The organism is Bailinhaonella thermotolerans (assembly GCF_003594875.1).
Classification (GTDB): Bacteria; Actinomycetota; Actinomycetes; order Streptosporangiales; family Streptosporangiaceae; genus Bailinhaonella; species Bailinhaonella thermotolerans.
In genome coordinates this window covers 552038-607552 of the sequence record NZ_QZEY01000001.1, presented here as the reverse complement: position 1 = coordinate 607552, position 55515 = coordinate 552038, and the positions used below count along the sequence as shown (strand labels likewise).

The 55515-nt window shown below is 71.7% G+C and carries 55 protein-coding genes (2 of these 55 only partly in view); 26 read left to right on the top strand and 29 right to left on the bottom strand.

What is annotated here, in order from left to right:
- Positions 1-1212, bottom strand: the 5' portion of a protein-coding gene (locus tag D5H75_RS02990) for a GmrSD restriction endonuclease domain-containing protein (protein ID WP_119924738.1). The gene continues 981 nt to the left of window position 1, outside the view; only the first 1212 of its 2193 coding nucleotides appear in the window; the start codon lies at positions 1210-1212; its stop codon lies off the left edge, out of view.
- A 726-nt stretch (positions 1213-1938) separates the two neighbouring features.
- On the opposite strand from D5H75_RS02990, the gene D5H75_RS02985 reads away from it, so the two are divergent.
- Positions 1939-3093 carry an MFS transporter gene (locus D5H75_RS02985; protein ID WP_119924737.1) on the top strand — a complete coding sequence of 385 codons (1155 nt, stop codon included), beginning with the start codon at positions 1939-1941 and terminating at the stop codon, positions 3091-3093.
- 67 nt (positions 3094-3160) lie between these two features.
- Positions 3161-3307, top strand: a complete 147-nt coding sequence (locus D5H75_RS41220) for a hypothetical protein (protein WP_202637766.1) — start codon at positions 3161-3163, stop codon at positions 3305-3307.
- A 323-nt stretch (positions 3308-3630) separates the two neighbouring features.
- Here D5H75_RS41220 and D5H75_RS02975 read toward each other — a convergent pair whose 3' ends face one another.
- The gene (locus D5H75_RS02975) at positions 3631-4596 is read right to left on the bottom strand and encodes an SDR family oxidoreductase (protein ID WP_119924736.1); all 966 of its coding nucleotides are present in this window, start codon (positions 4594-4596) and stop codon (positions 3631-3633) included.
- An 84-nt stretch (positions 4597-4680) separates the two neighbouring features.
- Between D5H75_RS02975 and D5H75_RS02970 the strand changes: the two genes are divergently transcribed.
- Positions 4681-5172, top strand: coding sequence for a MarR family winged helix-turn-helix transcriptional regulator (locus D5H75_RS02970; RefSeq protein WP_119924735.1), 492 nt, complete (start codon positions 4681-4683; stop codon positions 5170-5172).
- A 150-nt stretch (positions 5173-5322) separates the two neighbouring features.
- Here D5H75_RS02970 and D5H75_RS02965 read toward each other — a convergent pair whose 3' ends face one another.
- Positions 5323-5757 carry a winged helix-turn-helix transcriptional regulator gene (locus D5H75_RS02965; protein WP_119924734.1) on the bottom strand — a complete coding sequence of 145 codons (435 nt, stop codon included), beginning with the start codon at positions 5755-5757 and terminating at the stop codon, positions 5323-5325.
- A gap of 80 nt (positions 5758-5837) precedes the next feature.
- Here D5H75_RS02965 and D5H75_RS02960 point away from each other — a divergent pair, with 80 nt between their 5' ends.
- Positions 5838-6674, top strand: coding sequence for an NAD(P)H-binding protein (locus tag D5H75_RS02960; protein WP_119924733.1), 837 nt, complete (start codon positions 5838-5840; stop codon positions 6672-6674).
- 173 nt (positions 6675-6847) lie between these two features.
- Here the strand turns inward: D5H75_RS02960 and D5H75_RS02955 are convergent, their stop codons facing one another.
- Positions 6848-7390 carry a GNAT family N-acetyltransferase gene (locus D5H75_RS02955; protein WP_119924732.1) on the bottom strand — a complete coding sequence of 181 codons (543 nt, stop codon included), beginning with the start codon at positions 7388-7390 and terminating at the stop codon, positions 6848-6850.
- A gap of 151 nt (positions 7391-7541) precedes the next feature.
- Here D5H75_RS02955 and D5H75_RS02950 point away from each other — a divergent pair, with 151 nt between their 5' ends.
- Positions 7542-7853: an NIPSNAP family protein gene (locus tag D5H75_RS02950; RefSeq protein ID WP_119924731.1), complete on the top strand. Its 312-nt coding sequence runs from the start codon at positions 7542-7544 to the stop codon at positions 7851-7853.
- Here D5H75_RS02950 and D5H75_RS02945 read toward each other — a convergent pair.
- A complete protein-coding gene (locus D5H75_RS02945; RefSeq protein ID WP_119924730.1) occupies positions 7842-11387 on the bottom strand; it encodes an nSTAND1 domain-containing NTPase in 3546 nt (1181 codons plus the stop codon). The two genes, D5H75_RS02950 and D5H75_RS02945, sit on opposite strands and share 12 nt — an antisense overlap.
- 377 nt (positions 11388-11764) lie before the next feature.
- Positions 11765-12175 (bottom strand): PASTA domain-containing protein, encoded by a 411-nt coding sequence (locus tag D5H75_RS02940; protein WP_119924729.1) that lies wholly within the window; start codon positions 12173-12175, stop codon positions 11765-11767.
- Between the two features lie 1172 nt (positions 12176-13347).
- On the opposite strand from D5H75_RS02940, the gene D5H75_RS02935 reads away from it, so the two are divergent.
- Both D5H75_RS02935 and D5H75_RS02930 read left to right on the top strand, forming a co-directional pair.
- Entirely contained in the window at positions 13348-14169 is an 822-nt protein-coding gene (locus D5H75_RS02935; protein WP_202637765.1) for a class I SAM-dependent methyltransferase, read from the top strand.
- Between the two features lie 304 nt (positions 14170-14473).
- Complete coding sequence (locus tag D5H75_RS02930; RefSeq protein ID WP_119924727.1) at positions 14474-15685, top strand: alpha/beta fold hydrolase; 1212 nt, start codon at positions 14474-14476, stop codon at positions 15683-15685.
- A gap of 81 nt (positions 15686-15766) precedes the next feature.
- Here the strand turns inward: D5H75_RS02930 and D5H75_RS02925 are convergent, their stop codons facing one another.
- The 8 genes from D5H75_RS02925 to D5H75_RS41215 all read right to left on the bottom strand — a co-directional run bounded on the left by D5H75_RS02925 (position 15767) and on the right by D5H75_RS41215 (position 23774).
- Positions 15767-16528: a DUF4253 domain-containing protein gene (locus tag D5H75_RS02925; RefSeq protein WP_242453947.1), complete on the bottom strand. Its 762-nt coding sequence runs from the start codon at positions 16526-16528 to the stop codon at positions 15767-15769.
- A 620-nt stretch (positions 16529-17148) separates the two neighbouring features.
- Positions 17149-17940, bottom strand: coding sequence for a hypothetical protein (locus D5H75_RS02920; protein WP_119924725.1), 792 nt, complete (start codon positions 17938-17940; stop codon positions 17149-17151).
- 266 nt (positions 17941-18206) lie between these two features.
- Positions 18207-18977: an alpha/beta fold hydrolase gene (locus tag D5H75_RS02915; RefSeq protein WP_202637764.1), complete on the bottom strand. Its 771-nt coding sequence runs from the start codon at positions 18975-18977 to the stop codon at positions 18207-18209.
- A gap of 35 nt (positions 18978-19012) precedes the next feature.
- On the bottom strand, positions 19013-19489 hold the full coding sequence (locus D5H75_RS02910; RefSeq protein WP_119924723.1) for a GbsR/MarR family transcriptional regulator: 477 nt from the start codon (positions 19487-19489) through the stop codon (positions 19013-19015).
- Positions 19490-19658: 169 nt separating this feature from the next.
- Positions 19659-21248 (bottom strand): ABC transporter permease, encoded by a 1590-nt coding sequence (locus tag D5H75_RS02905; protein WP_119924722.1) that lies wholly within the window; start codon positions 21246-21248, stop codon positions 19659-19661.
- Positions 21245-22129, bottom strand: coding sequence for an ABC transporter ATP-binding protein (locus D5H75_RS02900; protein ID WP_119924721.1), 885 nt, complete (start codon positions 22127-22129; stop codon positions 21245-21247). The genes D5H75_RS02905 and D5H75_RS02900 overlap by 4 nt, the downstream gene beginning before the upstream one ends.
- A gap of 254 nt (positions 22130-22383) precedes the next feature.
- Positions 22384-23607, bottom strand: a complete 1224-nt coding sequence (locus D5H75_RS02895; protein WP_119924720.1) for a glycosyltransferase — start codon at positions 23605-23607, stop codon at positions 22384-22386.
- Complete coding sequence (locus D5H75_RS41215) at positions 23604-23774, bottom strand: hypothetical protein (RefSeq protein ID WP_202637763.1); 171 nt, start codon at positions 23772-23774, stop codon at positions 23604-23606. Before D5H75_RS41215 ends, D5H75_RS02895 begins: the two co-directional genes overlap by 4 nt.
- A gap of 313 nt (positions 23775-24087) precedes the next feature.
- Between D5H75_RS41215 and D5H75_RS41210 the strand changes: the two genes are divergently transcribed.
- The 5 genes from D5H75_RS41210 (at position 24088) to D5H75_RS02870 (ending at position 30656) form a co-directional block, all read left to right on the top strand.
- On the top strand, positions 24088-24801 hold the full coding sequence (locus D5H75_RS41210) for a Crp/Fnr family transcriptional regulator (protein ID WP_202637762.1): 714 nt from the start codon (positions 24088-24090) through the stop codon (positions 24799-24801).
- 360 nt (positions 24802-25161) lie between these two features.
- On the top strand, positions 25162-25893 hold the full coding sequence (locus D5H75_RS02885; RefSeq protein WP_119924718.1) for a hypothetical protein: 732 nt from the start codon (positions 25162-25164) through the stop codon (positions 25891-25893).
- A gap of 4 nt (positions 25894-25897) precedes the next feature.
- Positions 25898-28018, top strand: coding sequence for an nSTAND3 domain-containing NTPase (locus D5H75_RS02880; protein WP_147425044.1), 2121 nt, complete (start codon positions 25898-25900; stop codon positions 28016-28018).
- Positions 28019-28020: 2 nt separating this feature from the next.
- Positions 28021-29310 carry a hypothetical protein gene (locus D5H75_RS02875; RefSeq protein ID WP_119924716.1) on the top strand — a complete coding sequence of 430 codons (1290 nt, stop codon included), beginning with the start codon at positions 28021-28023 and terminating at the stop codon, positions 29308-29310.
- Positions 29311-29417: 107 nt separating this feature from the next.
- Positions 29418-30656 carry a DUF4407 domain-containing protein gene (locus D5H75_RS02870; RefSeq protein ID WP_202637761.1) on the top strand — a complete coding sequence of 413 codons (1239 nt, stop codon included), beginning with the start codon at positions 29418-29420 and terminating at the stop codon, positions 30654-30656.
- A gap of 30 nt (positions 30657-30686) precedes the next feature.
- On the opposite strand, the gene D5H75_RS02865 is transcribed toward D5H75_RS02870, so the two are convergent.
- The 6 genes from D5H75_RS02865 to D5H75_RS02835 all read right to left on the bottom strand — a co-directional run bounded on the left by D5H75_RS02865 (position 30687) and on the right by D5H75_RS02835 (position 34889).
- Positions 30687-31085 (bottom strand): hypothetical protein, encoded by a 399-nt coding sequence (locus D5H75_RS02865; RefSeq protein WP_147425043.1) that lies wholly within the window; start codon positions 31083-31085, stop codon positions 30687-30689.
- 150 nt (positions 31086-31235) lie between these two features.
- Complete coding sequence (locus D5H75_RS02860; protein ID WP_119924713.1) at positions 31236-31556, bottom strand: hypothetical protein; 321 nt, start codon at positions 31554-31556, stop codon at positions 31236-31238.
- 523 nt (positions 31557-32079) lie between these two features.
- A complete protein-coding gene (locus D5H75_RS02850) occupies positions 32080-32715 on the bottom strand; it encodes an RICIN domain-containing protein (RefSeq protein ID WP_119924711.1) in 636 nt (211 codons plus the stop codon).
- 228 nt (positions 32716-32943) lie between these two features.
- Positions 32944-33168 carry a hypothetical protein gene (locus D5H75_RS02845; RefSeq protein ID WP_119924710.1) on the bottom strand — a complete coding sequence of 75 codons (225 nt, stop codon included), beginning with the start codon at positions 33166-33168 and terminating at the stop codon, positions 32944-32946.
- Positions 33169-33412: 244 nt separating this feature from the next.
- Complete coding sequence (locus tag D5H75_RS41205; protein WP_202637760.1) at positions 33413-33856, bottom strand: hypothetical protein; 444 nt, start codon at positions 33854-33856, stop codon at positions 33413-33415.
- 556 nt (positions 33857-34412) lie between these two features.
- On the bottom strand, positions 34413-34889 hold the full coding sequence (locus tag D5H75_RS02835) for a hypothetical protein (protein ID WP_119924709.1): 477 nt from the start codon (positions 34887-34889) through the stop codon (positions 34413-34415).
- Between the two features lie 368 nt (positions 34890-35257).
- On the opposite strand from D5H75_RS02835, the gene D5H75_RS02830 reads away from it, so the two are divergent.
- Positions 35258-35989, top strand: a complete 732-nt coding sequence (locus D5H75_RS02830; RefSeq protein ID WP_119924708.1) for a phosphotransferase enzyme family protein — start codon at positions 35258-35260, stop codon at positions 35987-35989.
- Positions 35990-36131: 142 nt separating this feature from the next.
- Here the strand turns inward: D5H75_RS02830 and D5H75_RS02825 are convergent, their stop codons facing one another.
- A complete protein-coding gene (locus D5H75_RS02825) occupies positions 36132-37016 on the bottom strand; it encodes a LysR family transcriptional regulator (RefSeq protein ID WP_119924707.1) in 885 nt (294 codons plus the stop codon).
- A 148-nt stretch (positions 37017-37164) separates the two neighbouring features.
- Here D5H75_RS02825 and D5H75_RS02820 point away from each other — a divergent pair, with 148 nt between their 5' ends.
- On the top strand, positions 37165-37836 hold the full coding sequence (locus D5H75_RS02820; RefSeq protein ID WP_119924706.1) for a type 1 glutamine amidotransferase domain-containing protein: 672 nt from the start codon (positions 37165-37167) through the stop codon (positions 37834-37836).
- A gap of 431 nt (positions 37837-38267) precedes the next feature.
- Here the strand turns inward: D5H75_RS02820 and D5H75_RS02815 are convergent, their stop codons facing one another.
- A complete protein-coding gene (locus D5H75_RS02815; RefSeq protein ID WP_119924705.1) occupies positions 38268-38633 on the bottom strand; it encodes a MerR family transcriptional regulator in 366 nt (121 codons plus the stop codon).
- A 51-nt stretch (positions 38634-38684) separates the two neighbouring features.
- Between D5H75_RS02815 and D5H75_RS02810 the strand changes: the two genes are divergently transcribed.
- From D5H75_RS02810 to D5H75_RS02800, 3 genes are read left to right on the top strand one after another with little or no spacing between them, the layout of a single operon-like run.
- On the top strand, positions 38685-39899 hold the full coding sequence (locus tag D5H75_RS02810; protein ID WP_119924704.1) for an MFS transporter: 1215 nt from the start codon (positions 38685-38687) through the stop codon (positions 39897-39899).
- A 34-nt stretch (positions 39900-39933) separates the two neighbouring features.
- The gene (locus D5H75_RS02805; protein WP_119924703.1) at positions 39934-40692 is read left to right on the top strand and encodes a class I SAM-dependent methyltransferase; all 759 of its coding nucleotides are present in this window, start codon (positions 39934-39936) and stop codon (positions 40690-40692) included.
- Positions 40689-41477, top strand: coding sequence for an SDR family NAD(P)-dependent oxidoreductase (locus tag D5H75_RS02800; RefSeq protein WP_119924702.1), 789 nt, complete (start codon positions 40689-40691; stop codon positions 41475-41477). The genes D5H75_RS02805 and D5H75_RS02800 overlap by 4 nt, the downstream gene beginning before the upstream one ends.
- 165 nt (positions 41478-41642) lie before the next feature.
- On the opposite strand, the gene D5H75_RS02795 is transcribed toward D5H75_RS02800, so the two are convergent.
- A complete protein-coding gene (locus tag D5H75_RS02795; protein ID WP_277949911.1) occupies positions 41643-43190 on the bottom strand; it encodes an MFS transporter in 1548 nt (515 codons plus the stop codon).
- Between the two features lie 94 nt (positions 43191-43284).
- Between D5H75_RS02795 and D5H75_RS02790 the strand changes: the two genes are divergently transcribed.
- Positions 43285-43953: a TetR/AcrR family transcriptional regulator gene (locus D5H75_RS02790; protein WP_242453946.1), complete on the top strand. Its 669-nt coding sequence runs from the start codon at positions 43285-43287 to the stop codon at positions 43951-43953.
- A gap of 254 nt (positions 43954-44207) precedes the next feature.
- Positions 44208-45347, top strand: coding sequence for an ABC transporter substrate-binding protein (locus tag D5H75_RS02785; RefSeq protein WP_119924700.1), 1140 nt, complete (start codon positions 44208-44210; stop codon positions 45345-45347).
- A gap of 88 nt (positions 45348-45435) precedes the next feature.
- Here D5H75_RS02785 and D5H75_RS02780 read toward each other — a convergent pair whose 3' ends face one another.
- The gene (locus tag D5H75_RS02780; protein WP_202637759.1) at positions 45436-45930 is read right to left on the bottom strand and encodes an RICIN domain-containing protein; all 495 of its coding nucleotides are present in this window, start codon (positions 45928-45930) and stop codon (positions 45436-45438) included.
- Positions 45931-46100: 170 nt separating this feature from the next.
- On the opposite strand from D5H75_RS02780, the gene D5H75_RS41200 reads away from it, so the two are divergent.
- Positions 46101-46253, top strand: a complete 153-nt coding sequence (locus tag D5H75_RS41200) for a hypothetical protein (RefSeq protein ID WP_202637758.1) — start codon at positions 46101-46103, stop codon at positions 46251-46253.
- A gap of 141 nt (positions 46254-46394) precedes the next feature.
- On the opposite strand, the gene D5H75_RS02775 is transcribed toward D5H75_RS41200, so the two are convergent.
- A complete protein-coding gene (locus D5H75_RS02775; RefSeq protein WP_119924698.1) occupies positions 46395-47537 on the bottom strand; it encodes a serine hydrolase domain-containing protein in 1143 nt (380 codons plus the stop codon).
- Positions 47538-47722: 185 nt separating this feature from the next.
- Between D5H75_RS02775 and D5H75_RS02770 the strand changes: the two genes are divergently transcribed.
- Positions 47723-48079, top strand: a complete 357-nt coding sequence (locus D5H75_RS02770; protein WP_119924697.1) for a nuclear transport factor 2 family protein — start codon at positions 47723-47725, stop codon at positions 48077-48079.
- Positions 48080-48426: 347 nt separating this feature from the next.
- Here the strand turns inward: D5H75_RS02770 and D5H75_RS02765 are convergent, their stop codons facing one another.
- Complete coding sequence (locus D5H75_RS02765; RefSeq protein ID WP_119924696.1) at positions 48427-48882, bottom strand: MarR family winged helix-turn-helix transcriptional regulator; 456 nt, start codon at positions 48880-48882, stop codon at positions 48427-48429.
- A gap of 58 nt (positions 48883-48940) precedes the next feature.
- On the opposite strand from D5H75_RS02765, the gene D5H75_RS02760 reads away from it, so the two are divergent.
- Positions 48941-49285, top strand: a complete 345-nt coding sequence (locus D5H75_RS02760; RefSeq protein WP_119924695.1) for a VOC family protein — start codon at positions 48941-48943, stop codon at positions 49283-49285.
- A 141-nt stretch (positions 49286-49426) separates the two neighbouring features.
- On the top strand, positions 49427-50266 hold the full coding sequence (locus D5H75_RS02755) for an alpha/beta fold hydrolase (protein ID WP_242453945.1): 840 nt from the start codon (positions 49427-49429) through the stop codon (positions 50264-50266).
- Positions 50267-50356: 90 nt separating this feature from the next.
- On the opposite strand, the gene D5H75_RS02750 is transcribed toward D5H75_RS02755, so the two are convergent.
- A complete protein-coding gene (locus tag D5H75_RS02750) occupies positions 50357-51166 on the bottom strand; it encodes an alpha/beta hydrolase (protein ID WP_119924694.1) in 810 nt (269 codons plus the stop codon).
- Positions 51167-51240: 74 nt separating this feature from the next.
- On the opposite strand from D5H75_RS02750, the gene D5H75_RS02745 reads away from it, so the two are divergent.
- Positions 51241-51849: a TetR/AcrR family transcriptional regulator gene (locus D5H75_RS02745; RefSeq protein ID WP_119924693.1), complete on the top strand. Its 609-nt coding sequence runs from the start codon at positions 51241-51243 to the stop codon at positions 51847-51849.
- A 216-nt stretch (positions 51850-52065) separates the two neighbouring features.
- Here the strand turns inward: D5H75_RS02745 and D5H75_RS02740 are convergent, their stop codons facing one another.
- A complete protein-coding gene (locus D5H75_RS02740; protein ID WP_119924692.1) occupies positions 52066-52887 on the bottom strand; it encodes an aldo/keto reductase in 822 nt (273 codons plus the stop codon).
- Between the two features lie 125 nt (positions 52888-53012).
- Positions 53013-53501 carry a VOC family protein gene (locus tag D5H75_RS02735; protein WP_119924691.1) on the bottom strand — a complete coding sequence of 163 codons (489 nt, stop codon included), beginning with the start codon at positions 53499-53501 and terminating at the stop codon, positions 53013-53015.
- A gap of 384 nt (positions 53502-53885) precedes the next feature.
- On the opposite strand from D5H75_RS02735, the gene D5H75_RS02730 reads away from it, so the two are divergent.
- Both D5H75_RS02730 and D5H75_RS02725 read left to right on the top strand, forming a co-directional pair.
- A complete protein-coding gene (locus D5H75_RS02730) occupies positions 53886-54308 on the top strand; it encodes a VOC family protein (protein WP_119924690.1) in 423 nt (140 codons plus the stop codon).
- A 205-nt stretch (positions 54309-54513) separates the two neighbouring features.
- Positions 54514-55515, top strand: the 5' portion of a protein-coding gene (locus tag D5H75_RS02725) for a winged helix DNA-binding domain-containing protein (protein ID WP_119924689.1). 93 nt of this gene lie beyond the right edge of the window; 1002 of the gene's 1095 nt are visible here — the first part of the coding sequence; its start codon is at positions 54514-54516; the stop codon falls past the right edge of the window.

Here is a 55515-nt window from a genome sequence, read left to right as displayed (position 1 = left end):
GTCGCGGTCCAGCGCCGGTTCGTCGGCCAGCACGCGCACGACATACCAGCGATCGATGAAGTTGGCGACGACTCGGGCCTTCGCCTTCGCGGACTGGATTTCCCCGGGCCGGATGGCGGCGAGGATGAACGCCATTTGGTTCGTCAGACCGTTGGCATGGTTGAAGTAGATCGCTTCGAGACCATGCTCCCGGTCCATTCGCAGAGTGGCCGACTGGAACGTCCGGTAGATCTTCGCCAGATCGATGAGCGCCTTCATGAACTCGAAGTACCGCTCGGGCCCATGGAGGAACAGGTGTCCCCTGGCGTTCCTGCGGACCCACAGGTGCAGAGACGAGTTGATTTCCTCGACGTCGGAGAAGCCTTCGTCCAACCGGGCATAGTGCGCGATAAGTGCCGCCTTGAGGAATCTGCTCGGGCCGCCGGGATCGTCACGTCCGGGAGTCAGCTCGGCGAGCATCGTCCGCCACTGCCCGTTGAGTTCCTCCTCCTGGTTTTCCCCCACGGACGACAGCAGATAGCTCTTGAGCAGGTCGACGGGGGTCAGCCGGGAGCCCCTGTCGTTCATGGACTCGAAGATGTGGAAGCCGCTGGCGCGAGTCGGGGCCTCGATGCCGACCATCAGCACCCGGGTCAGCATCCAGTCGATGAAGTCGGACACCTCCTCCGCGTCGAGCCGGGACTCGAGGAGTTCACGCATCTCCGCGCTGCGGGCGCAGAGGTTGCGCAATGAGAGGGAGGAACCCAGCCCGGGCTCGTAGTCACGCCCGTCGTAGAGCGCCTGCAGCGCATCACGGCGTTCGGCGATGTCGATGCGGAACCGCCATCGGCCCTCGTGGGCTTTCCGGATGACCGGCACCAGCTTGTCCACGGCGTTGCGATAACCCAGCGCGACAGCCTGCCGGTGCAGGTGCATGAACATCAGATGCAGCGTGGTGAACCGCTGCTGGCCGTCCACGAGGAAACGGACGCCGTGCCCTTCCTCGTAGTACACGAAAGGGCCGAGGAAGTACGGATGCGCGTGATGGATCCCTCGACGGGTCCGGGGATCTCGGCGCGCTTCACCGAATTTGCCGCACAGGTCGTTGACGAGGATGCGGACGTCCTCGTCCGTCCACGCATACTCACGCTGGTAGTTGTCAATGCTGTAGATGGCCTGATCGAAAAGCTCTTGGAGGGTGAAGGTCCGCCCGTTGATCGTTGCCCCGGCCATCGATCATGTCCCTTCCGCATACCTCGAAGAAGGACCGCACCTGGGATGAGCAACACTCCCTGTTGCCTACCACGCGCGAGCAGTTATTGCGAGACCCGCCTGAGGTCTGCTGGTATTGCCACCAGACGTTGGTATTGCTGGGGGCGTTGCTTGCGCCCTGTCTGACGGTCCTCCATTCCTGGGCGGGGCAGCTCACCCGTGAACCGCCTGGCTGATCACGGGAGCGGGCGGGGGCGCGCGGCCTGATCGATCCGGCCGGCAGGACGATCAGGGCGGCGACGGTGATCGCGGCCAGCAGGTCCGCGCAGCCGCGCGGCCAGGGCCGGTGTACGGCGGGCGATGGCCTCGACGCCGACCCGGCGGGCGTACCGGGCGGCCTCGGCGCAGAGCGACGTCCGAGTCGCAGGTGTACCGCCGCCCCGGCGTCATCAGGTGCCTGTTCCCAAGCTTTTGATCTTGCGTGTATCGATCAGCTCATTCGGCGATGCCGGTCACGGTCCGTGCGGCGGAAAGCATCGCCCGGCACGCCGATCCGGCCTTTCGTGGGTGGCGGACGGGCGGTGGAGACGGGCCGCAAGATCGCGAAGCTGTCTGAATCCGGTTGCGCCGGGGGTGATGCCCTGGTGGGGTATGCGCATGGATGGTGCTGCTGGGCAGGTACAACGCGCGAGGGCAGGAAGAGACAGTGCGATCGCGCCGCGACCGGCTTCGTGGCACAGGCTGGCGGTGCTCGGGGCACTGATGCTGGCCGCTCTCACCTTCAACACCGCGGAGAACCTGCCGGTCGGCCTTTTGGAGCTCATCTCCGACGACCTGCGGGTGTCCTTGTCGGCGGTCGGCCTGCTGGTCACCGGTTACGGCGTGACGGTGGCCATCGCATCCGTGCCGCTTGCCCACGTCGTGCGGGCCGTGCCCCGACGTTACGTGCTCACGGGACTGCTTGCCGCGCTCGTGGTGTCGAGTCTTGCCGCGGCGCTGGCCGCCTCCTACTGGCTGCTCCTCGCGGCGCGGCTACTGACCGCGCTCGCCCAGGCGCTGTTCTGGGCCGTGATGGGACCGGTCGCGGTGGGTCTGTTCGTGCCCGAGGTCCGGGGGCGGGTGGTCGGGGCGCTATCCGTGGCCGGTTCGCTCGCTCTCGTGCTCGGTGTTCCCGCCGGGACGTGGCTCGGCCAGCAGAGCAACTGGCGGGTGCCCATCGCCACGCTGGCGGCTCTGGGGCTCATCGCCCTGGTGACGATCGCGGCCCTGCTGCCGACCTCGCGGCCGGAAGAAGAGCCCGCCGCGTACGCGAGCAGTCCCGACGCGCGGCGGTTCGGGACGGTGCTGGCGGCCGGGGCCTTGTCCGCCACCGGGGCGTTCACGGGATACACCTACATCGTGACGTTCCTGGGCGAGGTGAGCGGGTTCTCCCCGAGCGTGGTCAGCGCCCTGTTCGTGGTTTTCGGTGTGGCGTGTCTGGCCGGGGTGAGCGTCACCGGGGCGTTCCTGGACCGCTTTCCGCGGTCCGCGCTGACCACTGCCGTGGTCACGCAGGCGGTGGGCATGCTCGGCCTGTACGCGTTCGGCGCCCATCAGGTGGCGGCGGTGGTGTTCCTGATGCTGATGGGCGGTGCACTCGGGCCGGTCTTCATGGCCACGCAGAACGCGATGCTGCACTGCGCGCCGGGCCGTACGGACATCGCCCTCGCGGCGAACTCCGGCGCCTACAACGCCGGCATCGCGGCGGGTGCCGCGCTTGGCGCACTGGTCCTGCCGCTCGCCGACGTACGGGGCACCTTCCTCGCCGGCGGGCTGCTGACCGCCGGGTCCTGCGCGGTTCTACTCGCCGGCGGCCGGCTGCTGCGTGGGGGCCGTCGTCCAGAACGTTCAACGCCCCGATGAGGACGCCGACAGGGCGGGCCGTCCACGATGGGTGGAGCTCCTTATCAGTGACTGGAATGATCAAGCCGTGGGGGCTGTGTCCGTCCTGGTAGCCGCTCTGGTGGCCGCGTTCGTGTCGCCGGGCGAGGTGGGAACGCCCATCTCCAGCCGCCGCCGCGCGACGCCGTCCAGCCCGGTCGCCCCGGCGGCCACCCGCGCCCCCGTGTCCCGCTGACCCCCCTCTCGCAATAGGGGAACCCGGCCCGCATCCTGAAGCGCGAGCGCGCGGTCCAGGTCGTCCGCGCCGAAGGGGCGGGAGGCTGCCACGCCCGGTCCGGCGTACCGGGCCGGATCGCAGGCCGCGATCAACATGTCGTGCCGGCCGGGAGGTGTCGGAGACGAGCGTCAGTATCGGCTCGGTGACGAACGGCTCGCCCAGCGCGGGGAACAACCGGTTCGTGGCGGCGCCGAGGTGCTCCGTCACATCCTCGGCGGCGAAAGCGAACACGTCGCCCGTCCTGGCAGGCCGGGGTCTGGGCAGGAGCGGGCGGCGTGTGATCATGATTTCTGGTGGGAGGTTGCCGCCCTGCGAGGAGAGTCGGGTCGGGAACGGTGGCCGGGTTTCAGGTCAGGCGCTGTGGCATGTCCGGCGGAGAAGGCGCTGACCTGCTCGGCGGCCCATTGTGAGAAGGTGAGCGCGGGGCGGCCGAGGATGTTCTCCGTCGCCTTGGAGACCAGGCCTGCCTGCAGGTAGGAGTCGGCCTGTAACTTGAGGTAGCCGTCGAGGAGGGGCTCTGGGAGGCCTCCCCGGGCCATGGCCTCGCGGGCGACCTCGTGCGGGACCTCTTCGAAACGCAGCGGCCGGCCGATGGCCCTGCCGATCGCGCGGACCATATCGCCCTGGGTCATGATCTCTGGACCGGTGAGAACGGGTTTCTGTCCGGCCAGATCGTCATGCAGCAGGGCGTGTGCGGCCACCGCCGCGATGTCGCGCTCGTGCAGGGGAGCCCATGCGGCATCGCCGTATGCGCCGCGTACCACGTCGCCGTGGCGAATCTGCGCGGCCCAGGACGAGACGGTGTTGGTCGCGAAGTAGCCGGGCCGGATCGCTGTCCACTGAAGGCCGGACTCCTCGGTCGCGGCTTCCACCTCCTTGTTGTATTCGCCGCGCAGTCGGGACGGCTGCTGGTCGAGTGGATAGTCCACGTTCAGGGCCGACATGGCGACGGCCTTGGTCACCCCGGAGTGCTGGGCGAGTCGGAGCAGTTCGCCGGTGGACGCACGGACGACGTCCGGGTCGTGGCCCTGCCCCATGGCGCGCGGGTGGACGAACACGGCGTGCACGCCCTTCATGGCGTCGGCGAGGGTGTCAGGGCGGGATGGGTCGCCCACCGCTCTTTCCACTCCCTCGGGGAGGGTGGCATCCGGATTGCGGGTGACCGCGCGGATCGGCACGCCGTCGGCGAGGAGCAGGTCGACCAGGTGGCGTCCGACCAGGCCGGTCGCTCCGGTGACGAGAATCATGATCTTCCCTTCGCGTCGCCCGCCAGATAGTATGAGTTCCGTAACATATTGGAAGCGTAGCATGTGTTTTGGAATCGAGAAAATATGAGTCTCATATCAGATGGCGACGACGGTCGTCAGCGGCGACGACTGGCCAGCGCGGTGAAGGAGGGGCTGCGCGACCTGAACATCCAGTTGTCGCTGCTCAACCGACGATTCGGGACGTCCGTGGAGCTCAAAGACGTCGACTGGGACTGCTTGGACCTGATCAACAGGTCCGGCCCGCTCACCCCCAGCGCGCTCGCGGCCCGCGCCGGCCTGCATCCCGCTACCCTCACCGGAATCCTCGACCGCCTGCAACGCGCCGGCTGGATCACGCGCGAGCGGGACCCGGAAGCCGCTGACCGCCGGGCCGTGACCGTCCGGGCCAACCGTGACCGCAACGCCGAACTCTTCCGGCTCTTCGCGCCGATGAACAAGCGCATGGACGTCCTGTGCGCCGACTACAGCGAGGCCGAGCTCGAACTGCTCGCGGATTTCCTCCGGCGCGTCACAGACGCGGGCCGCGAGGCCACGAGAGAACTCGCCGGGGAATGATCTCCACCGCGTCCCGGTACGCGCGCGGCGGCGTCGCCGCCTGCATGCCCGGTCGCCACGGCGGCACCGTCACCACACCGAGCACCGGCGGCCGGACCGGCATCGCACCGCTGCCGGCCGTTCCCCATCCGCGATCGGCTCACGATCCTTTCAGGCGCGTCCTTGCGTCTCCGCGCCCGGACCGGGCGCTCCTGTCCCGCTGTCCCAGCGGGCGCGGGACTCGATCACGGTGTGGCGGTGCTCCGCCGCCCAGTCGGCGACGGCTTCCAGCACGAATGTGAGGCTGCGACCGGTGGGAGTCAGCGCGTACTCGACGCGGGCCGGGACGGTCGGATAGACGGTGCGCACGACCAGGCCATCGCGTTCCAGGCGGCGGAGGGTCAGGGTCAGCATGCGCTGGGAGATGCCCGGGACGTCCCGCTGGAGTCGCCGGAAGCGGCGTACGCCGTGCGCCAGCTCGTTGATCACCAGCACCGTCCATTTGTCGCCGATGCGGTCCAGGACCTCCCGGACACCGCAGGCCGTCTGTTCGTCGTCACGGACTATGACGGGATCGGTGGTTACCCCGGTGTGCCTCACCGACATTGACGTGCCTCCTTACGCACCGCCCGGCAGCGGCCGACAATGGTGCGGTTACCGAAGAGAACCATATCGAGGGGGCGGCGATGATCCTTGTGACCGGTGCGTCGGGTGGGCTGGGAAGCCTTGTGCTGGAGCGCCTGAGCGAGAACGAGGGCGTGTGGGCGGGAAGCAGGACTCCGGATCGGCTGTCGGTGAACGTGCCGACCCGTCTTGTCGACTTCGACGACCCGGGGAGTCTGGCGAAGGGGTTCGAGGGCGCGGAGGTGGTGTTGCTCATCTCGGCGGGATACGCGGAGGACGACGTGGTCATCGCCCGCCATGGAGCCGCCATCGACGCCGCGGAGCGGGCCGGGGTCGGCCACATCGTCTACACGAGTCTGTCCGCGGCCGGGGACCACCTCGCGTTCGCGCTTCCGCATCGCTGGACGGAGCGCCGGTTGATGGCCGGCCGTACGGACTGGACGATCCTGCGCAACGGCATCTACGCCGAGATGAGCATCCCGGGTGCGGCCGAGGCCGCGGCCACCGGCAGGTTCACGGGCCCGCTGGGGGAGGGGCGGCTGGCCGCGGTGGCCCGGGAGGACCTCGCCGACGTCACCGCCAAGATCGTGGCCGAGCCGGCCGGCCACCGCGGCAAGATCTACGAACTGGTCGGCGAGCACGCCATCGGCGGCGCCGACATCGCCCGCGCGGTGGCCGAGGCCACCGGAAAGGACGTCGTCTACGAGCCCGGCACGCTGGCCCAGCTCCGCGAGGCGCTCACCACCGCCGGTGTCCCGGGCTGGCAGATCCCGATCGTGGTCTCCACCTACTCCGTCATCGCGGCCGGTTTCATGGCCGAGACCGGCGGCGACCTGGCCGATCTGCTCGGCCGGGCCCCGCGGTCGGCGCTGGACGTGATCGCCGCCGCCGTGGCGTAGGTCCTTCTCGTTCCCGCCCCCACGCGACTCCTGACGCCGTCTCGTCCGCCGTTCCGCGTGGGGGCCTGAACGATGACTCCAGGTCGGCGATCGCTCATCAGGTGGCTGGAGATCAGCACCGTACGGCCCTCGGCCGGCGGCTCCGAGCCGCTCGTCGACCACGTTCTCCCGGCTCAGCCGGACGGTGCGGGCCGTACCCCGAACCACTGCTCGGCGCCGTACTCCTCGAACCGCTCCACCTCGGTGAACCCCAGCTTCACCGCGAGGCGCCTCGCCCGCTCGTTGGCGGTCTGGGTGCACAGCACCACCGGCTCGCCGGGCAGCGCGGCGGCGAACCAGCCGAGCGCCGCCGCGCACGCCTCGGCGGCGTACCCGCGTCCCCACGCCTGCGGCAGGAACAGGTAGCCGAGCGAGGCCTCCCCGCCCTCCGGCCGTACGTGACCGGGATGCTCCGCGCCGCGCGGGTCGAACGTGATCATGCCGATCATCGTCCCGCCGAGATCGACCACGAACAGGCCGGGCCGCCGCCCCGGCACCCCGGGCACCGCGCGCTCCAGCTCATCGCGCGGCCGAGGCCCCCCGATGTACGCGCCCACCTCCGGCGAGGCGAACAGCTCTATGAACGCCGCCCGGTCCCGTGCCTCGGACCCGCGGAGCACGAGCCGCTCGGTCCTGATCGGAGCCGGCGGCCAGGCCACGCCCCCAAGATCGCTCATACCGGCCAACCTAACCACCGTACGGACCACAGTTCCCCGACGGCATGGCCGGCTCACAGGAGAACCGGTGACCCGGGTGGCCCCCGGTGCCTAAGATCTCCTCGCGTGGCCACTGACTCCCTTGGCCGCGGGCAGCCTCGAGGAGCGGGAGATGAACGGATCGACTCAGCTTCGCGTCTACACCGTGCGTGAGGGCCTGCTCGATGAGTGGGCCGGCAAATGGCGGGAACTGGTCGTGCCGCTGCGACTGGAGTTCGGCTTCGAGATCCACGGGGCCTGGCTCGACCGGGAGAAGAACCAGTTCATCTGGCTGCTCTCCTACGCGGGCCCGGAGAGCTTCGCCGAGCGCAACGCCCAGTACTGGGCGTCGCCTCAGCGGAAGCGGATGGGGCTCGACCCGAAGGAGTACCTCCTCAAGACCGAGGTCCGGGAGGTCGAGCCGGTCGCGTCATCAGGGGCTTGAGGGCAGCAGGTGGCTGCGCCGCTCGTCCTCGGTGAGAGTGCGGAAGACACGGCCGCGGGCCTTGGCCTGAAGCCGGTCGAAGTCAGGGTCGGCCGGCCAGATTCGGGCGGTCGCGTCATAGGAGGCGGTGAGCAGCCGCCGCCCGTCAGGGGACCAGGCGACGGACGTCACCTTGTCCTGGTGGACTCCGGCTACGACGATCTCTTCACCGGTGGCGGCGTCCCAGACGCGTACGGTCCGGTCGTCGGAGCCGGTGGCGATCCGCCCGCCGTCGGGCGACCAGGACACGCCGCGGACCCTGCCCTCGTGCCCGCGGAGAACACCGGCCGGCCGCCCTGTCGCCACCTCCCAGATTCGAGCCGTCCAATCGGCCGAGCCCGTGACGACGTACTGCTCATCGGGCGACCAGGAGACGTCATCGACCCAGTTCTCGTGGCCCCGTAGCACGGTGAGCTGCTCACCGGTGCCGATCTCCCAGATTCTGCAGGTCCGGTCGTCGGACGTGGTGGCGATCAGACGCCCGCTCGGAGACCAGGCCGCCCCGACCACCCAGTCCTGATGGCCGGTGAGAACCGCGAGTCCGGCGCCGTCCCTGGCGTCCCAGATCCGCACCGAGCGGTCATGGCCTCCGGTGACGAGGCGTGACCCGTCCGGTGCCCAGGCGACGGCCTCCACGGCCGAGCCGTGGTGGTCGAGTACGGCCGCGCCGCGGGTTCCGGTCCAGAGCCGGGCGGTTCCGTCCTGGGAACCGGTGGCGATCCGTGACCCGTCGGGGGACCAGGCGACCGTCCAGACGCGGTCTGAGTGGCCTTCCAGAACGGAGATCGGTTCGCCGTCGGCGGCGTTCCAGAGGCGTACGGTGCGATCGTCGCAGGCGGTGGCCACGCGGAGGCCGTCGTGTGACCACGCGGCCCGGTTGAGCTGTTGGTCGTGGCCGGTCAGCAGGCGTTCCTCGGCCCCGCGGGGCCGTACGTCCCAGATGCGGGCCGTGCCGTCCTCCGACCCGGTGGCGATGCGGGAGCCGTCGGGTGACCAGGTGACGCCCCAGACGGTGTCGTCGTGCCCGCGGAGCACGGCGAGCGGTTCGGCGTCGTGCGCGTCGAAGATGCGGGCCGTGCGGTCGGTGGACACCGAGGCCAGCCGGCGGCCGTCGGGGGACCAGGCGAGGTTCCAGATCTGGTCGGCGTGGCCGCGGATGAGCAGTCGCTGGTCGCCGGTGGTGCCATCCCAGACGCGGATGGTGTGGTCTCCGGAGGAGGAGGCGAGGCTCTGACCGTCGGGGGACCAGGCGAGGCCTTCGACGAAGTCGGTGTGCCCTTCCAGCCGCACGCGGGGCCTGTCGGCGGCGAGGTCCCAGATGATCACGGTGCGGTCGTGGGAGGCGGTGGCGAGCCTGCCGTACGGGGACCAGCCGATGCCGAGCACGTTGTCGCGATGACCGCGCAGGGCGTGCCGCAGCTCGCCGGTGGTGGTGTCCCATACCCGGACGACCTGGTCCCTGGATGCGCCGGCGATCCGTGTTCCGTCCGGCGACCAGGCGACGCCGCGTACGACGTCGGAGGCGCCGCTCAGGACGTTCACCGTGGCGCCGCTCGCGACCTCCCACACTCGGATGGTGTGGTCGCGGGAGGCGGTGGCGAGCCGCGCCGAGTCGGGGGACCAGGCGACCATCTCCACCATGCCCCCATGGCCGGCCAGGGTCCGCTCGCAATGGCCGGTCTGGGCGTCGAAGACGCGCGCTGTCCCGTCCCGGGACGCGGTGGCGATCCAGGCCCCATCCGGAGACCAGGCGAGATTGCGGACGGTGTCGGTATGGCCCTTCAGCACCAGCCGGAGGTGGCTGAACGCCAGAGCGGCCATCAGAGCGCGCTGGGCGGCCGGAGTGGCCGCGCATTCGCCGAGCGCCGCCAGCGACAGCAGGATCGACAGCTCGGGATACCGCTCGGCGTTGGCCAGGACGTAGCGCCCGATGCCCTCGGAGACCCGGCGGAGAAACGCCCGATCTCGTCGCAGAGACACATCCACCAGCTCGCGAACCGACTCGGAGGCCTGGCCGCCCTCCTCCAGAGCCGCCAGCCACCGCTGGGCCAGAGCCAGCCGCTCGCCCGTGAGGAGGTAGTCCTCACTGCGACCGGACCGTCGCCAGTCGGCCGCCCATCGCTCCAGCTCGGCTCGCTGGCGGAGCTGCTCGATTCGGGTCTCGACCTCCTGCCGCAGCGGCGGCCACTGCCGGAACAGCGCCTCATGCGCCACGTGCGCGTACGGCCGGCCGTCGTCCGCGTCGGTCACCAGCAGCCGGGCGTCGACGAAGGCGTCCACCACGCGGCGTTCGGATGCCGGCAGTTCGGCGAGCGGAACCCGGCGTCGCGTGGCCTCCTGGCCTTCCACCGTGACGAACTTCAGCAGGACCGCGAAGACCGCCTCGGGCTCCGCCTCCCCACGGAGTTCGGTCATCACCTGGTCGGCCTGCCGCGACAGTGCCCCAGCGACCCCGCCCAAGGCGCGGTACCGCTCCAGGGTGACCACGGAGCCGGGACCGACGGCGTAATACACCTCCTGGAGCAGGTAGGCCAGCAGGGGCAGCGCATCGCTGGTTCCGGCGTCGTCCACGACGGTTTCGACGAGCCCGGGAGCGAACGTCATGTCCACGAGTTCGCCCGGGCACAGGACCGCCTGCATCAGCTGCGAGCGGTCCATCGCGCCGATCGCCACGGGATTCTGGAACAGGTCGGCCTGCTCTGTCTCCAGCAGGTCGCGAAGGAACTCGATCCGCACCGTGGCGAGCACCCAGAGACGTGAATCCCCGGCGAGGGCCTGGGCCAGAGCGTGCAGAAAGGCGGATCGGTCACGTTCGCCGGACAGGGTCAGCAGCTCCTCGAGCTGATCGATGACCAGGAGAACGCGCCGGAAGCGGTGCCCTTGGCTGTCGCGTGCCTCCCTGAGCGTGGCGGCCAGCTCCTGCGGCGAGCCGCGGAGCCGTCGCAGGATTCCGGCCTCGTCCCGGGCCGGGTCGAGCCGGGCGAGCGCGCGCGCCAAGGCGCCGAAGGGATCGCCGCCGGGTGTCATCACGGGCAGGACCAGCCAGCGGCGATCTCCCAGCCGGGGGATCACCCCTGCCTGGACCAAGGACGACTTCCCGCTGCCCGACGCGCCCACCAGGGGGATGAATCGATCCTCCCAGCGCGCCGGTGACTGTTGCAGCCTGCGGGTGAGCTCGGTGATCTGCCCCTCTCGGCCGAAGAAGACCGCCGCCTCATCTCGCTGGAAGGCGTCCAGGCCCGGATAGGGCGTCCGCGACCGATCCCACGAGCGTCGAGGTGGGGCGGGGCTCTCCAGCCGGTACGCCACGACATGCCCGACGATCAGAAAGATGATCAGTACGCCGATGCCGGGCACCGCGATCGTCTGCAGCAGCTCAAGGTAGAACGGGGTTTCCTCGACGTCGGTCGCGTAGTTGGTGACGATGCCCAGCAGGCTGGCCACCACGACCAACAGGACCTGCAGCAGCAGCGCCAGTTGACGTTGCCGCCTCATGCGAACTCAACGTCAGGGGACCACGGCATGCCAATCGTCTCCTGCTCCGCTGTGACGGACACCGACCCGCGCACGAAGTGACCGCCTGTCCTGCTCGGACTGGGCCACCTCATCATGTTCGGGGTCCGCCCAGCACACAAGCTCGGCGCGTTTCCCGAAGTTCTGCCCGTAACGGCAGGTGAGGGCGCAGGCGCGGGAGGGTGCCGATCGCCCGCGTACGGAGGTTCGTCCCCGCCGGGCATGGAGGTGGCCGGGAACCTCCGTAATGTGAATACCTGATTCGAGCTGCCGCCTTTCCCGTATTGGAGTAAGGGGTGGCCGCTGTTGAACTCGCGCGGAGTTCGGATCAGCCGAGAAGGCTTCGGCGCGCGGGCGGCTTACGGGCGCTTCTTGGAGCAGGTGAGGACTATCTTCGTGCCGACCTTTACGGTGCTGCCCGGCTTGTGGCTTTGGTCGGTGACCCACCAGTTCTGAGGCAGGACCACAAAGGTGTCCAGGGTGTCGGAGCTGCCGAACTCGATATCCTCGGCCCTGTCCCACCCGCGGTCCACAAGCCAATCCTGTGCGACGGCGGCATTCTGGCCGGCGAAGTCGGGCAGCTTGACCGTCTTGGGCTTGGACTCGACCTCGGGCAGTTTGGAGTCCTCGGGACTGGCCTGCGCTTTGGGCGGTATTTCCGCTTTCGGGGTACTGGGTGCCGGTGCGGCGGCTTGAGTCACCGTCACCTGGGGAGCGGGGTCGCCGCTGCCGGCGACGCCCACCATGAGGCCACCGAAGCAGCCGACCACCAGGCCACCCAGCCCGATGAGTGCCGCGACCAGTGCGGGAACCCCCGGATTGCGCGGCGGAGCCGAGGGCGGAGGCCCATAGGGGCCGGGAGGATAAGGCGGCTGGCCGTGCCGGGGACCGTGGGTCATAGATTGACTCCGAAGGTTCACTGTGAAGTTGAGAACGGAGGCAGCCTATAGCGTTCCAAGGGAAAGGTGGATTGCGATCCGCTATCGCTGTAAGAGCGGATCCGGCGCGCACGGAACGCCCCGCTTGTTAATCTCCGCGTCCCGCCGGCTCGGCTCCCGGGCCGCCGGCCCGCGGGCTGAGCCGCCACGCATCCGAATAACCAGGTTGGGGACCGCGAGGCATTCCCCGCCGCCCTTGCCGAAGAACAGAGCATCTGAGTAATGACCGAAACCTGTGGGTCACCGGGAAGGGATGCGCCGTGCCCGCCGACGGCCGAAAAGATCTCGTCGCCGCGTGGCCGGCCCGGCCGCGTCGACACCGGCGCCCGTCCGGCGGCCGGGCCCTCCTCCATCACGTGGCACCACACAAGGGACTCGCCGACGAAGACTTCGCAACCCTCGGGCGATGGCTTCGAGCCCGATGAGTCACCCACGACCCGCTGATGCGGGCTTCGCCCCGTTCGCCTGCCAGAAGTGGCGGGAGAGGACGGAACGAACCTTCACGTTCGACCGCTGCCGCCCGGCGTGAACATCGGCGGACCGCCGGTTTCCCGCGAGGAGGCAGGGTCGGATCGCCTGGCTCGACCCGGTTCCGCCCGCCGGTCTCACCTGGCAACCTCTTGCGAGGACCCGGCCGCCGTCGCGGACCGCGCGGCGGATGCGGCCCCGGGTGATCGCGTCCAGGTCGTGGTGTACGGCGAGAGCGCCGGGGTGCTCACGGAGCGGTTGGTTCACAACGGCGGTGCGGGCCGGGGCGTGCGGGCCGGCGACCACGACGACGCGGGTGGGACATGGCGCCTCCAGTTGCCAAAATGAAAACCATTGTCATTATCATGACATGTCGCGACAATGAAGCGCAGGAAGGCGGCCGCCGCTCGCCATGCCGTACGGCGGGCCTGGCTGAAGCGGCTCATCCGCGCCGGCACGCCGGAGGAGCGGGCGGCAGCCGTATGGGAGCTGAGTCGCCGGCCCGCGTGAATCCGACCCATCGAACAGGAGCGCACATGGAACCCTCCGGCATCGGGGCCGTGTTCGACCGCGCCGGCGCCGACTTCGCGCGGCTGGCGCCCCACCTGTGGGATCCGATCGGCCAGGCGACGGTCGACGCGGTCGGCGTCCGGCCCGGTGAACGGGTGCTCGACGCGTGCTGCGGCGCGGGCGGCTCCGCCGTACCCGCCGCGATCGCCACCGGCGCGCAGGGCCGGGTGGACGCCATCGACCTCGCCGAGTCGCTCCTCGCCCAGGGCCGCGAACGCGCCTCGGCGCACGGACTGGCCCACCTGCGCTTCATCCACGCCGACGCCACCCGGTGGGACGCCGGGCCGTACGACGTGGCGATGTGCGTGCTCGGCGTCTTCATGCTGCCGGACATGGACGCCGCCTGCGCTCGCCTGGCGGGCGCTGTACGGCCCGGCGGCAGGTTCGCGGTGACCACGTGGGCCGGCGGCGCGCTGGAGGACTTCGGCGGGGCGCTGGCGGACGCCGTCCGCGAGGAACGCGGCGCCCAGCCGGCGTCCCCCGCCAGCCGCGGCTCCGTCACCAGGATCGACTCCGAGTCCAAGCTCGGGGCATGGCTGGCGGGCCTGGGGCTCGGCGACGTGGCGGTGACGCGGGTGCCCCTGGAACTGGTCGTCGACGAGGAACTGGCCTGGCTCCTGGTGGTGGGCAGCGGTTTTCGCGGGATGCTCGACGGCCTGGACGAGCGGGCGGTCTCCCGGGTCCAGCGCACCCTGCTGGACGCGCTGGACGAACGGGGGATCAGCACCCTGGACGCCACCACCCTGGTCGGTGTCGGCCACCGCCAGGACGCCACCGCCGCGTCCTGAGGCCGGGGCCGGCCGGGCGCTGGCCGACAGGGCCCGCGCTCCGGCCGGGGCTCGCGCCGGGGTGGATGCCCCGGGACTCGCCGCGTGCGTTTCCGTCGCGGCGACGCTCCTCCGTCGCTTGGGCCCACGGCGGCAGTCCACGGGATCGCCGGTTCCCCTCCGAGCGGTGGAGAGAAATGACACGACCGCGCGTTGACGGGGCATGAGCGCTTCGGGCGGTGAGCCGGGCCGGGTGGCCGGTGGCGGGCGTGCGGGTGCCGGGGCGTGGGTGGCCGGTGGCGGGCGTGCGGGTGCCGGGGCGTGGGTGGCCGCCGGATCGCTCATCGTCCTGGCGGTCCCGGCCGGGCTCGTGGCGGGGCTCGGCGCGCTGTGGGCCGTCGCAGCGGTGACCGGCGACCGCTACGTGGCGCTGGCCGTGGCCGCGCCGGTGCCGGCGGCCCTGGTCTGGTTGTCGTGCCGGTGGGCGCTGCGGCGGGTGGCGGGCGCGCGGGCGCGGCGCTGGGCGCCGATCGCGGTCGCCGTGGTGGAACTGGCGGCCGTGGCCGTTCCCGTCGCGGGCCTGCTGTTCGGCGGGCCGCCGCAGCGGCCGATCGAGGCCGCGCCCGGCACGCGGTACTGGGACCTGCCGACCGGCTCGCGCATCGCCTACACCCGCACCCCGGCCCGCGGCGAGCGCCGGGACACGCCGGTGATCCTGGTGCACGGCGGGCCGGGCGCCCCCGACACCGAGCCGTCGCCGCTGGCGCCCGCGCTCGCCGCCGCCGGCTTCGACGTGTACGCCTACCACCAGGTGGGCGCGGGCCTGTCCAGCCGCCTGCCCGACGTACGCGGCTACACCGTCGCCCGGCACGTCGCCGACCTGGACGCCATCAGGGCCGCGATCGGCGCCGACACCGTGGTGCTGGCCGGCGTCTCCTGGGGCGGCCAGCTCACCGCCGCCTACCTGGCCGCCCACCCGGACCGGGTGGCCCGCGCGGTCGTGGCCTCGCCGGGGACCATCTGGTCTCCCGCCTTCCCGGACAACCGGCACATGACGGAGAGCGGGCTGCGCGACCAGAACCGGGCGCTGTGGGACCGACATCCGCGTCTGGTGCTGGCCTCCGCGCTCGCCGAGGTCGCCGGGCCGCGCGCCACCCACGCGCTGCTGCCGGACGAGGCGATGGACGGCGAGTTCGGATCCCTCGTCGGCGAGCTGGACCTGCGGGCCGGATGCCCCGGCCGGCCGCTGCGGGTGCCGCAGGCGGGGTCGGGGTTCTGGGCCAACCTCATGACCGGGCGCGACGCCCGCTCCGCCGCCGACCCCCGGCCCGCGCTGCGCCGGGTCACCGTGCCCGTCCTGGTGCTGCGCGGCTCGTGCGACTACCTGGCGCCCGAGGTCGCCCGCGAGTACGCCGAGGTGCTGCCGAACGCCGTCTTCCGCCCCGTCCCCGGCTCCGGCCACGACATAGCCCGCGACCGGGCCGACGAATACCGAGACCTGGTCACGGCCTTCCTGCGCGGCCGCCCCACCCCCTGAGCCACGAACAGGTGAGTGATCGGTGCTGGAGTGCCGAGCGCCGGTTGTACGGCCCCGTGGCGTACTGATCAGACGTGGGCGTCAGTCCCACCAGAACTCCCAGCAGGTCGCCCCGATGAGTTGGTCGGCGTAGGCGGCGAGGGTGGCCGGGTGCGTCTCCTGCCAGATCCGGTCGGGGCAGAAGGCGAAGTGCTCGGCGGCCAGGTGCAGTGCCTCGTCCCGGGAGGCGGGCGGCGCCGCCACGCTCAGATACAGGGTGGAGAAACCGAGCGCGACGACGCGTACGCCGAACCGCCGCTCCCAGTCATGCACGACGGCGGCGTGCTTGCCGGTGTCGTTGTCGTGGTTGACCGGCCCCTCCCATCCCATCGTCGCCAGGGCGTGGGCGCCGCAGGCGGCGGGAACCAGCCCCAGGCGTACCCGTGGCCGCCTCGCGAGGATGGCGTCGCCGTACTCGGCGGCCACCTCCTCCGGATCGGCCACGAACGCCCGGCCGGGCGCGAGACCGGGCCAGGTCCGGCCGAACGGCGCGGTCATGGCCAGGCGCTCGTCCGCGGGAAGCAGGCCGGCGTCCCCACCGGCCCTTGTGCAGTTCCGCCACCACGAGGCCAGGAGCGCCGCCGGGTCGTGGTCCTGCGGCTCAGACATCCGCTCCGGGGACACCTCGCCCGTCGCCCACGGCCGGAACTCCTCACCGTAGTGATCCCTGGAGTCCAGCAGCAGCGGCCACAGCCCCGTGCGCGCGTGCTCGGCCCGCAACCGCGCCCACAACCCCCGCGAGGCGGGCGTCTCGCCCAGCCACAGCGCCGCCACCTCGCCCTGCCCCTCCTGCGACCGGATCACCCGCCCCCGCGGAAGCGAAAGACCGGCAGAAACTCGAAGATCACGACCCACGACCCGGATGCTAACCCCGGGAGGCGACAAGACCCCTCGCCGGGATCCGCCGACCTCCGCGGCCACCTCCCCACCTCGCGGCCTCATCGGCCGGCCTGCCGTACATGCTCATAATGCGGCCGCCAGCAGCCGTACGGCCTGCCCGTTAGTACGGCGCCTGCCTGGATCGCGTCGTGGGAGAGCGCGCCGGTCTCGCCCGAGGTGGGCCGGTGCCGGCTGCACGGCGTGCCTCCCCATACCCGCGGGAGGTGATCCCGCACGAGTTCGAAGGCGCCACGAGCCGGAGTAAGGGGGGTGGATGTATGGAGCGGCTCGGAGGCGAAGCGGTGTTGAAGTCGCGTGTGCTGGTCGCCGGCGGGCGTCTGGAGGAGTACTGGAGTCGCCACCTCGCCCGGCAGCACGAGCGTGTTCATCAGGGCGGCTTCAGGACGGATGTGCCCTTACCGCGTGGGCGTCCGCGTCATTGAGGACGGGCCTCGGTCAACGGGGTCTGGGTCTGTCACCTCGATCGTGAATGACGTCGCATCCGACGAGCCCGCCAGTGGGCCGGATATACCCGCGCAGGTTGATCAGGTCAGGCTCTCGGGCGGGATCGAGATCCCCTCCAGCAGGTAGCCCGCGTCGATGCGCACTCCCTCATCCGGGTCGTGGTCCCGCATGGACTCGGCGATGCGATGTACGGCCGGCCAACCGCCCAGGTAGGCCATGCCGACCAAGACGGCGCGACGCACTTGTGGATCGTTGTCGCCGGAGAGGGTTTCCAGGTACTCCACGACGTTCTCGGTTTGCTTGACCGGCGCGCTGGCGGTGACCAGATGAATCCCGTGAATCTTGGTGTCTCTGTCGGTGGAGACGGCCGAGAACTCCAGTGCCTCCTCGAGTGTCCAGCAGGGCACCGACGCCCGGATCGCATGGCTGACCTGCGGCGCGCTCTTGCCCTGGACCACCACGTAGTGAAGTCCGAGGTAAGGATCTTCCAGATAGGTGACGCTGGTGTCGGCGCCTGCCGACCAGACCTGCCGGCGGGGTGGCGGCTCGCTCAGGCGTGGGCTCCGGAGGATGCGCCAGTGCCGGTCGTATGCGAAGTATCCGAATTCATCACGGGATACCTCGCGTCTGAGCACGATTCTCGTATCACTGGCTGCCAGGGACCCGTGGGTGGCGTTCAGCACGCCCGTGTCCGCCCCGCGTCCGCCGTCTCTTCCAGGCCGGCGGTGTCCGCCCACGAGTGCGCCGATCCATCGCAACACACCGCTCGCCATCACAGGGCCTCCGAGGATCGACGTGACAGGCAACCGCGCGCCGAAGAAGTCGATCTTACGGTTGAGCGGGACCAGGCGACCTCGCGCCGCTGAGCCCATCACGATCTCCTCCGCTCGGGCGATAGGAGACGCAGCATCCCAGGCCGGCCTGTCCCGGGGAAACGAGCTACACCCGAACGGACTGCGGTGCCGTAGCCGCAGAAGCCGGTCGCGGTGCCGCCTCCGGCCTGCCGGCCCGCGGTCCGGCTGCCATCGGTGGCCGAAGCGACGGGCGCGTGCGCGATCGCCGCGACGGCCGGCAGTACGCCGGTCCGGGACGAGGAGGGCGCCGCTGGCCCTTCATGTCCGGCCGGCGCGGGCGGGGGTCACTGGGACCGGCGGATGACGTCGGTGATCGCGGCGGCCACGGTGCCCGGGTCCTTGCTCAGGATGCGCACGTGGTTGCTGGGGCTCGTGGCGAACACGGAGACGCGCTTGTTGCCCGCGCAGGCTTGGGCCGCGGCCGCGCGCATGGTCCGCATCTCCTGATCCGAGGCGCCCGAGTGCGCCCCGGTGCCCACGACGTACACGGCCGGGATGGTCAGAGCCTCGAAATCGGGTCCGAGCCGGCCGTTCACGGCGTCCAGTTCGATGACGAGCTCCGCGCTCTGTGCCGGTGTCATCTTGGCCGACAGGCCGAGGGCGGCCAGGATGCGCATGATCCAGCCTAGGCGGCGGAACTGCCGGCGCACGCCGTCCTTGCCCGCGTCGTCGAACATGCTGATCGGGAAGGCGCCGTCGATGAGCACGAGCCCGGAGACCCGCTCGGGGTGCTCGGCGGCGTAGCGCACCGCGATGGTGGCCCCGTGCGACCATCCGACCAGGATGGGCCGCTCGGCCCCGGTCGCGGTGATCACCCGGCCGATGTCGTCGACGGCGCCGCGGATGGAGTAGTCCGAGGAGGGTCCCGACTTGCCGCGTCCCCGCGCGTCGAAGGTGACGGTCCGGTGCTTTCCCGCGAGCCGGTCGAGGACGGGCTTCCAACTGCGCTGGGTCGCGAACGCTCCGTTGAGGAAGAGCAAGGCCGGGCCGTCGCCGGGGGTGTCGACGGCTTGGATTCGAGTGTCTGCCGCGGGGATCGTGAGGTGCCGTGACATGGGGGTTCCTTTCGTGCGCCGGGCTGCGGGGGTGGTCAGTGGCGGAGCCCGCGGGCGTCGCGCCGGGCTCGCCATTCGATGAGCAGGGCGGGCATCCGCTCCGCGAGAAAGTCGTAGAACGCGGCGGCCTCCTCCAGCATCGAGCGCCGCTCGGAGGGGCCGTCCTTGAGCATCTCCAGGGCCTCACGGGCGAGCGCCGCCTGCTCCTGGTAGGTCTCGCGGGCGAAACCCGTCGGATCGAGCGCCCGCGGGTCGAGGGTGATGCGGTCCACCCGTTGCCCCGCCGGGCGGGACCTGCGTACGACACGCAGGTCGGTCAGTTGCGTGATCGCCTTGGTGATCGCGCTGCGGCTGGCCAGCAGGGCCTGGCTGAGCTCGTCGATGCTCGGGTCGGGCGGGCGGCAGACGAGCAGGTAACCCAGGACGCGGCCGGTCACGGGCGGGAACTTGTACTCCCGCGCATAGAACTGCGCGACGCGATCGGCGAAGGCCAGTTCCTCAGACGTCGTCATACCGCGAAGATAACACAGTTGGCGCAAATGACACAAATAAGTGTCATTCGTGTCCGTCGGAGGTCCGTCGGAGGTCTGATCTCAGGCCCGCGGGCGCGACGAACGGTTGAAAGGATGCGCGGCACGCGCCGGTGCGGCCGGTACGGGCCGCCGGGAGCGTCGGCCCGGCTCAGGCGGCCTTCAGGTCGCGGCGCCGGAAGGCCGCGATTCCGGCCAGCGCGAGCACGGAGGTGACCGCGATCAGCCAGGCCGGCGGGGCGGCGTCCACCACTCCGCCGGGCACCCGGGGCAGGTGCGCGAAGGGGGAGATGCCGCGTACGCGGTCGTCGAGCCGGAGCAGCTCGCCGAACTGGCCGAGCAGCGCGAAGGCCACCAGCGCCGCCCACGCCAGGCCGGTCAGCCGGGGCAGCGCGCCGTACAGCAGCATGGCGATCCCGGCCAGCGTCCAGGTGGCGGGCACGTGCACCAGCGCGGCGCCCGCCAGGCGTGCGGTCTGCTCGGCGGGCTCGCCGACGCGGATGCCGTGGGCCAGGCCGATGGCCAGGCCCGCGGCCAGCAGGATCAGCAGACTGCCGGCCAGCGCCATGGCCAGGTGACCGGCCGCCCATCTCCAGCGGGGAACGGCGGTGGCCAGCACGGGCTCGGCGCGGACCGCCGCCTCCTCGCCCTGTAGACGCAGCGTGGCCTGGACCGCGTAGCCGCCCGCCACCAGGGCGAGCAGCCCGAGCTGGGCGGCCAGGAACGTGTCGATCAGCGCGCCGGCGCCGCCCAGCAGAGCCAGCGCCGCGGCGATCTGGGCGTTGTCGCGCACGAGGTCCCCCACGCCCTGCGCCAGCGACCCGAACATCGCCCCCACCACGGTGAAGCCGATCATCCAGCCCAGCAAGGCGCCCCGCTGCAGCCGCCAGGCCAGCGCCAGGGGGCCGGCCAGCCAGCGGGCGGCATCGGGCGGGCCCGGTCGCGGCGGCATCAACCCGGCGCCGAGGTCGCGGCGGCGAGCCAGCAGCGCCGCCGCCGCGATCAGCAGCAGGGACACGACCACGAACAGCGCGATCACCTGCCAGCGCTCGCCGGCGAAGGCCCGTACCCGCTGCGCCCAGCCCAGCGGGGACAGCCACGACAGCGCCTCCATCCCCGCCGCGTCCCCCACGGCGCGCAGCAGGAACGCCAGGCCCAGCACCGCCAGCGCCATGCCGTTGGCGGTGCGCGAATGCGAGGTCACCTGCGCGGCCACGACCGCGACCCCGATGAAGAACCACCCGGTGCCCGTCACCGCCAGGCCGAGAGCCAGCGCGCCGCCGGCGGGCAGGCCCTGACCGGTCAGGGCCAGGGCGATGAGCAGGCCGAGGAGCAGGCCGGCCCCGCCGGCCACGAGCACCGCGGCCGACGCGAGCGCCTGGCGTCCCACGGCACAGGCGCCGATCAGCTCGGCCCGGCCGCTCTCCTCCTCGGCCCGGGTGTGCCGGGTCACCGCGGTGACGCTCATCAGCGCGGCCAGCACCGAGGCCACGATGGTCGCGCGCCAGGCGGTCAGCCCGCCCACCGACGAGGCGTCGTACACCGGGCCGGTCAGCGCCTGCAGGGCAGGGGCGGAGCCGATGGTGACGCCCAGCGCGAGACGCCGGCCCGCCTGCGGGTACAGCTCGGCGATGGCCGAGGCGGTGGCCGCGACCGCGACGACGATGACGACGATCCACACCGGCAGCAGTACCCGGTCGCGGCGCAGCGCCAGCCGCACCAGCGCCAGGGTGCCGGTCATGGGGCGACCTCGTAGTGCCGCAGGAACAGCTCCTCCAGCCTCGGCGGCCGGCAGGTCAGGCCGCGCACGCCCGCGTCCAGGAGCAGGCGCAGGACGGTGTCGAGCCGGTCCGGCTCCACCCGCAGGCGAACCCGCGAGCCGGTGACCTCCACCACGTGCACGCCCTCCAGCGACGCCGGCCTGGCCGGGACGTGGTCCAGTTCGGCGGTGACGGACGTGCGGGTCAGGTGGCGCAGCTCGGCCAGCGTGCCGCTTTCGACCGCGCGGCCGTCCCGGATGATCGTGACCTGGTCGCACAGCGCCTCGACCTCGGACAGGATGTGGCTGGACAGCAGCACGGTACGGCCGTTGCCGCGTTCCTCGGCGACGCAGGCGCGGAAGGCGGCCTCCATCAGCGGGTCCAGCCCGGAGGTGGGCTCGTCCAGCAGGAGCAGCTCGACGTCGGAGGCCAGGGCGGCGATCAGGGCCACCTTCTGCCGGTTGCCCTTGGAGTAGGCGCGGCCCTTCTTGGTCGGGTCCAGGTCGAAGTGCTCCAGAAGCTGGGCCTTGCGGCGCCGGTCGAGGCCCCCGCGCAACCGCCCGAGCAGGTCGATGGCCTCCCCGCCGGACAGCGACGGCCACAGCACCACATCCTCCGGCACGTAGGCCAGCCGCCGGTGCAGCTCGACCGCGTCCCGCCACGGGTCGCCGCCGAGCAACTCGGCGCGGCCGCCGTCGGGGCGCAGCAGCCCGAGCAGGATGCGCAGCGTGGTGGTCTTACCCGAACCGTTGGGGCCGAGGAATCCGTGCACCTCGCCCCGCCGGACGGTGAGATCCAGGCCGTCGAGCGCGCGGACCGCGCCGAAACGCTTGGTGAGGCCCTGGACGAGGACGGCAGGCATCGCGCCTCCCTGAAGCCGGTCCGTCATGACGTTGCCGACCAGACTTCCCGGCGCACCGCGATCGACGGTAACAGCACGGACCCGGCTCGGCCAGGTACCGGCCGACCACTGTCCCCTCACCACTACAGGCCGGCGATCGTCATCGCCCGGATCATGAGGCGGACCGCTGTTCACGCCGCCGTGCCTGAGCGCGCTCAGGTACGGCCAGGGGCGGCGCGGGCAGCCGCGGGGACCGGACAGCGCGATCCGGCGGGTCAGCGCGATCCGGCGGCCGAACGCAGGATGCCGGTGACCGCCGTGGCGACGCCGTTCTCACGGGATACCTGCTCGCCGAGTGCGCGCGCCGCCGGGGCTGAGGCGATGGCCCCAGTGATGGCCGCGGCCAGCGCCGCCGCGGTGAGGTGGCGCGCGGTCAGGGGGGCCGGGGCGACACCCAGGTGGTGCAGGCGGGCGGCCCAGAACGGCTGGTCGCCGATGAACGGGCGGACGACCTGCGGGACGCCCGCGCGCAGGGCCGCCGCGACGGTGCCGATGCCGCCATGGTGCACGACCGCGGCCACGCGCGGGAACAGCCAGTCGTGGGGGGCTTCCTCGATCACCAGGACGTCCGCCGCCGGCGCCGGGGGCCGCAGGCCGCCCCACCCGGTGGCCAGCACCGCCCGCCGGCCGCACCGCCGTACCGCCTCCAGGACCGTCGCGGTGAGGGCCTGCGGGTCGCCGGGGACCATGCTGCCGAAACCGACGTAGACCGGAGGATCGCCGCGTTCGAGAAAGGCGACCAGCCGTTCCGGCGGGCTCCACCCGTCGGAGGGCGGCAGCGTCCAGAAGCCGACGGGCCCGGCGGAGGCCGGCCAGTCGCCCGGGGCGGGCAGCAGGGACGGGCTCCAGGCGTGCAGCACCTCGCCGGCCTTGACCAGGTCCGCCACCGGGCGGAACCCGGCGTCCAGGCCGAGCGCCTCGGTCCGCCACCGGCGCATCAGGCCCCGGTACGGCGCTTCCACCGCCGCGGCGACGCGCCAGCTCGCCCGGTTGAACGCCCGGGGCGGGCGCGCCGGCAGGATCGGCGAGGCGAACGCCGCGGTCGGCAGGTACAGCGGCAGCAGCAGCCCGGCGATCGCCGGGACGCCCAGCTTCTCGGCCACGTACGGCCCGCCGAGCGATTTGGGGTGGTAAACGACCACATCGCCGCCCCGCTCCACCAGCGTCGCCTGCGCGTCCAGCAGGCGGCGGATCATCGGCTTGACGGATCGGGCGGCGGTGATGGCCGCCCTGGCGCCTCTCCCCTTGACCGCGTCCCGCAGGTCGAGCGTCTCGTCGGGCAGGGGCACATAGTCGATGCCGTGCCCGGCGGCCGACGGCCGGAAGCGACGCGGCCCGGCCACGAGCGGCCGGTGCCCGGCCTCGCTCAGGCCCTTGGCCAGCGCGAGGTACGGCTGCACGTCGCCCCGGCTGCCCATGGTGATCAGCAGCGCCTTCATCGCCCGTCCTTCATCCGGTCCCATTCGTCCAGCAGGCCGGGGAAGCGCTCCATCATGAACGCGTACATGTCACGCATCAGCTCCAGCCTCCTCCGGGCCACCGGATCGTCGCCGACGGCGCGCAGCCCCTGTTCGGCCAGGGCGCGGAAGCCGTCGAACTCGGCCATCTTCGCCCGGAAGGCGCGGGTGAAGACGAACGATCCGAACAGTTTGCCCGGACGGGGTCCCAGTTCCTCACAGCCTCGGGCCGCATCGCCGGCCCCGGTGACAACGCCACCCCACCGGCCGGCCCATCTCGCAGGCGGCCTTGACCCGCCCGGTTCCCGCGTTCGCGGATGGCGCTCGCCGCGCTGCCCGCCCACGCCGAGCTACCCGGCTATGGGTGTTACGACGCCGCCGTTGGCGACCTGCTCCTCAGCGGAATCACTTTTCGTACTCAACGCGATTTCTCCTTGCGGCGAGGGCGGGGATAGTGGGGATGTGGTCGAGTCCGAGAGAGAAGCCTGGCCGATCGGGACGTTCCTGGCGGGATTGAAGGCGTCGCTCCGGAGTGAGCTGCTGGCGATCGCTCCTGAGCAGCGGGTAAGTACCGGGCAGACGTTGATGGCGCAGGGAGCGTCCACCGATCAGGTGCTGGTGCTGCGAGCGCGGGGGAGCAGGTCGCCGGCGTGTGTGAAGGTGGTCGGATCCCTGGAGAGTGGCGCGGAGGTCCTCTTCGGGATCAGGGTCAGCGGGGATCTGGTGGGCGAGTTGGCGGCGATTCGGGACACCGATAGGTCCGCGACCGTGATCGCGTGCACGGACGGGGCGGTTCATCGGCTGCCGAAGGAGCGGTTCCTGGGTTTCCTCAACCGCAACCCCGAAGCGTGGAGACTCCTCGCGACCATGCTCGGCAACCGGCTGGACTGGGCCAATCAGCGGCGGCTGGATTTCGCGGGTTACCCGGTCGACCAGCGGCTGGCCCGAGTGGTCGTTCAGCTGACGGAACGCCACGGCTACCCGGCGGAGGGCGGCACCGACCTCGGTATCGAGCTCACTCAGGAAGAGCTGGGAAAGCTGGTCGGTGCCGCAAAGGAGTCGGCGGTCAAGGCCGTCAAACAGATGCGCGATGCCGGATTGATCAGAACGGGCTATCGGCGGCTCGTGGTAGCCGACCTGGCGAGGCTGAAGGCCTTTGCGATGCTCAGCCGCTGATCCGCTCCAAGCCTTGGTGACCGCGAGCGTCGCGGGCACCACCCGGAAGATGGTCCGGCCGCGCACTGCCTACAGGACCGAGGTCTTCGCTTCGATGCGCCGCGGTGGCTCCGGGAGGTTCCCGCTGCGGTGGGAGTGACCAGCACCCCGACCATGGGCGATGGGTGCTGAATCCACCTTCTCTCGAACAGAGGTTTTTGTGTGAGTTCCGCATCCTCTAGGAGAGTCCGACATTTGACGCTACAGGCAAATAGTGTGCGAGGCAGATGACCTAGGCGGAACAGGTATTTGTACTGCTTCTTGTAAAGCCGCTCGTGTAAGGATCCTGTTCCCGACCCCAACCACCGAAGGGGGCAGAAGGTGGTAGAAGCATTCGAACGGCGCGCGCTGATCTCAGTCGACGCCACGGGGTATGGAAGCGCCGACGATCAGCGGCAGTCGGACATCCAGGCGGGACTGCTCGACGTTCTGGACAAGGCTGCGGCCGCGGCCGGACTCGAACGGGACAAATGGGAACGGCAGGGCGCCGGCGATGGCGAGTTCTCGGTTCTTCTCCCGCAGATCGCCGAGGGGCGCCTGGTCGGGGACTTCCCCCGTTACCTCGCGGCGTTCCTGAACCGCCGGAACGGGGATGCGCCGTGGGAGCATCGGCTCCGACTCCGGCTGGCCATCCACTACGGAACGGCCATCGCCAACGTGAACGGACGCAGTGGTCAGGGGGCGGTCGAGGTCGCCCGGCTCTGCGACAGCCCTCCACTGCGCGTCGCCCTCAGGGAGTCCAGGGCCGATCTGGCCGTCATACTCTCTGACCGGATCTACACCGATATCGTCCGCCATGGTCACGCGCTCTCGGTCGCCGGCGAGGACTTCCGGGAGGTGGAGGTCAACGTCAAGGAATTCCGCGGGCGTGCCTGGCTCTGGATTCCCCGGGGCCGGAACATCCACTCCCTGACTCTTGCTCTTCCTCCGGACGAGCCGCCCGCACAGAAGGCCGAGGGCGAGGCTTCGTCCCCCGAGCGGTCGGCTTCGGTGCACAACGAGTTCCACGAACGGGTGGACGCCCGGGGCGCGAACTTCGGGTTCCGGAGTTGACCCGGTGTCCGAGGAAGTCCCCGGTGCAGGTGTGCAAGCTGGCGACGACGGCCAGCCGTTCCAACCCGCCGAAGGCCATCCCGAGGCGAACAGGCGCAAAGACGCCCCTCCTCCCGCCGAACATCCGCCGGTCAACCAGCTGATCAACTTATTCCTCAGCAACGTGGAGGCGTCGGGGGCGAACTTCGGCTTCGACCAGGCGAGCCGAGCCAGCCGTCAGATGGTGAGCGGCCCGATACCTCGGGAACAGGTGAACAGGCTGACCCGCCATTTCGTGGAGCCCGAGCCGTTCGAGGAAGCGCTCGAGGCACTACGGAAGCGCGCCGTGGTCACCCTGTGTGGGCCGGACGGCAGTGGCAAATTCACCGCCGCCGTCAACCTCCTGGTCCGCGTGCTCGGCGAGGGGGCGCCGATCGTCAGGCTGTCTCTGACCAGAAGCCTGAGGGAGTTGGCCGACCACCAGTTCGACAGAGACACCGGTTACGTACTGCCCGGCTGGTTCGGCGCATGTGACCAGGAGGCCGAGCATCACTGGGAGCGAGTCGAGGGGGAACTGCGTCAGCAGGGCTCGTTCCTGGTGGTGACCTCCCCAGAGGAGAGCCGGCGCACGGCCATGACCACCAGGATCCAGTGGTCGCCGCCCGACGACAAGGGCACGCTCATCCGCGAGTACGCGGGCGGTGGCCTGACGGACGCGGACATCACCAAGGTGGTCGAGGCGCTGCCCGAAGACCTCACGATGGCATGTCTGATCGAGATCACGGATCTGCTCATCCGTGGCCTGCCGCCCGAGGAGGCGGTCTCGTCCGCGCTGCGGGGCGCCGCCAAGGACCAGGTGCACGACTGGTTCGAGCAGGGGCCGACCCGGGAACAGATCCTCGACATCACCGTGCCGGCGTTCCTGCCAGGTCTGTCCGAGCGGCGGTTCGGGCAGTGCCGGGAACTGCTCAAGACCGCGCTGGCGAAGACGGTGCCCGAGGAGTCCGTTCAGGAGAGCGAACCTGCGGATCGGCCACGGAGACCCGCGGAGGAGGCCTTTCCCCAGGCCAGAGGCAGGCGATGGGAGAACCCGCTGATCCGGATCAGGCAGGTTATCGTCGACGGACGGCCCCGGCGGCTGGTCGAGTTGCGGGAGGCGGAGGCACAGCGCTTCCTCTTCGCCGAGATGGCCAGAAGGTTCGACGAACACTTCTGGGATGCGGTCCGGGCCTGGCTTGAGGACCTGTTGATCGAGCCGGAGTTCTCCCTCCACATCGCAGCGGGCCTGGCCAGGCTGGCCGGGTCGAGCTTCGACGAGGTCGAGGGTTCGTATCTGGAACCGTGGTCGGTCGCGGCGGGGCGAGAAGAACCCGCTCGTTCGCACGCCCGGCAGAAGCGGTTGACGACCGTCCACGTGCTGTGGTTCATGTGCTTCGACGAGGACATGGCGCCGGTCGCGCTCCGAGTCGCCGCGGGATGGGCCGCGCAGGGCAGCACGGTCGGGCAGAAGTACAACGCGATCATCGCGTTCTCGGGAATCCTCGGCCGGTTGTATCCGATCGAGGCGGTGAAGAACCTCTGGCAACTGACGAGTAACCGGGGCGCGGTGCTGGGACCGCTGGCGATCGAGGCGTTCGGAGGATTGTTCCTGTCCCAGGAGGATGCGGACGGGCGCGTTCGCGTCGTCCAGTTCCTGGCGAGCAAGATCCGGAAACACCGTGGAGTCCCCAGCCGGGTCGAGACGTACGGGACTGCGCTGAGGGCGATGCTCGCCGTCTACCGGACCGACGATCCACAGGGACGGCCGTTGGCTGCGCAACTGCTCTGCGAACGGCCCGGCCTGGTGGACATCGTCGGCTACACCTGGTCGGTGCTTCTGGTGAACCGGCCGGTCCGGCATGCGGCGCTGGCCGCGTTGTACGCCAATCTCGACGCGTTGCGCGACCACACCGAGGAGCCGGAGCTGATCGCCCAGCGGCTCGGAGACGTCCTGGGCGGGCTTTTGACCAAGGACCAGCAGGACGAACTGGCCAAGGACTTCACGGCGCTCGCCGAACGGCCTGCGAACCGGCGGAACCGTGCGAACACCGTCGCAGCCGCCCTGCTCGCGGCGATCGAACGAGCACAACGTCGTACAGGAGATTAAGCGTGAGCTATCCGATCAGTACTCAGAAGGTCTTGGCGCCCGTGCCCAGGTCTGGGTTGTTCGGGCTTCGTTCCCGCAGCCGCGACACGTCGGAGATCCCTCCTCTGACGGCGGGTCAGGTCCTCGTGCTCCGTTCGGACGGCCGGTACGTGCTGGACAGCGGACGGCTGAGCCTGAGCGATGAGATCGTCCTGGAGGCGACGCACGTGAGCGTCGTCGACATGACGGAGAACAAGCAGGTCAGGGTCGAGTTCTCCATTCCCTCGGCGGAAGGCTGCGAGTTCACCGTTCACGTCGACTTCACCTGCCGGGTGCACGACCCGGTCGCCGTGGTCGAAGCCGGCCTTGGGGACATCAGAGAGATCCTGGCCGCCTACCTGAGGGCACATGACGACGTCTTCAAAGCCGGAGCGAAGTACAAGCTCGCCGATTTCCTGGCGGTCCGGACCGAAGTGCGCGCCGAGCTGGAGGCGTACCACCACTACGTCCCGGTCCGGTTGTCCGGGATGACGGCGGTTCTGGGCAACGTGGAGATCCCCGCGCCGGCGGAGGTGAGGGACTACGCGGGCAAGGCCGTCCGGGACTATCTCGATCATCAGGACCGGCTCGCGGGTCTGGCGCGGGATGGGACGTACGACCGGGCTCACGCTCTTGAGGAGACCGAGACCAGGTTGCACAGGCTCAAGCTGGAGGTGATGGGAACCGAGCAGGAGCTCAACAAGCTCCGCAGCGACCGGCTGAAGCAGGCGCAGCGGGAAGCGGACGAGGAGGCTGCGCTGGCCGCGGAGCACCGTAGGCGCGATCTGGAGACTACCTTCGGCATCGACCAGGCGGCGAAGGTCGCCGAGGCGGTGGGCGGTTCTCCCCTCATGGGCTATGCCTTCGCCGCCGAGCGTGGCGATATCAGCGCCAAGGACCTGGCCGATGTCCGCCAGGTGGAGGCCGACCGGGTGCATGCGCTGGAGCGGTTGCGTGAGGACCGCGCATACGAGGACTCTGTCAAGAACGCGCAGCTCTCCCGGGACACCATGGTGCAGGGCATCATGATGCGGCTTGAAGTCTTCAAGGAGATGGTGCGGAAGGGCCACCTCGACGAGCGAGGCATGAAAGAGATCGACGGTATTCTCGCCGCACTCGTCACCGCGCAGGGAGTCGACCTTTCGGCAGCGGCCGGACCTGACGGAGAGATCCAGGCGGCGGCCGAGCCGGTCCGTGAGGAGCTCGCGGCCCCGCAGGCGTCCCCTGAGCCGGAGGACACCGACGAAGCGCCTTATCGGGAGGAAGACCTCTGATGACGGCGGTTCAGCCGACCGCTGCTGTTGGGGTCGAGAGGGAGCCGCCTCGACGGCCGGCACATGGACCGAAGGGGCCGGGTGTATGGCTCCGCTCGCTGATCGGCGTGGACGAGTCGGTGCTGAGCATGGCGCCCCTGGACCGTGGACGCTACACCGCGATGGCCCTCATCGTGGTCAACGCGGGCATCCTCGCCGCCGTGTCCATGTTCATCCTGGTGCAGAGGTTCGGGGACGCCCCGCTCGTGGTGGAACTGCTGGCCGCCCTGTTCTGGGGCTGGATCATCTTCTCGGTGGACCGTTGGCTGATCGCCAGCGCACACGGGACACAGAGCAACGGCGGGGTCTTCCTCGCCCGGGTGCTCCTGGCCATCGTGCTGGGGTTCGTGGTGGCCGAACCGCTGCTGATCGCGATGTTCGAGCCCGCGATCCATCGGCAGGTGGCCGAGGATCGGCGGGTGGAACGGGCGGCCAAGCTGAGCGCGCTCACGTCCTGCAATCCCGTCCCCTACCGGGAGCTCCCGAGCAAGGACGTCCAGTCGTGCCAGGACCGGAGGCTGCTCATAACCGTCAGCGCCAACCCGGTGGCGGCGGCGGCCACTGTCACCTCGCTCGACAAGCAGGTATCGACGTTGTCGAAGGCCATCGACAAGGATATGGCCGCGCTGCGGAGACTGGAGCGGCTGGGGCACGCCGAATGCGGTGGCGAACGCGTCGGCAACGAGACCACGGGCATCTTAGGCGAGGGCCCGAACTGCCGTCAGATTCGGAACGAGCGGGCAGAACTCCTCCGCACCTCCAAGCTCACCGAGCGGCGGGCACAGCTCGCCGAGCTCCAGACCAAGACCAAGGACGCCGTCGAGGCCATGGGTGTGGTCAATGCCGAGTACGCGACCCAGATCGCCCGGGAGATCGACAAGCAGTTGCCACGTCCCGAGGGCAAGATCGGAATTCTGGAGGAGGACAAGGCCCTTCTCGCCCTCCAGGGTCAGAGTCTGATGGTCTTGCTTTTCGTCTGGCTGCTCCGCATCGCACTGATCACCTTGGACTGCATGCCGATCCTGACGAAGCGTCTCGCCGGGCTCAGCACCTACGACCGCCAGGTGGCTGATCACGCGGCCGCGGATATGGAGACGCATGAGGTGTTCCTCAAACATGCCAAGGCCCAGAACATTCAGGGTCGAGTCGACGCTCTTCGCCTGCTGGATGAACATGAGCGAGACCGCCGGCTGCGCCGGGAGCGTTCTGAGGCCGAGGCTCGCAACAACCAGGATGAGCATCTCAAACAACAGATCCGAGATCTTGCCGCCCGGCTGAAGGGCAACCCTGACCTAGCACGGGACTAGCTGGATCCGGAGCTGTTCTCGAGGGCCGCCTCACATCCGGGGGAAGGCGGCCGCGATGGTGGCGGCGAGTTCGAGGTAGGCGGTGTGGGCCGCCGGGCTCAGGTGGGTGAGATCGATTTCGGCGTCCTCTACCAGGTGGGGTCGAAGGGGACGCCGATGACGTCGCGGCAGCGGCCCTTGGAGTGGGCGCGGAGGGCGGCCGGGTCGACCGGGGTCCTGGTGGTGGTGGACGTTGAAGATGGCGCCGGCCAGGTCGGCGTGGCCGTGGGCCCGGAGCCAGTCGAGGGTGGCGTCGGCGGAGCGGGCGGCGATGTGGGCGCGAGCTTCGGCGAGCATCCCGGCGACCTTGGCCCGCAGGATCGACAGCACCTGCCACCCGGCCACGTCGGCGTCCTCGGGGACGTCGGCCAACTCCTTCAGCTCAGGCACGCCGGGCAGTACGGCGGCGCCCGCCGGAGCCACCACGGCAACGCGACCCCGGCGGCCAGGAAGGCCAGGTTGAGCAGCCCGGGCACGGCCAGCCCCAGGCCGCAGTAGCCGACGCGCTTGAGGACGAACCGCTCCGGGCTGATCCCGAGCTCACGAACCGGCGCGGTGGTCCCGGAGGTGGCCGCGGGCCCGCCGCCAGACCGCGTCGAACTCGTCCCTGGTGAGGGGCTCGGGGTCGTGGCCCTCCCATTCGTGGACCGGGACCTCGGCGGTGAACCCGTAGGTGGCTTCGTAGGCGCGGCCGGCCCCGGCGTCGCGGGCGTGCCGCCACTCGGCGAGAGAGGCGGCCGCGATCGGCGTGCCCGCGGCCCCCTGCAGCTCGACCTGGCGGGCGACCCAGCCATCGGCGTCGACCTCGAAGTAGAACCAGATGTCTTCCTCGTCCCAATAGCTGCGGAACCATCTCCTCATCGGGCCATGGTCTCGCGTACATGCACGGCCCGGTTGCGTGGCCGGTCTGGCGATGGGGGGCGCCGGGAGCCGGTTCGCTGGCTGGTCCCGTAGGACGCGTGTCGTCGCGGGCGCGGCGATGCCGCTGTTCTCGCTGTTCCGCGGGCGCTTCGCCGCTCTGCACGGCGTCGATCCGCGCAGGCTCCTCGTCGTCCGCACGGTGGACTTCACGGGCGGCCCCGCGGCCTTCGGCGCCGTCGTCGGCTCGCGGGCTTCAGCCAGGTCATGGTGCCGCGGCGTGAGTCAGCCGCCGACGCCGTACCCGGTGATCTCGTCGCCGGGGTCCGGGCCGACGAACCCTTCGGCGACGCGCTCGGCCTGGATCAGGACGCCCGGTCTCGGCCGGTTGCGGGCGTACGCGGAGGGCCGGACCCGGTTCGGGGCCGGGTCCGGCCCTCGGTCCTGGGGCTCAGCCGAGCATTCGGTACGGCTGAGCCGGCCGTCCTGGCGCGGTCTGGGATGAACACGCTCCTGACCGGGGTGATCAGCTGGGGAGGGGCTCCAGGTACCAGGTCACCTGCCGGCCGGCGGTCAGGGACTTGAGCTTGACGCCGGCGTTGTGGTGCATGACGTCAGGCGCCAGCCCCTTGGAGGTGTCCCGCTTCGGGGAGATCGTCCAGCCCCCGGGGAACCTGGTCTGGTCCGCCTGGACGATCACCCACTGCTGCAGTTCCTCTTTGTCGTTGCAGGTCTGGATGATCGTGTCGTAGCGCGTGGCGTCCAGCGTCGTCTTCCGCTGCAGGCACATGTCCGCCCGGAGGTTCTCCAGCTTGTAGAGCGTGGGACCGGAGCCGGTGGAGCCGAGCCGCGTGATCGCCCATCGTTTGGCGTCGTCGTGGCCGGCGTTGAGGTCCTCCGCGATGGTGTCCACCACGTTGCCCGCGTTCTTGCCCGCGGCGCGGGACAGCATCGCTCCGCCGGTGTAGACGGAGCGGATCCGGTAGGTGCCGTCGGAGGGGCCGGGCGGGGGCGACGGGGGCGGTGAGGAGACGGCGGCCGGGGCCGTCTGGGCGGTCGCGGGCGCGAGCGCGCCGGCCAGGGCGGCGATGGCGATGGCGGCGGCCCCTGCGGTGAGGGCGGTGGCGACCGCCAGGCAGCGACGCCGGGTTGTGCGGATCATGGGATTTCTCCTTGTGATGAAGGACCGTGGGGTGCGGTCTGTCGGGTCGTTCCGACCGGTCCGGGGGAGGGCGGCGGGGATCAGGCGACTGTGGCGGGCGCTGTCGCCCCTCGCCCCCCACTGGCGGCCGCCCGGCCGGGAAGCGGGCTGGGCCGGAAGGGTCGCGGATGTGGCGGTCGCCGTCGTGCGGCTCCTGCCGGCGCGCGCCCGTCGCGGCGGGCGGGGCGTTCAGGCCGTGGCGGCGTGCGAGGGCTCGTAGCCGATCCCGTTGACGTGCCGGCCGAAATGCCCCGCGCCGCCGGGCACGTGCCTGCCCGAGGTCTGCGAGGCGTCGGGCGGGAACAGCGGGCAGGGATCCCCGTCGCCGAGCTTCGGATCCTCGAAGCCGCCGTTGACCAGGGCGGCACGGGCGCCACAGGCACCCGGGTTCTCGGGTTTCTCAGGGACCGCCATGGGAGGGGTTCCTTCCGGAGGGGGATGAACCGACCTCCTATACATAACCGAGTGACGCGTACTGACTACTAACTGTGATGGCATTGGGAGATGCTGGAAATGGAATAATCGGCTGTCTGTTACGGCCGACCCCGTCCCCGCCGGCCGTACGGCATGAGCGGGGCACCGGCGTGCGCGCACGGCCTCACGCCTGCGCCGGAGGCGGAGCGCCGCGATCAGGGGGCGGGGCTGCCCTGGGAAGCGGTCATCGCGGCCTGTGGCGTTCGAGTCGCTCGCGGACGGCGTCGCCGTTGGCGCGGCCCCGTCGCTCGTCCGCGAACTCGCCGGGGAGGGAGACGAGGTGTCCGACGACGCTCCCCACCATGGCCGCGTTGCCGAGGGCGCCTCCGACGAGCTGCAGGACGTCGCCGCTCTCGCTGGTCAGCGCATCGGTGATCCGGGTGACCTGGTTCTCTCGCACCCTGGGGGCGCCCGGCAGGGGCCGGACGAAGTAGAGCCGGTAACCGGCCGACCCGAGGCGGACGTCGCATCCCCGGATCCGTCGCAGGTAGCCGGGCCAGTGGATGTCCGCCTGGTCCAGCGTGCCCGCGAACATCAAGGCCTCGCCCGTCGCGAAGGCGAAGCGGTTCGACTCCACCACGAAGAATCCGACCGTTATCGTCCCCGCGTCCCAGACGAACTTGCGCATCCTGGGATCGCACCAAGCCGGCACGATCAGCGGTTCTTCGGCCTCCGGGCGAGGCCGGTCGCCGCGCCCCTCGTGGACGTCGCCAGGCCGGCGTGCGGGGTGTCCTCGCTGGGCTTGCGCCTCGGGTGGTGATCGACCGGCGTCCGGTGGGGGAGTGGGCACCCAGAACCGCCATCCCGCGGGGGCGGGCGGCCACGACGGGGGCGGCCTCCATCCGGGAGGCGGTGTCCACCCTGGGGGCGGGGGTGGCCACCCGGGCGGGGGATTGAACCTCATCCCAGCTCCCTGCCGGTCGTCTGCCCGAATCCCACACCGCCCCTCGGCCCGAGTCAACCAGCGGCGTGGCCATGCCCCGGCGGGCGGACGGCGGCCCGCTCGACGGCCGTCTCCACGCCGCCCTCGATGAACGGCGGGGCCGCGGCCACGTCAACCGGCCGCCGGTCTGGGCCCGGGGCGCGCGGCGGGTCCTCGCCTGCCGTACGCCCCGGACGAGGTCGTTCCGGGGAGTCTCGGTGCTCCTCGGGGGTGTGACCGAAGGCGGCGCTGAACGGCCGACCTACTGACGGTCGAGGTGCAGGACGGTGCCGGACTCGTCGCCGAGCCAGGTGGTGGGACCGCCGACCAGGGCGGCGTAGCTGACCTTCGCGCCGCTGGCGGCGGTGACGGTGACGTCGACGCGCTCGACGTGCCAGTCGTCCCGGTCGGTGGTGCCGGCAGCCGCCGTCCAGACGAAGCGGATGTAGACGGGCCGGTTGTGCAGGTCGCCGAGGGTGAGCGGGGGGTTCTTGCGGGGGTCGTTCCACTCGGGCCGCTCGACGTTGCTGCCGTTGCCGAAGATGTACTCGTGGCGGTCGTGCTGCTGGAAGTCTCTGACGTCCGGGCGGGCCAGGCGGAACTCGCGCCCGGCGATGCCCAGGAACACCCTGCTGTCGGGCTCGGCGTTGCCCCGGACGCGGGACTCGTCGCCGGCGGTCCAGACCGTGGCGGAGATGGTGGCGATCGGGTCGGTGCTGAGGATCGGGTCGGTGGCCATGCCCCTCCTTGAATGACTCTTGGTAGTTGCTTGACTACTGTTAGTCATCTTCCCTGGTGGTTCCCTGATCCATGCGCACAGCGGGGGAAGGGTTGGCGTGACGAACGGATACGCGCTGCTGACCCGCCGGTGAGTGGACGGCCTTCACCCTGGGGTCCGGCGCGAAGGTCTCCGGGCGCCGCGGCCCGGCCCGCGGCGACGGCTGAGGTGTGCGCCTCGGTCGCCGCGAAGCGCCACGTGCCGACCAGGACGGGACGGCGTCTCTCCCGTCAGTGACTCTCTGCTGGTGTCCGTCGCCGGGGCCGGAGACGAGGGACGCGCGCTCATGCCAAGAGCGGTGCTGTGCGAGGCCCCGTAAGATCGGGCCAATGGGATGGGAGGCACTTGCGCGGTGGGGTGAAGACGTCACGCGCATCGAACCGCTGACCGGCGGAGTCGCCAACGACGTGTGGAGTGTGCGGGTCAACGGGCGCCTCGCGGTCGGTCGTCTCGGTACCAGGAGCGACGCCGACCTCGCGTGGGAGACCGAGCTCCTGGTCCATCTCGACCGTGAAGGCCTGACCGTGCCGGTGCCGATCCCGACCACGGACGGCCGGCTCTTCGCCGACGGTCTGGTGGTGATGACCTACCTGGAAGGCGGGCCGCCCGAGACGCCGGCCGACTGGCGTCGCGTGGCCGGCGCGCTCCGCGAGTTGCATCGGCTGACGCGGGGCTGGCCACAGCGTCCAGGTTGGCGATCATCGACCGACCTGCTGCACGCCGAGACCGGGACGAAGATCGACCTGGCCGCGATGCCGCCAGAGGGCGTCGCCCGATGCCGGGCAGCGTGGGCGCGATTGTCCGGACGTCCCACGTGCGTCGTGCACGGCAACCCCAACGCCGGCAACATCCGCATGACCGCGCACCAGGTCGGGCTGATCGACTGGGACGAGTCGCACCTCGACGTCCCTGACCTCGATCTTGTGCTGCCCGGCAACGCCGCCGGCCTCGACGACGCCGCGTACGACATCGCCGCTCAAGCGTCGGCCGCCTGGGAAGCCGCCGTCTGCTGGGACGACGACTACGCGGTCAGGCGGCTCGCCGAGGTCCGAGCGATCTGAGGACGCGGCCGGCGACCGGGGCCATGGGCGGCATCGGCCGCGCCCAGCGCGATGTGCGGGTGGGATCTGCCCGTCCACGGCCCGCGGCCCCGAGCCGTGGAGTGCCCTCCCGTACGGCGCCGCCCGCGCGGTCGCCGTACGGTCAGGTGATCTCCGCGGTCCAGGTGCGGCCCTGGAGGAGGAGGTGGCCGCCGACGGCGGTGGCGGCGGGGTGCGCGGCGCCGGGGCGGGAGGCCAGGTAGAGCGTGTTGATCGGCGAGACCTCGGGTCGGTGCAGCAGGCGCAGCCGGCCGTCGGCCAGCTCGGCGGCGCACAGGTAGGCGGGCAGGACGGTGATGCCGGCGCCCGCGGTCACCGCGGTGAGCACCCCGCGCAGGTCGGGGACGACGACGGCGGGAACGCGGGTCAGCCGGGTGCCGAAGACGACGCGCCAGTACCGTCGCAGGATCGGCAGGTTCTCGGCGTAGGTGATCAGCGGAGCGGTGCCGATGTCGCCGGCGGTCCAGCCGGGCGCGGCCACCAGGACGAACTCCTCGTCGGCCAGTACCTCGACGCGCAGGCCCCGGCGGCGCGGCCGGACGGAGGCGATGACCAGGTCCAGGCCGCCCCCGGCCAGCTCGGCCAACAGCTCGTCGGGCATGCCGAACCGGACGCGCAGTCGCAGCCCCTGGCCGACCATCGGGGCCAGCGACGGCAGCACGCGGGCGCACAGCAGCTCGGCGGGCCCGCCCAGGTAGACCACGCGCCCGAAGGGGTCGCTGGACTCGTCCAGGTCCGTCCCGACCCACTCCTCCAGGTCGTCGATCGCCGGGGCGATCCGGGCGGCGAGCTGGTCTGCGGCCGGGGTGGGGGCCATGCCGCGCGGGACGCGGTCGAACAGCGGCCGGCCGAGTTCCGCCTCCAGCGCCTTGACGTGGGCCGTCACGGTCGGCTGGGAGATCCCCCGCAGCTCAGCCGCGCGGGACACCGAGCCGGAACGGTGCACGGCCACGAAGGTCCGCAACAGATCGAACGAGACATCGCGCATCCCCGCCTTCTATCAGAATTCCGATAGCGGCAGCGACTCCGTCCTATTGGATCTCGATATCCCCGAGCCGTCATGATCACAGCACCGCCGCCGCGAACCGCCGCGGCCCGAGGCGGCCCCCAACGTGATCCATGGGAGTCCACACGCCATGTCCAAGCGCATCCTGATCGCTCTGACCAGCCACGCGACCCTCGGCTCGACCGGGCGCGCCACCGGCTTCTACGTCGGGGAGGCGGCCGTGCCGTGGGAACTGCTCACCGCCGCCGGCCACCAGGTGGACCTCGTCAGCGTCGCCGGCGGCGTCCCGCCCCGCGACGGGGAGGACCCCGCCGACCCCACCCAGCGCCGGTTCCTGACCGACCCGCGCGTCGCCGGGCAACTGGCCGACACCCCTACTCCCGGCCAGATCACGCCGGAGGACTACGACGCGATCCTGTTCGCCGGGGGCCACGGCACCATGTGGGACTTCCCCGACAACCCCGGCCTGGCGCGCCTGGCGCGCACCATCTACGAGCGCGGCGGCTTCGTCGCCGCGGTCTGCCACGGTTCCGCCGCCCTCGTCGGCCTCACCCTCTCCGACGGCTCCTACCTGGTCGCGGGGAAGAAGGTCGCGTCCTTCACCAACGCGGAGGAGGCCGCCGTCGGACTGACCGACGTGGTGCCGTTCCTGCTGGCCGACCGCCTGGAGGCCCAGGGCGCCACCCACATCCCCGCCGACGACTTCACCGCCCACGTGATCACCGACGGCCGCCTGATCACAGGCCAGAACCCCGCCTCCGCCCGCGGCGTGGCCACGGCCCTCATCACGGCCCTCGGCTGACGCCCCTCGCACCCAGCCTGAGCCGACGGCCGGCGGCCACGTGCGTGGGTCAGGCCGCCCGCTGGGAGGCCGCCCTCGTGGCCGTTGAGGACTGCGCCGTGGCCGCCCCCGGGCCGGCCCCACCGTGCGGGAGGAAGGCGGGGAAGCCGAGGCGGCGCCGTACGTCCACCAGGTCGAACGGAATCCCCGCGCGCCCTCCTCCACACACCCCGCCCCGCCCCGGCCCAGCAACGACGGGGCGGGGCGGGGCCCGGGATGAGGCATCCCATCTCGGTTCCGGCCCCTGTGAAGTGCTCTCCGGGCCGGCGCAATCCAAGAACCAGTTCTGGCCCACCGATTAGCGCTCGAACGCGGCGACCTCGGTACAGGTGGCCTTGCAATCGCTTCCGTTGCGGGGCGGCGCTCCCGGGGGCGTTCTGGCCGTGGGGGCCTTAGGCGGTGAGGTCCAGAGGGGCGGCGGCCAGGGCGGCGTCGAGCAGGTCGCGTGAGGCCTGCAGGTCCTCGATCGCCTGGGTGAGGCGGTCGCGCTGGCGGCGCAGGTCGTCGATCACCTCCGGGCATACGGGCACCAGGTTGCCGGCCTTGATCCGCACACACGGCATCACCAGGGCGATGGTCTCGGTGTTCAGTCCCGCCGCCAGCAGGCGGCGGATGCGGAGGACGGTGTCGACGTCCGATTCCTGGTAGTGGCGGTAGCCGCTGGCCGACCGCTCCGGCCAGAGGAGCCCCTGCTTCTCGTAGTAGCGCAGCAGGCGCTCACTGACCCCCGTACGACGCGACAGTTCCCCGATGTGCACGCCGCCTCCAGCTTGACTCTGACATGGATGTCAGACTTTACCATTCCGGCGATGAAACGGACATTCCTCACTCTGGTTTCCCTCTGTCTCAGCATCTTCGTCGTCGGAACCGCCGAGTTCCTGGTCGCGGGGCTGCTCCCGCAGATCGGCGCCGACCTGGGGGTTTCGGTCGCGGTGGCCGGTCAGGCGGTGACGGCCTACGCGCTCGGCACCGTGATCGCCGGCCCGCTGGTCGCGATCGCGACCGTACGGCTGCCGCGCAAGGGCCTCATGCTCGCCCTGATGGCGGTCTTCGCCGCGGGCAGCGCGGTGAGCGCGCTCGCTCCCAGTTACCCGGTGCTGCTGGCCGGGCGGGTCATCACCGCGATCGCCCACGCCACGTTCTTCGCGCTGACGCTGATCATGGCCACCAGGGCGGCCCCCGCGGGCCGGACCGGCACCGCGATCGCCGCCGTGACCTCCGGCCTGACCGTGGCCACCCTGCTCGGGGTGCCGCTCGGCGCGGCGCTCGGGCAGGAGGCGGGGTGGCGCCTGCCCTTCGCCGTGCTGGCCGGGCTGGGGGTGGCCTGCCTGGCGCTGCTGGCGTTCGCGCTGCCCCGTGTCCCGGGGCGGCCCGCCGGAGCCGCCTCCGAGATCGCGGTGCTGGCCCGGCGGCCCGTGCTGCTGTCCATCGCGACCACGGCCGTCGGTTTCGCCGGGGTCGGCGTGGTGTTCACCTACCTGGCCCCGACGCTGAACCAGGTGAGCGGATTCGCGCCGTCCACGGTCTCGCTGCTGCTGGTGGTCTATGGGCTGGGCAGCCTGCTGGGCAACCTCGTCACCGGACGGCTCGCCGACCGGGCGCCGGGGGCGACGCTGCGCGGCGTCTTCGCGTGCTTGACGGTGCTGCTGGCCGTGATGCCGTTCGCCGTGGCGCACCAGGCGTGGGCCGCGGCCACCGTGCTGGGCCTGGGGCTGCTGGCCACCGCCACCGTCGCGCCGCTGCAGAGCCTGATCCTGCAACGGGCGGGCAGCGCCCCCACCCTGGCGGTCACCGTCAACGTGGCCGCGTTCATGCTGGCCCACGCGGTCGGCTCGGCGATCGGCGCCGGTGTCGTCACCGTCGCGGGGCTGCGCTGGACAGGCGTGGCCGGAGCGGTGCTCAGCGCCTGTGGGCTGCTGCTGTCCTACCTGGCCGCGCCCCGCCGTACCGCCGCCGAGCGGCAACCCGCCCCGGGCGGCGCCCGGCGGGAGACCGGGCACGTCCCTGCCCGCGGGCGACACTGAGCGCCCGCCTCCTCATCATTCGATCGGAGATCCGATGACCCTGGCCACCGACCACTACGACCGGCTGCTCGCCCAGCACTACACCTACATGCTCGGCGGCGACCTGACGGCGCTCGCCGCCGAGCAGGCCCGCCTGCTGGAAGACCTCGGCGTCACGCCCTCGACCGGTGACGCCGTCGCCGTCGACCTCGGCTGCGGCCCGGGGCCTCAGACGCTGGCCCTGGCCCGGCTCGGCTTCGCCTCCGTCCTGGCCGTGGACACCAGCGAGGCGCTGCTGGCCGAGCTGGTCTCCGCCGCGGCCGGCGATCCCGCGATCCGGCCCGTCCACGCCGACATCCGCACCGCGCTCCCGGAGATCGCCCGGCCCGGAACCGTGGAGGCCGTCGTCTGCATGGGCGACACGCTGACCCACCTGCCCGGCAAGAACGACGTCACCGCCCTGCTCGGCGACGTCACCCGGGCACTGGCCCCAGGCGGAAGGCTCGTCATCACCTACCGCGACCTCACCCGGCCGTTGACCGGTCCCGACCGGTTCATCCTGGTACGCGGCACCGCCGACCGGCTGCTCACCTGCTTCCTGGAGTACCGCGACGACGACACGGTCCTCGTGCACGATCTGGTGCACACCCGCACCGGCGACACCTGGACCCAGCGGGTCGGCAGCTACCCCAAGCTGCGCATCGGCGCGGACTGGCTCGCCGCCCAGACCGCCGCCGCCGGGCTGACCGTGTCGCGCGATGAGATCGGCCCGCGCGGCATGCGCGTGCTGGTGGCCGGCAAGGAGGGCGCATGAGCGATCTGTTCGACCTGACCGGCACGGCGGCGGTGGTCACCGGGTCCAGCCGCGGCATCGGCCTGGCGATCGCCCGCGCCCTGCTGGCCCAGGGCGCCGGCGTCCTGATCAACGGCCACGACGCCGCCGAGACCGGCGCCGCGCTCAGGGAACTGCGGGAGCGGTACCCCGGCGCGCCCGGCGGCCGGGCCCGGGTGGCCGGGCTGGCCGGCGATGTCACCGACGCGGACCTGGCGCAGGGCCTGGTGGACGAGGCCCTCCGCGTCTTCGGGCGCGTCGACCACCTGGTGTGCAACGCCGGTATCGACATCATCAAGCCTGCCGTGGACTACGGGCCGGAGGAATGGGACCGCGTCCTGGCGGTCAACCTGCGAGGCGCCTTCCAGCCGGCCCAGGCCGCCGCCCGCCACTGGATCGCACGGGGCGGGGGCGGGTCCATCACCATGACCTCGTCCATCGCCGGCTCGGTCGGCATCCCCGCCCTCGCCCCCTACGCGGCCAGCAAGGGCGGTGTGAACCAGCTCGTGCGCACTCTCGCGGCGGAATGGGCCCCGCACCGCATCCGGGTCAACGCCGTCGCGCCCGGCTACGTCGCCAACATCATGGCCGGCGTCACCGTCCACGACGACCCCGCCTCCGACGAGCGCATCCACACCTTCACCCCGCTCGGCCGCCGTGCGACCGTCGAGGAGACAGCCGCTCCCTACGTCTTCCTCGCCTCGCCCGCCGCCGGTTACGTCACCGGCTCCATCCTGACCGTCGACGGCGGCTACACCGCCACCTGACCGCTCCGAGCCGTGCGCGATCTCGGCCGTCGGGTCGGTGAAGAGGCGCCGGTGGCGGTCGTCGGCGTGGCCGAGCCGGCTGTCCGGGTCCCCGGCTGCGGCGGGCAGATGCGCGCCGCGGCCTGCGCGGGGTCGCGGGCCTGCCTCGTTCTTGCTCGGGGGTTGTCACTCGGCGGGGTCCGCGGAGGGGGGCGGTCTTTCGCCGTGGCGGAGCAGGAGTGGGCACAGGACGGCGGCCGCCGCCAGGATGAGCGCTCCGGTGAGCGTGGCGGCGGCCAGGCCGTCGGTGAAGGACTGGCGGGCGAGGGCGGCGAGGTGGGCCGCGGCCTCGGCGGGGAGGTGCCCGGTGACGCCGAGGGCGGCGCCGAGGCTGGAGCCGACGGCGTCGGCGGCCTCCGCCGGGATGTCGCCGGGGACGCCGCCGAGGACGCGCGACCGGTACAGGGCGGTGCCGATCGAGCCGAGTACGGCGATGCCCAGGGCGGCGCCGAGTTCGCCGGCGGTTTCGGAGAGCGCGGACGCGGCGCCTGAGCGGGCCGGGGGCGCGGACGCGACCACGACGTCGGTGGACAGCGTCATCATCGGTGAGATGCCCGCCCCGATGAAGGCCGAGGAGACGATGGCGAGGACCAGGCCGTCGCCGGCGGGCAGGCGGCTGAAGGCGAGCATCCCCGCGGCGGCCACGGCCGCGCCCGCCCCGAAGACGAGCGGGTGGCCGAGGCGGCGGACGAGCACGGAGGCCAGGACCGCCATCCCGCCGACGAACACCATGACCGGCGACGTCGCGACGGCGGCGGCGAGCGGGGACAGTCCTTCGACGAGCTGCAGGTACTGCGCGCTGTAGAGCATCACGCCGACCAGGGAGAACATCGCCAGCCCCGCTCCCAGCACGGCCCCGCTGAACCGCGGGTCGGCGAACAGGCCGACGTCGACCAGGGGCGTCGGGAGGCGGCGCTGCCGGAGCAGGAACACGACGCCGGCGAGGACGCCCGCGGTCAGCGCGGCCAGGGCGGGGGGCGTCAGGGCGAGTTCCTCGGCGGCGGTCTTGACGGCCCAGACGATCGGCAGGATGGCGGCGAAGGAGAGCAGGACGCTCAGCGCGTCCAGCCGCGACGAGGCCGGGCCGCGGTACTCGGGGACGAGCCGGGGTGCGAGTCCCAGGAGCACCGCGATGACCGGCACGTTGACGAGGAACACCGATCCCCACCAGAAGGCTTCGAGGAGCAGGCCGCCGATGATCGGGCCCAGGGCGATGCCACCGGCCAGGCACGCGGTCCAGATGCCGATGGCGCGGGTGCGCTCGGCCGGGTCGGCGAACATGGTGCGGATGAGCGAGAGCGTCGAGGGCATCAGGGTGGCGCCGCCGACGCCCATCAGGGCGCGGGCGGCGATGAGCGCCTCCGGTGTCGGCGCGAACGCCGCCAGCGCCGAGGCCGCGCCGAACACCGCCGCGCCGATGAGGAGGAGCCGGCGCCGGCCGATGCGGTCGCCGGCGTTGCCCATCACGATGAGCAGGCCGGCGAGCAGGAATCCGTAGACGTCGAGGATCCACAGCGTCTGGCTGGGGCTCGGGGTGAGCTCACGGGTGATCGTCGGGATCGCGATGTGCAGGATGGTGACGTCCATCGAGGTCAGGATCACCGGCAGTGTCAGTACCGCCAGGCCGGCCCATCTGGACCGGGTGCTGCCGGAGGCGGGGGTCGTTCCCGGCACGGAGTCTCCCTCCACAAGGTTGCGTATGCAGTACGCAACGAGCGTAGCGTACGGCATACGCAACGCGATAGACTGAGCCGCGGGAGGTGGCGGAGTGAGTCCACGGGTCGGTCCGTCGGGCCCCCTGTCGCGCGAGAAGATCGTCACCACCGCGATCGGCGTCGCCGACGAGGTGGGCCTGGAGGCGATGACGATGAAGCGCGTGGCCGAACGCCTGGGCGCCGGCGTCATGTCGCTGTACCGGCACGTGGCCGACAAGGACGAGCTGATCGAGGCCATGGTCGAGCGGGTCACCGGCGACTACGCCTACCCCGACCGGCGCGGGATCGGCTGGCGGGAGGCCATGCACGTCCTCGCCCGGCGGGACTGGGCGGCGTTCCTCGCGCATCCGTGGCTGCTCAGCGCGACCGCCACGGTGGCCCCTCCGTTCGGCGCCGCCTCGCTGGCCGCCATGGAATGGGCGCTGTCGGCCCTCGACGAACTGGAGCTGCCGCCTCCCGCCGCGGCCCGCGCGATCATGACGATCAACAACTACGTCCAGGGCAGCGCGCGCGTGGTCCTCGGCGGCAGACGGGCCGGGGCGGGCGACGACCCGGGCCGCTCGTGGCGGCAGCGACTCGGCGGCGTCGACCTGGACGCGTTCCCCCACCTCGGCCGGCTCGTCGGCCACCCGCTGCCGGAGGGCGAAGGCGACTGGTTCGCCGAGGGGCTCGACGTCATCCTCGACGGCATCCAGGCCCGCGGCCGGCCCCACCTCGCCTGACGCCCCCGATCGCCGAGGCGATTACTGTGCGTAGTCGCCCGTGGGGATGGGTATAGCGCCGTTGAGCCGGTCGCGGCCGTACGGCCCAGGGCCGTACGGCCACCGGGCGCCACCGAGCCGTCGATCACCCGCGGCCCGTACGGCGGCGCCCGCGGCGACTCGTCGCGCCCACGGCCGGACTCACCCGAGCATCTCCGGCGGACGGCCGTCCACGGCCCCGCCGGCCAGTGCGCGCAGCGGCAGGGGGAGAACACATGATGATGTCGCGGACCGAAGCCAAAGTCGGCGTGGTGATCCCGCGGACGGGGCGCCTGGCCGAGCTGGGCCTGCCTCTCGCGTTCGCCGGGAGCCTCCTGGAACCCGAGCTGGCCGGCCCCGGCCGGGGCGGCGGGCGGCGCCCGGTCCGGCTGCTGTGGCGGGACAGCCGTTCGGACCCGGCCCATGCCCGCGTCGTCACCACCGAGCTCATCCGCGAGGAGGGCGTGGACCTCGTCCTCACCATGGCCGGGACCCAGGTCCTTCCCGCGGTGGCCGCCACCTGCGAGGACCTGGGCACGCCGTGTCTGTCGACGACGTTTCCCTGGCACGCGTACTACGCCGCCCGGGGAGTGGGGCCGGATCACGCCTTCCGGTGGACGTACCACTTCGGGTGGGGGCTGGACGACATCGCCGGGGCCTTCGCCGACATGTGGGACCGGCTGGGGGCGGGCACGTCGGTCGGATGCCTGTGGAACGACCGCTTCCAGGGGACGACGCTGCGCAACGGCGTGTTCGGGGCCGTGGCGGCGCGGCGCGGCTACCGGCTGGTCGATCCCGGCGGGTACGCCGAGGCGGACGCGGACTTCGAGGAGTGCGCCGCGCGTTTCCTGCGCGACGGCGTGCAGATCGTCACCAGCGCCGCCACCACCGAGGACCTGGCCGCGTTCCGGCGGCAGGCCGAGCGGAAGGGGCTGCGCCCCAAGCTGATCACCTGCTCCCGGTGGCTGACCTACCCGTTGACACCCCCGGAGCCGCCCGGCCTGGACGGGATCGCCACCATCGTCTACTGGTCGCCCCGGCACCCCCATCGTTCCCCGCTGAACGGCATGAGCGCCGCGGACCTGGCGGCGCTGTACGAGAGCCGTACCGGCAGGCAGTGGCTGCAGCCGCTGGGCGTCGCCCACGCCCTGTTCGAGGTGGCCGCCCACGTGCTGTCCACGGCCGGGAGCCGCGCGGACGTCGCGGCGGCCATCGCCGCCACCAGCCTGGACACCATCGCGGGCCGCCTGGACTGGACCACCGGCCCGGCCCCGAACGTCGCCACCATCCCGCTCACCGGCGGCCGCTGGCAGCCCGGCACCCGCCACCCGCACGACCTGGTCCCCGTCACCGGCGGCGACCAAGCTCGCCCCTGACTCCCAGATCATCGGGGCCCGGCTCCCGGGCCCCGGCGGTCCTCAGGGACCGCGGTCTCGTCTCGCGGGACTGGGACCCGTGCTGATGCTAGGGAACGGCCTTGAGCAGCCAGAGCTCGTTCTCTTCGTGACCGGGCGCGGACTGCACCACGCGCGCGCCCGGGTCGGTGGAGGCGTTCGCGACCGCCAGCACCTTGCCCGAGTGCTTGGCGATGAGCCGGTAGACGCCCGCCTCGTGCTCCTTGAGGTACCAGATCTGGCTGGGGCTGCCGTTGATGCCCCACTGCATCGCGAAGTCGGAGTTCTGGTTCGCCAGGGTGATGTCGAGGGCCTTGCCGGAGTGTTCGGCGATGAACTTGTAGCCGCCCTCGGCGGGCTTCAGGTGGAAGATCTGGTTGGCCCGGCCGTGGGGGGGCCACTGGATCACCCAGCCCCCGTCGGACATGTCGTATTCCCTGATGTCGAGGGCGAGCCCGGACTTCTTGTTGATCAGGGTGGCTCGGGCCGGGATGTCCATGGGAGTCCTCTCGAACGGGAGCCGGAGGTGGCGGTGCGCCGCCTTGTCTCCATAAGAGACCGTCACGCACGGGAAATCACCCTTCGCCCGTGACCGCTTCCGGACAGGATTCCCACTGCAGAAAGGCGGAGGTGGCCCGTCGTCCACCCTGGGCGCGCTGGAGAATCCGTCATCGATCACCATGCGAGGCGTGCGCGGGCCCAGGTCGATGGGAACGGGGGACAGGGCGGGGTGCGGTGGCCGCCCAGGCCGCCCTGAGCACCAGCCATCGCGGCCAGGCGGAGGCCCTGCGCAAGAGCGCCTCCTCCGCACAGGACGTCCTCGCCCTGCTCCCCAGCCCGCGCACGAAACTCAACCGCCCCTTCGACCTGGTCAACTTCCACGACTGACCCGGCGGCCGGCAGGGCCCGGACCCCACCACACCCTTCGCCCGGTCGAAGGGGTGAGGCCATGAACACCGTCGAAGGGGGGAGCCCGGCGGGGGGCGCGCGGCCGGGCGGGCCTGCGCACGGCCGCACGTGCCCCCGGGCTCAGGCGCTCATCGTGAAGCCGAACTCGGCTTCGGCGATGCTGAAGGGCACGTCCCAGCTCTTCGCCTCGGTGTTGGTGTGGAAGGCGAAGGCGGCCCCGGTGTCGGGGCTGCTCAACGCGAAGAACATGTGGCCCCAGTAGCTGCCGGCCATGCCGCGGACGGCGAGCCCGCCCGTCACCGCCCTGTCGAGCTCGAACATGCCGAGGCCGTACCGGGTGTGCGGCAGCCAGCCGGCGCCCTCGGTCGAGACCGTGGTCCACATCTCGCGGTGCTGCTCCGGAGGCAGCAGGGTGCCGCCGGCCAGGGCGTCCAGGAGCCGGATGGCGTCGCTGGTGGTCGAGACGATGTTCCCGGTCTCCCAGGAGGTGTTGAACTCGGTGACGTCGAGGGGTTCGAGCCCCGGCTCCTCGAACGCCGACTCCCAGTTCTCCGTGGTGACGTCCGCCGGGTCGACGCCGTCCTTGTAGAACTGGGTCGAGTACGCCCGCGGCGACGGGCCGCGGTATCCCGTGTCGCCGCCGCCGCGCACGTAGGTGTCGGTCAGGCCGAGCGGCTCGATGACCGCGCGCCGGACCTCCTCGGCGTAGGTGTTGCCGGTGATCCTCTCGATGATCGCGTTGGCGATGTAGAAGCCGCCGTTGGCGTACAGGAAGCGCTCGCCGGGCTGCCCGACGGGCGGCTCGGACACCGCCAGCCTCAGCAGCTCCTCGCGGGTCCACTCGTCGAAGCGGTGCTCGTCGAACCTGGCCCGGCTGGCGTAGTTGCCGATCAGCCCCGGAGCGAGGCCCGTGGCGAACAGGCCGCCGGTGTTGCTGAGCAGGTGCCTGATGGTGATCCGGTCACCGTCGTAGCCGTTGGTCAGCACGCCGGGCAGCCATTTGTTCACCGGGTCCTCCAGGTCCACCCGGCCCTCGGCCTCCAGGGTGAGGAGGGTCGCGGCGGTGATGCCCTTGGCGCCGCTGCCGATCGGCAGGAACTCCCCTGGCACGCGCGGCGCCCCGGTCGTGAGATCGGACACTCCGGCGGTGCCGAACCAGGAGCCCTCGGCGTTCTTGACCTCGATGACGATGCCGGGGATGCCGAGCTCGGCCACCGCCCGGTCGAGGATCCGCTGGGTCTTGTCGTGCCCGTTGCCTGTCATGTCGTGCCTTTCACCGAGCTGTCCTTGACGCCCTCGACGATGCCGATCGGCGATGACAGCGCTCTCACAGCGCTACGACAGGCGGCGCGGTTCCGGTAAGCGGTCCCCTCCTGGCGCGTGACGATGCGGCCCGCCGGAGTGGGGGGCGAAATCGAGTCACCCGGGCGAGGTGGGATAGTGCGGGTATGGATCTTCGAGCCCATGCCGACGCCTGGCTCACGGCGTGGAGGGCGCGCGACCTCGACGCGATCATGGCCTGCTACGCGGACGACGTCGACTTCGCCGCCTCCACCGTGACGCGCCGCTGGGGCCGGCCCGACGGCCGGCTGCACGGCAGGGCCGAGTTGCGCAGGCACTTCGAGCGCGGGCTCGAACTGGCTCCCGGCCTGACCTTCACCGAGGAGGCCCTGCTGCCCGGCCCCGGCGGCTACGCGCTGCTCTACCGGCGCGAGAACGGCAACCGCGTCCTCGACGTCGTCGAGCTCAACGAGAACGGCCAGGCCGCCCGCGTCCGCGCCTACTACGAACAACCCCAGCGATAACCCCACCCCGGTCCGCATCGAGCGGCAGCAGGCGGACCGGCCGCCTTTGAGATGAGCCGCGGCCGCCGACCCGCCCCGGCGGCGGCCGTACGGCGAGCGGCCGCGCCCTCGCCGCACCCCCGGCGCCCCGTCCCGCCCTACCCCGCCCCGGCGACGGCGCCCCGTCCCGCCCTACTCCGCCCCGGCGACGGCGCCCCGATCCCGCGCCTCCCACGGCGGGCGACCGTACGCGCCGTGGCCGGACATCGCCTTGTCGCCGCTCATGGTCCGCGTGCCGCCGAGTCGACCGGGACACCCGGGCGCGACCCCGGGGCCGTCCTTCTTCCTGCGGGCTGTGCGTCGCCTTCCTACGGGCTGTGCGTCGCGGAGGCGGCGGCCGCGCAGGAGGCGAGGTCCTCGCGTAGCCGGCGCTGCCGTTCGGGGGAGAGCGGCGCGAAGATCTGCCGTTCGACGGCGCGTACGGCGACGCTGGCCTCATGCAGCGCCTCTTGCCCGGCCGGGGTGAGCTCGGTGGGCAGCGCGCGGCCGTGAGCGGCGTGAGCGGGGCGGGTGAGCAGGCCCCGCTCCTGGAGCCGGCGGAGGACGACGTTCATCGACTGGCGCGTGACGAAGGCGCGGCGGGCGAGTTCGGAGTTGGACAGGCCCGGGTGCCGGCCGAGCAGTTCCAGACAGGCGTACTGGGCGACGGTGAGGCCCAGCGGGCGCAGCACCTCGTCCATGGCGGAGTGCAGGGACGCCTGCACCTGCTTGAGGACGTAGCCCACCGACTGGTCAAGGTCGCCCACGGCCTCGTCTTGCGTCATGTCAGTAGTATGACATAGCCTCCATGTCAGAGAGACTGACATAGGAAAGGGATCGACCATGAGTGGACAGGTCACGTACTTCGAGCTGCCGAGCGGCGACATCGAGGCGACCCGGCGGTTCTGGGGATCGCTGTTCGGCTGGGAGTTCTACGAGGGCAACTTCCCGGGTTACTCGATGATCAAGGGATCCGAGCCCATGGGCGGAGCCCCGCATGACGACGCCTCGCGACACCCGCGCGTGTTCTTCGCCGTGGACGACCTCGGCGCCGCCATCGCCCGGGTGCGCGAACTCGGCGGCACGGCGGAGGAGCCGGTCGTGATCCCCTCGGGCGCCTACGCCCACTGCGCCGATGACCAGGGCGTGGCGTTCAGCCTGTCCCAGCCGGCGCGCAACGGCGACTGACCGCGCCCAGACCGCGGGTCAGGGCGGCAGCGGGCCGGCCGCGTGGCCGGGCCGCCGCCGTGCGGTGGCCCCGGCCGCCCGGGGTTCGCCGGGTGCGAACCCCGGGCGTGCAAGATCAGTCCGGGGGCTACGATCTGGGGCGTGAAATGGATCGATGGGCTGGCCTGTGACGAGATCGGTGAGGGCCCGGCGGTGGTGCTCGTCCACGCGGGGATCGCCGATCGGCGGATGTGGAAGCACCAGCGCGACGGGCTGTCCGATCGCCACCGGGTGATCAGTTACGACTGGCGCGGGTACGGCGAGTCCGCCGATCCGGCCGGTGAACTCGTTCACCATGAGGATCTGCTGCGTGTGATGGACGGCCTCGGCGTGGAGCGGGCGACGCTGGTGGGCGACTCGATGGGGGGCTCGCACGCGGTGGAGGCCGCGCTGGTCGCGCCGGACCGGGTCGCGGGGCTCGTGCTGATCGCCTCCGGGGTGTCGGGCCACGCCTGGCCCGAGGAGATGATCGCGCAGGCGCGGGAGCGGGTGCACAGCACCGTCCCCGCCGATCGGCTGGCGCGCTACCGGAGCGGAACGGCGGAGGAGGTGCTTCCCGGCGATCTCGACGCCTTCGCCCGGGCCCACGTCCTGTGGCAGGTGGCCGGGCCGGACCGCGGGCTGGACGATCTCGATCCGGAGGTGTGGGAGCTGGCGTTCGCGATGATGAGGCGGGTGTTCGAGCGCGCCTGGAGCCGCCCGCCCGTGGGCGAGCGGCACCTGTCGGCCAAGGACCGGCTGCACGAGATCACCGCGCCCACCCTGGTGATCAACGGGCTGGCGGACGTGCCGGCCATCCAGGCGGTGTCGGACCTGCTCACCGAGGGGATCAAGGGCGCCCGCCGGCTCGACCTGCCGGACACGGGCCACCTGCCGCCACTGGAGCGGCACGCGGAGGTCAACACCGCGCTCGCCGGCTTCCTGGACGAGCTCAACCGCTGAACGCCCCCGGGACCGCCCGCCTGGTCCGCCGCGCGCCCGTGAGGCGCCGATCTCGCGCGGCCTCCTCCAGAAGGCCCGGCAGACGTGTTCTCACGCTCGGCGGCGCAGGGCGGCGCCGATGAATCTGATCGCCTCCTTGGTGCGGGTCTCCGCGGCCGGGCCGACGTGTCCGGCCCCTTCGACGAGGCGGAACTCGTGCGGGATGGCGAGCTCCTTGAGGACGTCGTGCAGATAGGCGGCGCCCTCGTGCAGGAGGAACTCGTCGGCCGCGCCGCAGTCCACCAGGATCGGGAGGGCGGCGCGGCGGATCCGCTCGGCGTTGGCGCGGGCCCTGCCGTACACGGAGTTGCGGGTGTAAGCGGCGGCGTCCCCGGTTCCGTGTCCCATGGCGCGGTGAAGCTCTCCCAGGACGGAGGGGAGGTTCTTCTCGGGGACGTCTTGCGGTGTCTCGCCGGGGAAGACGGCGGGTGAGATCGCGGCGACGGCGGCGAAGCGCTCCGGGTCGCCGAAGGCCACGTTGAGCCCGCCGAATCCGCCCATGGACGCGCCGATGAGCGCCGTCCCGGTGAACGGGCCGTAGGTCTTCGCCAGGTGCCCGGGGAACTCGGCGGAGATCAGCGTCTCCCAGGCGCCGCCCCCGTCGGGCCAGTCGAGGTAGAAGCCGCCCTCCGTGGGCGTGCTGGGGCACGCGATCACGGCACGGGGGAACTCGCCCTCGCGGAAGAGCTCCTCATAGTGGGGGCGCGCGAGTTCCAGCGATCTCGACGAGGACATCGCGCCGTGCAGGTGGAGGACGAGCGGGAGCCGTTCCCCCTCCCGCGGGTCGGCGGGGAGGAGCACCTGGTATTCGACTTCCTGGGCGCCGGAGGTCGCCGCGAAGTGGTCTTTGACGATGCGCATGAGAAAGTCCCCCGATCCTGGTCGCAGGCTTGCGACACTGACTGCATTATTTCCAGCGTGGTAAACTTTTCGTCATGGTAAGAGAAGGTCTGCGGGAACGCAAGCGAGCGGAGACGCGGCAGCGCATCTCCGACTGCGCGACCCGCCTGTTCGAACGCGATGGCTTCGAGAACGTCACGCTGGCGCAGGTCGCGGAGGCGGCCGACGTCTCGGTGAAGACGGTGGTGAACTACTTCGGCGCGAAGGAGGACCTCTTCTTCGACGCCGAACCGGCCATCCTCGACGCGCTGGTCGACTCGCTCGAGAACCGCGGCCCGGCGTCACCGACGGCCGCCCTGCGCCCTCTCATCATGGACGGCCCGCACCTCACCGCCCCATGCCCGTGGAGCGACCTGCCGCCCGGCCTCTGGGAGGCAGCCCGCGTCTGGGCCCGATGCGAGCAGGACTCGCCCACCCTGCGCACCCGCCGGGCGGCGATCCTCAAGTCATGGCTGCCGCCGCTCGCGGAGGCGAGCGGCTCACCGCCGTGGGCCGCTCTGATGGTCGGCGCCCTGATCCTCCGCCACGATCTTCTCCACCAGGGTCTCCTCGACGGCTCCACCCCCGCCGAGGTCGAGCGCCGCTTCGAGCGGATCCTCGGTCAGACCCTCGACGCCCTCGACCGCGCCTTTCCCCCCACCTGACCTGTGCGCGCCCGCCCATCGCCGAGGTGCACGCCGTCCCCGCGGGCGGGCAGGGCGAGGTCCCCTGCCAGATCGCACCGCTCGGAAGAGCCCCGTCGCCGAGGTGTACGGCAGGCGCGGGCCCGGCGAGCCGGCGAATCCCGAGCGGGTCCGCCGGAGGACGTCAGCCGGTTGACGGGCCGGACCGGCGGAGCGTCGCCACGGGCATCTTCACGGTCAGTTGAACTCGTCTGGGTTCGGGCCGGTGCGCAGGCCGCGGTCGCTGGTGGCGATGGACGCCATGTCCTCGTCGGTGAGCTCGAAGTCGAACACGTCGAGGTTCTCGCGGATGCGGGCCGGGGTGACCGACTTGGGGATGACGATGTTGCCCAGTTGCAGGTGCCAGCGCAGCACCACCTGGGCGGGGGACTTGCCGGTCCGGGCGGCGATCGCCGTGATCTCCGGGTCGCCGAGGACCGCGCCCTGGGCCAGCGGGCTCCACGCCTCGGTGGCGATGCCGTGCTCGGCGTGGAAGGCGCGCAGCTCGGCCTGCTGGAGGCCGGGGTGAAGCTCGATCTGGTTGACCGCGGGGACCAGGTCGCTGCCGTCCATCAGGCGCTTGAGGTGGGCGGGCTGGAAGTTGGAGACGCCGGCGGCGCGGATCCGGCCCTCCCGGGCCAGGCGTTCGAGGGCGCGCCAGGAGTCCGTGTACAGGTCGCGGGCGGGGGCCGGCCAGTGGATGAGGTACAGGTCCACGTAGTCGAGGCCGAGGCGGGCGAGGCTGGCGTCGAAGGCGCGCAGGGCGGCGTCGTGGCCCTGGTCGGTGTTCCACAGCTTGGTGGTGATGAACAGTTCCTCGCGGGGCAGGCCCGAGGCGGCCAGCGCGCGGCCGACGCCGGCCTCGTTACCGTAGATCGCGGCGGTGTCGACGCTGCGGTAGCCGGCCTGGAGCGCGGCGGTGACGGCGGCGGCGGTCTCGTCTTCGGGGACCTGGAAGACGCCGAAGCCGAGCCGGGGGATCTCGACGCCGTTGTTCAGCTTCACGGTGGTGACGGTCATGGGTGGTCCGGTTCCTTACGCGTCGCGGTCGGTGAGGGTATGGCGGGCGGTCCGGCGCTGAGGGGGCGTTCCCCCGGGTCGCGGGCGAGTGACCGCCGGGGCGGGCCGTACGGTGGCCGGGGCCGTCAGCGGGCGAACCCGCCCTTGGGCTGGATGATCTCCAGGTTGGTGCCGTCGGGGTCGTTGAAGTAGGCGACCTTGGTGCCGAGGGCTTCGTCGGGGGTGACCTCGCCGGCGAGGAAGGTGTAGTCCTCGCCGAGGAAGTCGTGGCCGGCCTCCTTCATGCGCCGGTACACCTCGTCGAAGTCGTCGACCTTGAAGCAGAGGTGCATGGAGCCGGGGCGGTTGGCCCTGCCGTTCGTGCGTTCGCCGCGCGGCTCCTGGAACTCGATGAGGTCGATGCCGAGGCCGTCCAGGTTGATCGTGGCGTAGCGCAGCCTGGCGGTGGGCAGCCCCTGGGACCCGCCGAACGGCACACTGTCCATCGTGCCCCGTGCGACGGGGTCGCGCCCGGTGAGCGCGGAGTAGAACGCGATCGAGGCGTCCAGGTCCGACACCGAGATCCCCACGTGGGCGGGCTGGGTGAGGTTCATCGGCGTGCTGGCGACGGTCATGGCTCATCCCTCGTGTTCGCGTCCTGCCGGTACGGCCGATGGTCGCCGGCCGGCTCGGGGCGGGCCCCGGCGGGAACCCCCTGCTGTCATTTCCCGTGCGAGCGAAAAGTTGCCCCGTCATACGCGTAAAGATCACCCCTGGTGGCCGGACGGCCCGTTTTACCTGGTCCGTCCGAGATCGGGACCCCTCGCGCGGCCGCCCCGGCCACCCTCCCCGGCCGAATCGGCGCGCGACGCGGGCCGGACGGACGCCGGACGGCGCAGTGCAGGACACCCCCTGACCTCCACCCCCGGCAGGCTGGCACCCGCGCCGCCCGGGAGGCCTCCCCACGGGCACGGCGGCGGCCACCGGCGTACCCAGCACAGCCGATCAAGGAGCAGATCATGTCCGTCACCACCACCACGCACCTGAACTTCCGGGGCGCCGCGCGCGAGGCGCTGGACTTCTACCGGTCCGTCTTCGGCGGGCGCGCCGTCGCGATCACCTACGAGGACGCCAACGCCGTACAGGACGAGAGCGAGGCCGGCTGGGTGATGTGGGGCGAGGTGACCGCCGCCAACGGCTTCCACGTCATGGCCTACGACGTGCCCTCGCGGCTGCCCTGGAACCAGGGCGAGAACCCGTTCTTCGTCTCCGTGCGCGGTGACGACGCCGAGGAGATCCGCGCCCTGTGGGGCAGGCTCGCCGAGGGCTCGACCGTCGTGCGCCCGCTGGAGCCCGCGCGGTGGGCGCCGCTGTACGGCATGCTCACCGACCGCTTCGGCGTCACCTGGGTCCTGGACGTCGCCGCCCCCCGCACCGGCTGAACCGGGCCCGGCGGTCCACGTCGCCGGCCCGTACGGCCGGCCGGACCCCGCGCCGGCGGAAGGAACGACTCACCGTGCGGATGCGGAAGCCGGGACGGACAGGCATCGAGATCAGCGCGTACGGTCTGGGGACCATGATGTTCGGCGAACCGGGCGAAACCGGCCACTCTGACCGCATCCGCGTGACCCGCCTGGGGGCGATGCCATGACCGTCCTCGGCACCCGCGCCCTCAACCGCGCCACCCTGGCCCGCCAGCACCTGCTCGCGCGCGCCACGTCATCCGTACGGCAGGCGGTGGCCCATCTGTGCGGCGTGCAGGCGCAGGAGCCCCAGGAGCCGTTCATCGGGCTGTGGTCCCGCCTGGCCGGCTTCCGGCCCGAGCACCTGGACGACGCGCTGACCGGCCGCGAGGTGGTGCGCACCCACCTGATGCGCCGCACCGTCCACCTCGTCGCCTCCGACGACGCGCTCGCCTGGCGGGCCCGCCACGACGCCATGCTGCGCCGCCGGGCGCTGGGCGCCCACGGGCGCGCTCTGGCCGGCGTCGACCTGGACGAGCTGGCCGCCGCCGGGCGCGAGGTCGTGGCCGACGGGCGGCCGCGCACGCTGAGCGAGCTCGCGCAGGCCCTCGGGGACCGGTGGCCCGGGACGCCGCGCCGGGTCCTGGGCGAGCTGCTCGTCACGGCCCTCATCCCCATGGTCCAGCTCCCGCCCCGCGGCCTGTGGCGGCAGCGGGCCGGCGTGCGCAACCTGCCGCTGGCGACCTGGCTGGGCCGGGACGTCGAGTCGCTGCCCGGCGGCGACGGCGACCCGGTCGGGCAGCGGCTGCTGCGCCGCTACCTGGCCGCCTACGGGCCCGCGTCCGCCGCGGACCTGCGCGCCTGGTGCGGCCTGGCCGGGCTGCCCGCCGCGGTCAAGGCCGTCCGGGGAGAACTGGTCGTCTTCCGCGACGAACGCGGACGCGAACTGCTCGATCTGCCCGACGCGCCCCGCCCCGACCCCGGCACTCCGGCCCCGGTCCGGTTCCTGCCGGCGTACGACAACGCCATCCTCGGCTACCACGACCGTTCCCGCGTCATCGACGCCCCCCACCTCGGCCTGTCCGTCGCGGGCCGCCGCATGGTCCTGGTCGACGGGCGCGTCGCCGCCACCTGGACGGTGCGCGGTCCCCGGCTCCGCATCAGCCCCCTGCGCCCCTTCACCGAC

Excerpts from the sequence above, each read along its gene's own strand:
- D5H75_RS02970 (WP_119924735.1), top strand. The coding sequence starts at position 4,681 with ATGAGTCTCATATCAGATGGCGACGACGGTCGTCAGCGGCGACGACTG.
- D5H75_RS02860 (WP_119924713.1), bottom strand. The coding sequence starts at position 31,556 with ATGAGGAGATGGTTCCGCAGCTATTGGGACGAGGAAGACATCTGGTTC.
- D5H75_RS02785 (WP_119924700.1), top strand. The coding sequence starts at position 44,208 with ATGATGATGTCGCGGACCGAAGCCAAAGTCGGCGTGGTGATCCCGCGG.
- D5H75_RS02910 (WP_119924723.1), bottom strand. The coding sequence starts at position 19,489 with ATGACGACGTCTGAGGAACTGGCCTTCGCCGATCGCGTCGCGCAGTTC.
- D5H75_RS02810 (WP_119924704.1), top strand. The coding sequence starts at position 38,685 with ATGAAACGGACATTCCTCACTCTGGTTTCCCTCTGTCTCAGCATCTTC.
- D5H75_RS02730 (WP_119924690.1), top strand. The coding sequence starts at position 53,886 with ATGTCCGTCACCACCACCACGCACCTGAACTTCCGGGGCGCCGCGCGC.
- D5H75_RS02960 (WP_119924733.1), top strand. The coding sequence starts at position 5,838 with ATGATCCTTGTGACCGGTGCGTCGGGTGGGCTGGGAAGCCTTGTGCTG.
- D5H75_RS02845 (WP_119924710.1), bottom strand. The coding sequence starts at position 33,168 with ATGGCGGTCCCTGAGAAACCCGAGAACCCGGGTGCCTGTGGCGCCCGT.
- D5H75_RS02835 (WP_119924709.1), bottom strand. The coding sequence starts at position 34,889 with ATGGCCACCGACCCGATCCTCAGCACCGACCCGATCGCCACCATCTCC.
- D5H75_RS02915 (WP_202637764.1), bottom strand. The coding sequence starts at position 18,977 with ATGTCACGGCACCTCACGATCCCCGCGGCAGACACTCGAATCCAAGCC.
- D5H75_RS02775 (WP_119924698.1), bottom strand. The coding sequence starts at position 47,537 with ATGACAGGCAACGGGCACGACAAGACCCAGCGGATCCTCGACCGGGCG.
- D5H75_RS02895 (WP_119924720.1), bottom strand. The coding sequence starts at position 23,607 with ATGAAGGCGCTGCTGATCACCATGGGCAGCCGGGGCGACGTGCAGCCG.
- D5H75_RS02745 (WP_119924693.1), top strand. The coding sequence starts at position 51,241 with ATGGTAAGAGAAGGTCTGCGGGAACGCAAGCGAGCGGAGACGCGGCAG.
- D5H75_RS02820 (WP_119924706.1), top strand. The coding sequence starts at position 37,165 with ATGTCCAAGCGCATCCTGATCGCTCTGACCAGCCACGCGACCCTCGGC.
- D5H75_RS02735 (WP_119924691.1), bottom strand. The coding sequence starts at position 53,501 with ATGACCGTCGCCAGCACGCCGATGAACCTCACCCAGCCCGCCCACGTG.
- D5H75_RS02905 (WP_119924722.1), bottom strand. The coding sequence starts at position 21,248 with ATGACCGGCACCCTGGCGCTGGTGCGGCTGGCGCTGCGCCGCGACCGG.
- D5H75_RS02920 (WP_119924725.1), bottom strand. The coding sequence starts at position 17,940 with ATGGGCTCAGCGGCGCGAGGTCGCCTGGTCCCGCTCAACCGTAAGATC.
- D5H75_RS02830 (WP_119924708.1), top strand. The coding sequence starts at position 35,258 with ATGGGATGGGAGGCACTTGCGCGGTGGGGTGAAGACGTCACGCGCATC.
- D5H75_RS41215 (WP_202637763.1), bottom strand. The coding sequence starts at position 23,774 with ATGGCCGAGTTCGACGGCTTCCGCGCCCTGGCCGAACAGGGGCTGCGC.
- D5H75_RS02765 (WP_119924696.1), bottom strand. The coding sequence starts at position 48,882 with ATGACGCAAGACGAGGCCGTGGGCGACCTTGACCAGTCGGTGGGCTAC.
- D5H75_RS02965 (WP_119924734.1), bottom strand. The coding sequence starts at position 5,757 with ATGTCGGTGAGGCACACCGGGGTAACCACCGATCCCGTCATAGTCCGT.
- D5H75_RS02955 (WP_119924732.1), bottom strand. The coding sequence starts at position 7,390 with ATGAGCGATCTTGGGGGCGTGGCCTGGCCGCCGGCTCCGATCAGGACC.
- D5H75_RS41205 (WP_202637760.1), bottom strand. The coding sequence starts at position 33,856 with ATGCGCAAGTTCGTCTGGGACGCGGGGACGATAACGGTCGGATTCTTC.
- D5H75_RS02850 (WP_119924711.1), bottom strand. The coding sequence starts at position 32,715 with ATGATCCGCACAACCCGGCGTCGCTGCCTGGCGGTCGCCACCGCCCTC.
- D5H75_RS02750 (WP_119924694.1), bottom strand. The coding sequence starts at position 51,166 with ATGCGCATCGTCAAAGACCACTTCGCGGCGACCTCCGGCGCCCAGGAA.
- D5H75_RS02800 (WP_119924702.1), top strand. The coding sequence starts at position 40,689 with ATGAGCGATCTGTTCGACCTGACCGGCACGGCGGCGGTGGTCACCGGG.
- D5H75_RS02945 (WP_119924730.1), bottom strand. The coding sequence starts at position 11,387 with ATGAGGCGGCAACGTCAACTGGCGCTGCTGCTGCAGGTCCTGTTGGTC.
- D5H75_RS02740 (WP_119924692.1), bottom strand. The coding sequence starts at position 52,887 with ATGACCGTCACCACCGTGAAGCTGAACAACGGCGTCGAGATCCCCCGG.
- D5H75_RS02975 (WP_119924736.1), bottom strand. The coding sequence starts at position 4,596 with ATGATTCTCGTCACCGGAGCGACCGGCCTGGTCGGACGCCACCTGGTC.
- D5H75_RS02805 (WP_119924703.1), top strand. The coding sequence starts at position 39,934 with ATGACCCTGGCCACCGACCACTACGACCGGCTGCTCGCCCAGCACTAC.
- D5H75_RS02760 (WP_119924695.1), top strand. The coding sequence starts at position 48,941 with ATGAGTGGACAGGTCACGTACTTCGAGCTGCCGAGCGGCGACATCGAG.
- D5H75_RS02825 (WP_119924707.1), bottom strand. The coding sequence starts at position 37,016 with ATGCGCGATGTCTCGTTCGATCTGTTGCGGACCTTCGTGGCCGTGCAC.
- D5H75_RS02935 (WP_202637765.1), top strand. The coding sequence starts at position 13,348 with ATGGAACCCTCCGGCATCGGGGCCGTGTTCGACCGCGCCGGCGCCGAC.
- D5H75_RS02770 (WP_119924697.1), top strand. The coding sequence starts at position 47,723 with ATGGATCTTCGAGCCCATGCCGACGCCTGGCTCACGGCGTGGAGGGCG.
- D5H75_RS02950 (WP_119924731.1), top strand. The coding sequence starts at position 7,542 with ATGAACGGATCGACTCAGCTTCGCGTCTACACCGTGCGTGAGGGCCTG.
- D5H75_RS02900 (WP_119924721.1), bottom strand. The coding sequence starts at position 22,129 with ATGCCTGCCGTCCTCGTCCAGGGCCTCACCAAGCGTTTCGGCGCGGTC.